We start from the raw sequence: 57,671 nt of genomic DNA, 5'->3' as shown, positions 1-57,671 counted from the left end.
CATCAGCAATGTTTAAATACTGCTTCTTCATTGCCGTTTCAGTGCTTGACACCGCAATCTAGAAAATTAGAAATTCTTGGTCCGTCACCAGCAGCAATAAATTTCTTAAATAATAGGTATCGATATAGGATACTACTGAAGATACACAATAAGCATAGTCTGTCTGTAAAAAAACAGCTAAAATATCTGATTAAAAATTGTGACTTAAATTCAAATATTGCGGTGACAGTAGATGTTGATCCTGTGAGTTTTTTTTAACAGATTTGTTGCAGAACGTTAATCCAACATTGGATAACATTCCGTTTATTCCGCAGTCAGTTAGACAATGTCTATAGAAGCTGTCACAAATTATATTAATTTTTTAACCAAAGGGCTTGACTTTCAGCAAGATTTATTATATTATTAATATAATTAGAATAGGTAGATAATATGACCTTACTTGAAATCGTCCGTAGGGAAGGGATAAAGCATAACGAAAAAATTAGAGAGTTGCGAGAATTCCTTGGTAAAAATCATGAAATACCTGTTGATAAGGAATTATTTAGATCAGCTTTATTTACAAAGAATGCTGTAAATATGAGAAAAGAGATAATATACCTTATTTTGCACCACTGCATTAAATTCAATAGTGGAAGGTCTGAGAAAGAAGAGGTATTATCATTTCAAAACGTGATGAATATTTTAGATGAAGCGGTACATAAATTTATTACTCTTGAATATTTTGATATATTGATAAATTTTCGAGATCAAAATAGAAATACATTATTACATCAAGCTGTCATAAGTAACAACATTAAGGCAATAGAAACCCTTTTGAAATATGGTGCAAATCCTTTGATAAAAAATAGAGATGAGCATATTCCATTAGATTTAGCTGAAGGAAAAACAAGAGAAGTACTCGTTAAATGTATGAAAGACCAAGCTGAATTGAAAAAAGAAAATGCTAGATATAGTAGTTTAATCGGTATTATACCTGGCATTTTTCTTGGTATTGGAATTGGTGTTGGTAGTGCTTTAGCAGGGCCTTCGATGGCTATTATGTTAGGCACAATCGCAGCATCTGTTCTCATTGTTGGAATAGCGGTTGGACTAGCTATATATTTCTTAAGTCAAGATCGTGAACAAGCTAAAGCGATAGAAAAAGTTATCAAACCTTCTTCTATCAATAATAAAGTGTCTCATGCACATGAATGGAGATGATAAACATCCTTAATCAATTGCATAGCCATTAGTACCGCTTCTTTTTCTTCTCTCTGTTATGTCCACAAAACCTAGAAAACTTGTATAGATTTTTTCCACTTCTGTGATATCATAAGGCTGTAGTTATGAATAAGCAAATATGGATAAAGCAGCGTATGAGATTTTAGAACATGAGTATGATGTAGTAGTGGTAGGTGCAGGTGGAGCAGGGCTCAGAGCAACACTTGGAATGGCTGCCACTAATTTTTCAGTTGCTTGTATCTCTAAAATCTTTCCTACGCGCAGTCATACAGTTGCAGCGCAAGGTGGAATTAGTGCAGCTTTGGGTAATATTGGCGAGGATGATTGGCGTTGGCATGCGTATGACACAATAAAAGGTTCAGACTGGCTTGGCGATCAAGATGCAATAGAATATATGTGTAAAAACGCTGCTAAAGCTGTTATTGAACTTGAAAATTTTGGTGTACCTTTTTCTCGTACAGAAGGTGGTAAAATATACCAGCGTCCCTTTGGAGGAATGACAACTCACTTTGGTAAAGGAAAATCAGCGCAACGCACTTGCGCAGCAGCAGATAAAACCGGGCATGCAATTCTCCACACTCTATATCAGCAGTGTCTTAAATTCAACGCTAAATTCTTTGTCGAGTACTTTGTAATTGACTTAATCATGGACAATGAAACTGGGGCATGCTGTGGAGTTCTTGCCTGGTCATTGTGCGACGGTACGTTACATAAATTTCGTGCACATAGGGTGGTGCTAGCAACAGGTGGGTATGGACGTGTTTATTTCTCTGCAACAAGTGCACATATCTGCACGGGTGATGGTAATGGCATGGTAGTAAGAGCTGGACTGCCGCTTGAGGATATGGAATTTGTACAATTTCACCCAACAGGAATATATGGCTCAGGATGTTTGATGACAGAAGGATGCCGTGGTGAAGGTGGATATCTTGTTAATTCTCAGGGTGAGAAATTTATGGAACGTTATGCACCAAAAGCAAAAGACTTAGCCTCTCGTGATGTAGTAAGTCGCGCAATAACAATTGAAATTAGAGAAGGAAGAGGTGTTGGACCGAAAAAAGATCACATGTATTTGACTATAGCACACCTTGACCCAGAAGTAATAAAACTGAGGCTTCCAGGGATTAGCGAAACCGCAAAGACCTTTGCAGGAGTTGATGTTACTAAAGATCCAATACCAGTTATTCCAACTGTTCACTACAATATGGGTGGCATTCCAACCAACTATCATGGAGAAGTGATTACGCTAAAGAAAGGCAAGGAAGAAGTAGTGGAAGGCTTATTAGCAATTGGAGAAGCAGCATGTGTTTCTGTGCATGGTGCAAATCGACTTGGTTCTAACTCGCTTCTTGATCTTGTGGTTTTCGGTAGAGCTGCAGCGCTCAGAGCAAAAGAGAAATTAAAACCCAATACACCACATAAAAAATTGCACTCAGATTGCACAGACTGGATAGTTGATAGGTTCAATAAGATGCGATTCGCTTCCGGAGGGCTTAAAGCGTCAAAAATACGCAGTGCGATGCAAAATACTATGCAAAAATATGCATCGGTATTCCGTGTTGCTGAAGTTTTAGAGGAGGGCAAAAAAGCCATAAAAACAGTGGCAAAAATGATGCCTGATATTGCAATTGAAGATCGCAGTATGGTATGGAATAGCGATTTAGTTGAGGCACTAGAGCTTGCTAACATGATTCCGCAAGCAGTTATCACCATGGAGTGTGCAGCCAACCGCGAAGAGAGTAGAGGTGCCCATGCTCGTGAAGATTTTCCTGAGCGTGATGACAAAAACTGGATGAAGCACACTATAGCGTGGCTCGAAGAAAAGAAAGATCAGATCAATGTAAAAATTGATTACAAAAAAGTCGCCGAAAAAACTCTGAGTGATGATATTGATTTCATCGCCCCGGAGAAGAGGGTGTATTAGTTATATCACTGGATCTACCGAAGTGTTCTGTTGATGTATTTTCCATTTTACTGCTTGGGTTTCCTATATCTTTATCAGTTGAATCTCCAAAAAGCTTCTTAATGCCGTTAAATCCTAAAGTTAAAGTAAGGCATATGACCCCAGCAATAGCTATCATAGAAACTGCTGCTCCAACTCCAATCTGTCCCTGAAAAAATGCAAATGCTGCCATTGCAACTACAGTAGTTGTTATTATAATTGTTAACAATTCACGAGTTCTACTTGCTGGATCCATGTATTTTCCAAAAGCAGATATTCCTTTTTTTAGACCAGAACCTATACCATGTGCAGTATTTAGCAACTGCCCCGGAAGAGTTTTGATGTTGTATTTTTTCTCAAGGTACTTTTTTATTTCTCTAGCTTTTTCTCGTGCTTCCTGTGGCGTGCTTGAATAATCTTTTAGATCTCGTAGAGCTAAATAGTACTTTTTAGTATGAAATTCTGGATCTTTTAACCACAAAGAACTAGAATTAGCACCATTTTGCAATAATTTTGCACAAAACTTTGTTGTATTGTCATAATTCATTGCTGGATCAAAAACTGTTTCTTGCGATAAGTATTTAATACTTTCTTTTTTTGCTTTTTTCTTTAACGTTAACCTTAGAGGAGTATCTTTTTCTCCATTGGGTGTATTTATAGCCTGACTTAATTGATCTCCAGATATTTTTTCTTCTTTCACTAAGCGTGAAATCAGATCCAAGCATATAACTTTTTGTTCTCCCTTGAATGAAGCAATATAGTGCAGAGCATTATTTCCTTCTTTATCCTCAGCAGTAATATCAGCACCATTTTTTAGTAATAGTTCTAGGGTTTTATATCTGTGAGTACTCTCAAAACTTACCAGTGAAAATTCTTCACTCTCTTTTTGCATGTGCTGAAGTAGTAAGTGAAGAGGAGTTAGCTGATCCTCGTTTGGAGCATTTATCAATCCTTTTTCAGTAGAAACATTACAAGTATGCTGTAGCAGTTTCTTAAATCTACCTATATCTTTATCTAAAATAGCTTTATGTAATGGAAAGCCACCGGCAGTAATTTTGGCTGTTTTAATTACAATCGGGCTTTTTATTTCTTGACTTAATTGAGATTTCCCTACTGATCCTTCTAATTTTTTTAAGAATTTATGATAATATGACTTTTGTTTTTCATCTAAACTTTGTAGTACCTTCTGAGGTAACTCTAATTGGTCTGGCTTGGCTCCATGTTTTAACAATTTCACGAGGAACCTGAGTGTGTTATCGTTACTACCAATTGTATGAGATTCGTGCTTTCCTTTTGTTATCTTATTAATTAGTGCTTCTTGAAGAGGGGTTTTCCCCGGATTTTCACCATCAATAAGTTGTATTAGATTTTCTTTGGTAGCTGTTTTTATCAGAGTGCCTAGAAACTTGAGTTTCTGTTTTCCTTCTAACGACGCAATAAGGTGTAAAATATTTTTTCCTTCCTCATTTTTTATGTTGCTAATATCTGAGCACTCTTTTAGATGTTTTTTAAATTTACTGTTATTTCTCTTTTCGATTGCTTTTAGTAATTGAGCACTGGTATTCGTTATTCTGTTGCTTGTTTCTACTTTAGTATTATCCTCACCTTGACTGCAGATAATACTATTATTAGTAATGTTTGAAATTACCTGTCTAACTTGACCTTTAATTTCAATTGATACTTCGTCTGACTGTTTTATTTTTCTATCTAATACTGGAAGAAAACACTCAACATAATACTTATAATATCCTGCTTGCTTTCTGAGTGACTCGTCTAATTTAGTTAGCACTTCATGGCTAGCACCATCCTTTAATAACCCTATACATTCCTTGATAGCGCTATCTCGACCTCTCGGTTTTTTACGTTTATGATCTTTTTTTGTTACCTTTCTCTCTATCGCTCTTGATAATTGCTTGTCTTTTTCTTTTCTATCCTGTTCTTGCTTTTCATTTTCATCTATGCATTCTTTTAATTTATCCGCATTAGTAGTTAATGCATTTATATCTATACCCATACTAAACCCCCAATATTAAAAGCTATCAGCACTAAAGCTAGTTGAATTAGACTTTTAAATTGAGCTAGATATTGTATGTGTAATCGAAATACAGGTGAAAAGGCAGAGAACTCGTTTCAATTAAAAAATTTGTTATCATGGCTAAACCTCACTGCAGCATTTACCTACTATTTTAACTATTTAATCTTAAAAAATAATAAATGTAGTTAAAGTGAGTTAGAAATACAATATTGTTGAAACTAAAATAAGAGGCTGCAAAAAGCAGAAAATTAAATGTAAAGCAACTGCTGTTCACACTAGACTGACTGCATAACTTTTGAGATTTATTTTAAAATACCGGTGTTCTCAACGCTTTCGAATTGCTTTAATATTTAAGAAATTTACCAAATGAAGAAAAAAAGCAAAAGAAACCCCGTGGTGGCTAGTTATTTACTTTTGTGTCGAAATGTTGGCGTTTTTTTATCCTAAACGTTTAATAAGTGCGACTTAGCTGCTTTTTAATGCAACTTAACCTTAGCCATAAACGTTTAAGAAACTCACTAAGCAGAAAAAAAGCAAAAGAAACCCCGAGTAGCTAGTTATTCACTATCTATCTTATGATATTGGCGTTTTTGATGTCTTAAACGACTTATAAGCGCGTTTCAGCTTGTATAGGTAAAAAACCAGAAGTTTTAAAAAGACATAAGGTGCACATAGTGCAAAAAATTAAACATGAGACGCCAAATATGCTAAGTTTTTTTCTCATTTAATCTGCACAGACTGAAGATAAATAATAGCTTCAGTCTCATTATAAGAGTAACGGCGAAAGTTGTCAAGTAGTTTTTTTAGTTCCGTTTCTTAGTCGGTACGCGCCCTGCCTTTAAGCAAAGATAAAAGCACAATTATTACGAACAGCATTCCACCAACAACTGATACAGCTCCACCCATAATAAAACAGATACGTGCTAGCACCGACGAAATGCTTGGTAAATCCGCAACTTTCCTTAAAGCGCCATATCCACCAAGCCATACAAGGCCAGTAATATGGAGAAAATGTCCCAAACTGTATGCATAAATCTGTAATCTTACTATGGAGCTTTTTATCTCTTTACAGCCTAGTTTTGGCAACAGCCAGTAGACAAAATTCATAAAAGCTATAGTGATACCAACCACAGAACCATGGTAATGAGCAGGAATGGTGACATTTCCCTCAATAGTCAGCACTCCAAGTACGCCTCCATAGATGAACAATACAAACGAATGGAGCAAATAATTGCCCTTCTCATCAAGTAAGGTTTTTATGTTGCGATACACGAGCATTATTAAGAAACATGGCAAAACTGCTCCAGCAATCCTCATATGCCAAGTAAAGAACTGTATCAATTCAGCACTATCCACCGAATAAACAAAATATGTAAACGGTGCGCCTACAACCAAAATCGTGTTTATAAACAGTGGTAAAATGGTGATTTTGTTGTTTGAAGCTAAGCTAATATCACTGGAACTTAGCATTATCAAATAGACTAAAAACACTCCTTGAGCAAAGGCAAATTGCAATAAATGTCCGCCTCCCCAAAAGAGATACTCGTAAAATAAATTCTTATCTGAGTGATATAGGCCTGTAGGCATATTTTTGTGGGCTAGAACAAAGCAAAGAAGCGACGACACAAGTATAATGACCAGCCCAACTTGTCCAACGGAAAGGTATGAGGCCTGTTTATTTGACATGTAGGTGAGGACTGCGTTTATCAATATGCTGGTAATAAACAAACTGAGTCCAAACAAAAACAATTTGTTTTGTAATACGGGTATATAGTTACTTTTGATAACCTCAGTGCTTGGAACAAATGCGGATATAAACATCAGCAGCATGGAAAGGGTTGAGAGAATCCATAGAAAGTTGAGCCAATTATTGGTGTTTTGTAGGTTTATGATAAAGAGTAGAGATATTATAGAGCACATCCACACCAAAATTGACAAGTTCACGTGTATCACCAGCGCATTATCAAAGATATATTGTGCAGAAGGAACGAGAGAGGAAATAAAAGGTAATCGTAGAGAAATAACAATTATTGACAGCAACCCAGAGCAAGCAAGAGCACATACTGCTAAGAATATCCATTTTCTACAGAGTGGAGCGTTATTTTGTATGCTGAGCATGGTCTTTCTTACTTTTAGGTACTATAATACAAGACAGTGTACATTTTTCAAATTGATATACGTAGTTCAAATGAATGACATAACAACAAAGCAAGTCATATCTTTCATCCTGAAAATGCTGCGCCCATTTCAGTTTCATATTACAATAGTATTGCTGACAGCATTAGTCTGGGCTGTCGATGTTTCCTTTAATCCATACTTAGTAAAAGTCATTATAGATCGCGTTTCAATATCAACTGCAAACAATCTTTTTGATAACATAGCAATTCCTGCCATATTCTACGTGCTAATCTTATTTGTGCTTGAGTGTATTTTCAGATTATACAACTATTTTTTTGAAATTAAGATGATTCCCAATCTCCGTAAAAACATTGTTGAATCAAGTATTTCCATATTATTAAATCAAGATAATAGTTACTACCAAAATAACTTCTCTGGCAGCCTTGCCAACAAGGTTAATGATTTGACAAATTATATTCCGGATATTGTACAAATTACAATTGATAGGCTTGTAAGCCGCGCGCTAGCGCTTGGCATCGGAATTTACTTTCTATGGCAAGTGCATATCAGCTTTGCTTTATTGATGCTCACTTGGTCAGCAGTATTTGTCCTGTCTTCTTTCTTGCTTGCGGAGAAGGTAACGAATCTTGCAGATGCATGGTCAGAGCTTGGTTCAAGCATTACTGGCAAAATGGTAGATGTATTCTCAAATATCATGTCTGTAAGGTTATTTGCCAGCAAATACCAAGAAAGATTATCTTTGCGAGCTACTCATAGCGAAGCTGTTAAAGTAGAGCAAAGACTTCAGTGGCTGTATACGTGGATTTTTGCTTTCTATGGCTTTTCGTTTTTAATCATGCAAATACTTAATTTGCATTTCTTAGTTAAAGGAAGAGAACAAGAATTGATTACTACTGGAGATTTTGCTTTCGTTATGACTGTTAACATAGCAATAGCTAATTTTCTTTGGATGATAGCTAAAGATTTCTCACAGTTCTCTAAGTCATGGGGAAGGATTACTCAGGCTTTGAGGACAATTACTGCAGTTCCTGAAATTGAAGACCGGCCAGATGCAGCAGATCTGGTCATTAAAAAAGGGGAAATTACTTTTGATAAAATTCATTTTCATTATAAAGGTGCAGAACCAATATTTGAGGACAAGTCCGTAGTAATTGAATCTGGTCAAAAAGTAGGGCTTGTTGGTTACTCAGGTGGTGGCAAGTCAACATTTGTTAATTTAGTTCTTCGCCTTTACGATGTAAAATCTGGAAAAATTTCAATTGACGGACAAGATATTCGCAATGTAACCCAGGATTCTTTGCACAGAAACATTGGAATGATTCCACAAGATCCATCGCTTTTTCATAGGACTCTGATGGAAAATATTCGCTACGGCAAAGCAGATGCTAGTGATGATGAAGTGATAGAGGCTGCCAAACGCGCACATGCTCATGAATTTATTTCAAAATTGCCACAAGGTTATGAGTCACTCGTTGGCGAAAGAGGTGTAAAACTTTCAGGTGGGCAGAGGCAGCGTATCGCAATTGCAAGAGCTATTTTAAAAAATGCTCCGATATTAATTTTGGATGAAGCAACTTCGCAACTTGATTCTGTAACTGAAAGTGATATTCAAAAGTCCCTATGGGAGTTGATGCAAGGCAAAACTACAATAGTAATAGCCCATCGTCTATCTACACTTTTGCATATGGATCGCATTTTAGTCTTTGATCAAGGTAAAATTGTAGAAGACGGCACACATCAAGAACTTCTCAGTAAAAATGGAATGTATAAAACCCTATGGGATACACAAGTTGGTGGATTTTTACCAGAGGAAAGTGGAAAGGCATGCATCAAGGGGTGCATTGAAGAGCAAACGTGAGGTATTTGTTTAGTGTTGATTTTATTCATATACGTTCGGTGGAACTACCTTATATAATAATATAGAGGCATGTGCTGCTATTCCTTCATTCCTTCCAATAAAACCTAGTTTTTCTGCCGTGGTTGCTTTGACATTTACGAGTTCACTATCGATCTCTAATGTTTTTGACATGAACTGTTTCATTGCTACTTTGTAAGATGATATTTTAGGCTCCTCGCAAACTATAGTGATATCCAAATTAGATACACGGTATCCTTTGTCTTTTGCCTTTTTAGCGGCAAAGCTCAGGAAATAAGATGAATCACAATCTTTCCATTCAGATAAGCTCGGGGGAAAGTGATCTCCTATGTCGCCACATCCCAGTGCTCCCAGTATTGCGTCAACAACTGCATGTATTACAACATCACCATCGGAATGTGCTTCTATTGCCATGTTGTGCTCAACTTCTATACCGCAAATTTTTATAAAGTTTTTATCCTTGCTTTGAGCTTTAACGAACTTGTGTATGTCATAACCAGTGCCAATACGATATTTTGGTTCTTCAAGAAGAAGCTTTGCCATATTAATATCCTCTTTTGTAGTCAACTTAAAATTACTTTTCTCACCTTTAATAATTGCAACATGTTTTTTGTGATCTACCATTAGCGATGAATCATCAGTGAATTCTTTGGTTGATTGGTGGCATGACAATAGTTCTTTGAAATTAAAGATTTGGGGAGTTTGTACAGCTCTGAGTTTTTCTCTTGAAATCGTGGAGTCGATGAAATTATCATTTGCTAATGATATGGTGTCTTCGACTTCTATTGCTGGCACTACTCCTGCATGCTGAACATCAATCATGGACTGAGCTAAGCTATCTATTAAAGCATTTGATACGAAGGGCCTGCAAGCATCGTGTATAACAACAAAATCTGGATTAATTTTTTGTAAGCTTTCAAGTCCCAACTTAACTGAATCTTGCCTACTTTTTCCTCCGTATATTGGACTTAGTAGTTTAGTACCTATACCTTCTGTCATCAAAGTAGCTGACACTGGCTCATAGAATCCTTCATGATCTTTATTAATTACCACTCTTACATAATCTATGTATTGGTTGGTCAAAAGTTTTTTGGTTGTATGAAATAAAACAGGTTTGCCTACCAGTTTTATGTACTGCTTAGGAATCGCGCCACTACATCTACTGCCTACTCCTGCTGCAACTATTAATGCTGCTATTTTGTATCTTCTTAATTTATTAGTGTGCATATCTATCACAGGATCCTTGCATTACTAATCTTAGAGTTGATAGGTTCTTTCAACTTGTTGTACAATTTTATAAAAGCGATCAAAATCTAAGCTTGCACTACCAATTAAAACTCCTGATAAATTTGATATATTCAACAAGTTTTCTATATTTTCTGAACTAACTGAACCGCCATATATAACATCCTTTTTGTCAGTACAGGACTTTATTACTTCTATTACCTCTTCAACTGTATCATTGCTTGGTACATGTCCTGTGCCTATTGCCCATATAGGTTCATATGCTACGGTATATTCACCGTGTGTTGGCAAGCGGTTTTTGCATTGATATTCTATTACTTCCTGTGTTTTGCCGCGCTTGTAATCTTCTGCGTTTTCGCCCACGCAGATAATTGGATGTAAGCTTGATTCTATTGTTGCTTCTGACTTAAGCTTTATTTTACCGTCTGTTTCGTTGATTCTTTCAGAATGCCCAAGTATTATGTAAGTGCACCTTAATTCCTTCAGCATCTCTACACTAATCTCACCTGTATAAGAACCAGATTTTTTGTGATGACAGTTCTGTGCTCCTATACTAACATTATTGCTTAGCTCTATGCTATCTGGAAATGATGTAAAAGGTGGGCAAATTACGAGCTTAGAGGTAATTCTATTACTCTTGTTGTTGAGCTTGCCTATAAAGTCAACAAACGAAGATCGTGTTCCATTCATCTTCCAATTTGCTACAATTAAAAAGGACATTAGTTTTGCTTATATAGGCAAAAATGTCCCAAATAGTACCAAAACAAATTCCTTACACACTTGCTTGTTAACTTAATAAAGTGAGCCATATAAGATGCGTTTTATTAACCTCTATTTGTGTAAATGTATGTACCTAGTTGAGAAAAAATAAATTAACTTTATGGGATAAAGTAGAGTTGAGTCAATAAAAAGTTTTTTTACCACTGCCTACTTCTATCAAACTTTCCCTTTATTATAGATTTCTTGAATTTCACTGATCCAACTGGAGTCCTTTGCAGGCTCTTAAATTGCTTTAGCTATGAATATTAAGAAATTTACCAAATGAGAAAAAAGGCAAAAGAAGCCCCGATCGGTGGCTAATTATTTATATTAACCTTATAAATTGGCGTTTTTTTATTCTTAATGTCTAATCTAGCTGCTTTTAAGCTGCAACTGATCTAATTTTAAACGTTAAGAAATTTACTAAGCAGAAAAAAAGGCAAAAGAAACCCAGAGCAGCTAGTATTCAAATTCTCCCTTGTTCTATTTGACGTTCTATACTGTCTTAAACGACTTATAAGCTCGTTTCAGCTTGTATAGGCGAAAACCTAGAAGTTTTATGAAAACATGGAGTGCACATAGTGCAAAAATTTAAATATGAGACGCCAAATACAAAGTTTCCTTTGTCGTTTTAATCTGCAGATTGCGAAGTTAAATGAATAGCTTCAATATAATAAGTGGATTTATGGAGGTTGTCAAGGAATTTCTATAGTTGCTTTCTTAGACCATTGTCAAAAAAGCCACAATTAAATTAATTCTTTAGGAATAGTGTGAAGAGTGATATCGTAGTATTTTATTAGGCAAAACTCACTATCTGCGTCTGTTAGTTGACTTCTGCTGCATCCATTATTTTTGCTACTTGTTTGGCCTGTTTCTTTAAATAGCTTAATAACTTCTAATTTAAATTCTTCTGTATATTCCCTTTTATTTGCCATATTACACCCCTTTGAAAAACGTTTTATTTGACTCCAAAAACGTCTTAACTTTCTCTTCACTTTTTCTGGGTAAGGTCATTTTAGAGCAGTTAATTTACAAACATTAATTATTCGTTGATAATAATGTAATAAGTATAGTTACAAAATTTTGGATAGTACTGCAACACTGAAAATGAGCCATATTGTTAATGCATACAATAGATTTGAAACCTCTATAGTTAGGGGAGAAGGTGTATACCTTTTTGATCAAGATGGCAAAAAATACTTAGATTTTGCTGCGGGTATTTCTACATCCTCCTTAGGGCACTGTCATCCATACATAACAAATAAGCTGAAGGAACAGTTGGATTTATTATGGCACTGCTCTAACATTTTCACTATCCCGCAGCAAGAAAGGCTTGCTGAGCGTTTAACAGCACTTACTTTTGCGGACAAAGTTTTTTTCTGCTCGAGCGGACTTGAAGCAACAGAAACTGCAATAAAATTTATTCGTCGTTATTTTTATTCAAAAGGGCAAAAAAAGCGCAACCGCATCATTACAATCGAAGGAGGATTTCATGGCCGCAGTATTGCTGCAATTTCTGCCGGAGGAAATGAAAAATCACGTGAAGGTTTTGCTCCACTCCTTGCCGGTTTTGATAGAGTACCAAGAAATAACATCAAAGCGCTAGAGGAGAAAATTAGCGATGAAACTGCTGCTGTGTTTTTAGAGCCCATACAAAGCGAGGGTGGAGTGTATACACTGGATGTAGAATACCTTCACAAAGTAAGAGAAACAACAAAGACTCAAGGAATAATTTTGTGCTTTGATGAAGTGCAATGTGGATATGGACGTGTCGGTTCTTTGTTTCATTATCAAAATATAGAAATTGAGCCTGACATGTTAACTTGTGCAAAAGCCATGGGCAACGGATTTCCTCTAGCTGCGTGTTTAGTAAAAGATTATATAGTAGAAGCAATTACTCCGGGAACTCACGGATCAACTTATGGTGGTAATCCTCTTGCCATGACTGTCGGTAATGCGGTGCTTGATGTAATGCTCAAAGAAGGCTTCTTTGAGCACGTTAGAAGAGTTAGTAAATACCTAAAAAAAAGACTGCTGCCTTTAGTTGAGGAGTTCCCGGAAATAATCTCAGAAATTTGTGGAGAGGGCTTGTTAATAGGAATAGAACTTAAGACACCTTTTGCTGATAAAATTGTTAGCCGATCTCTTGACAAAGGTTTAATAATAACTAGAGTTTTAAATAATAGAGTGATAAGAATAACTCCTCCTCTTGTTATTGAGGGTAGACATGTAGATATAGCCTATGATATACTCTATGGTTTATTTTCTGCAGTTAAAGATATATAAATGTTTTGAGTATATAAACCTAATTATACAGAACTTCAAACTTGCAAATGCTTCTTATAATATATAAAATTAACTCTGTTTTTTGTTGCAATAACATCACACTTTAATGGATTGGTTATTGATTTCAGTATTATCAATAATTTTTATTTTATTGATTTTATCGTTTTTATTTTCAGGAGCAGAAATAGGGTTAACTTCAATTAGCCGTTCTAGAGTTAATAAGCTGAAACTGGATGGTAACAAAAGAGCCAAGGTAATCGACCACTTGTTAAGTAAAAAAGAATTAACAATAGGTACGATACTCCTCGGCAACACAATTATTAACATTACTTGTTCTGCTTTATTTACAGCAATAGTTATAAACTTCTTTGAAAATGAAGGCGTCTTTTTCTTAACAGTTATGATGACCTTTTGTATTTTGCTGTTCTGTGAGGTGTTGCCAAAAACCTATGCCATGCAAAATCCCGAGAAGTTTACGTCATTCTCTGTTTATTTTGTACTGTTCTTTGTCAAGATTTTTTCTCCATTGACATTAGGTATTCAGTTGATTGTCAACTTCATTCTAAAGTTGTGTGGGCTTCATAGGAATAGGGAAGTAATATCTGCAGCAGATGCAATGCGTAATATGATTGCTCTTCATCGCAGTGAAGGAACCATGTTGCAACAGGATTTGGATATGCTGAGTAGCATACTTGATTTAGCTGAGACAGAAATATCAGAAATCATGACCCACAGGAAAAATCTATTTTCTCTTGATATAGATCAAAAAGAGGAACTAATAAGAGAAATTTTAACCAGCAGTCACAGTAGAGTGCCTCTATGGCAAAAAGAACCGGATAACATTGTCGGAGTAGTTCACGTGAAAAATCTAATAAACGCTTTGCGTGAAAAGGATAATAAAATAGAAGAGGTTAATATCGCTCAAGTTATGTCAAAACCTTGGTTTATACCAGAAAGTACGCCGCTTAGCGTACAACTGCATAACTTCCGTAAAAATAGGAAACACCTTGCATTTGTTGTTGATGAGTATGGAGCGCTGCAGGGAATAGTAACTCTTGAGGATGTATTAGAAGAAATAGTTGGAGAAATTTCTGATGAGCATGATTTGATCACGGAAAATTTTATAAAGAAAATATCTGATAATGTGTATCACATAGAGGGAGAGTCTACTATTAGGGATATTAATAGACAGTTGCATTGGAATCTTCCTGATGAAGAAGCTACAACTCTAGCAGGTATGATTGTGAACGAGATAGAGCGCATTCCTGATGAAGGTGAAGAATTTTCCATGTATGGTTTTTACTTTAAGATTTTGAAAAAAGATAAAAACATTATTACTACTATTGAAGTGCAAGTGAAAACTGATAATACTATAACAGCAATTAATTAGTTGAGTTTTATGGAAGACACAGTAAAAGTAGTAGCTGACGAGTTGAAAGGTTACGTGGAAAGAATTGAGAAGCTTGAACAAGAAAAGAAGGATATTCAAGATCACATCCGTGATGTGTATGCGAAGGCTGCGGATGAGGGTTGGGATACGAAAGTTATGAAGCAAATTGTCAGGCTTAGAAAGATGGATGATGACGATAGAGAAGAGCAAGAGATATTGCTTGATACTTATAAGCGTGCATTGGGAATGAGTTACGAAGAAAACTAAGTGAATAGCAGAATTGTAATTGGAATAAGTGGGGCATCAGGTTCTGTTTATGGCGTGCGAATTCTGGAAGCGCTAAGAAATGTTAATAAATTTCTTGTACAATCCTCTGTTGCTCACGTACCTTCTTCTGTTATCCCAGTGCTTGACACTGGGATCCAGGAGAAAAAAAATATAGATTCCAGCCTCACGTGCTGGAATGACACCAAATTTGGTTACGAAACTCATTTAGTAATAAGTCATGCTGGAAGGACAACTCTAGCTCATGAAGTGACAGAAAGGCTTGAAGATGTTACATCACTCGCAGATTTTTACTATTCTGAAGAAAAAATAGGAGAAAAAATAGCAAGTGGTTCATTTAAAACTTCAGGGATGATTATTGCTCCCTGTTCTATGAAGACGATGTCTGAAATTGCATCAGGTGTTACTTCCAACCTATTAACAAGGGCTGCAGATGTAACTCTGAAAGAAAGAAGAAAATTAGTTCTTATGGTACGAGAGTCACCATTGCATCTTGGTCATTTACAGAACATGTTAAAATTAACAAAGATGGGAGCGATAATCGTTCCACCGGTGCCAGCTTTTTATATCAAACCAAAATCATTGGATGATATTATTAATCATTCTATTGGCAAAGTATTGGATTTATTTAATATTAAGTTACCTGATTTTAAGGAGTGGCAAGGAAGTGACAATTATTATTGATGGTAAAAAAATAGCAAGCGACCTGTGCGAAAGATTATCACAAAAAATTAATATTTTAAAGAAGAAGCACAACATTCTTCCTTGTCTTAAAGTGATCCTCGTAGGAGGCAATCCAGCAAGTCAAGTCTATGTTCGCAATAAACAAAAAAAAGCAGAATCAATAGGAATAAGTTCCGAGACCATTGTTTTGCCGGACAATATCTCAACAGATGAATTGATCACAAAAGTTAATGAGTTAAATGTAGATCCATCTGTGCATGGTATTTTAGTACAATTGCCTCTACCGAATCATATTAATGCAAGTAGGGTAATTAACGCAGTAAACGTTGAAAAAGACGTGGACGGCTTTCATGACGAAAACGTTGGTAGATTAGTTAAAGGTGAAAGAAATTGTCTTATACCTTGCACCCCTAGAGGTTCTTTGTATTTAATTAAATCAATTGAGGAAAACCTTTCAGGTAAAAATGCAGTTGTGATCGGGAGGTCAAACATCGTAGGCAAACCGATGTTTCACCTATTGCTGCAAGAAAACTGCACTGTTACGATTCTACATTCACAAAGCAGGGATCTAGTTGAATATTGCTCTAAAGCAGATATAGTAGTTGCAGCAGTTGGAAAGCCAAATTTTGTTCAGAAAGATTGGATAAAAAAAAGTGCAATAGTAATTGACGTTGGCATAAACAGTGTGAATGTAGGAGAGCGAACAAAGCTTACAGGTGATGTTGACTTCGAGGAGGTGAAAGAAAAAGTCAAAGCTATCACACCAGTGCCAGGAGGTGTTGGCCCAATGACCATTGCGTTTTTGATGGTGAATACTGTTATTGCTGCTTGCTTGCAAAAAAAGGTTGATGCTTCTGGTTTCGTAAGCTAAGGTTTTTAGCTGCAATGATATGGTTAAGCGGGATGAAAGGTGTTAAAATGAGATGGTTGAAAGGATGGCTAATAACAGTTTTTCTTTTACTACACTCAACCACAGTTTTCTGTAATGGTTGTAATTTCAATTTACCATATCGTGGGCTCAGTTGTAATCTGGATCTGTCACATAAAAATTTAAGTAGTATAAAAAAATTGCTGAGTAGCAGTGATAAATTTGTTGCACTGACATTTGATGATGGGCCGTCTAACAATAGAACAGGTGATATTGTAAATATTTTGGAGAACTATCGGGCAAGAGCAACGTTCTTTCTTCTTGGCGAGCGTATAAACAAAAAAACATCTGAAGTAGTAAGGCAAATCCATGAGACAGGTCATGAACTTGGCAATCACTCTTGGTCGCATAGAAAATTGACGTTACTTGCAAGTAAGGAACAATTACAGGAGTTGGAAAAGACAAATATAGCAATTAAAAATGCAACAGAGCAGAATATAAAGTGGTTTCGTCCACCATATGGATGTCATGATGACAGCCTGATTGAAAACACTGATCGATTAAACATGTATTCAATATTATGGACAGTTGACTCTCTGGATTGGCAAGGCGACGAACCAGAGATCTTAGTTGAAAGAGTTGTAAGCAATGTACATAATGGAGCGATCATATTGTTCCATGACCATGATAACAAATCAAATACAGTTGAAGCTTTACCTCATATTATTAGAATACTAAAAAAATCAGGTTATGAATTTGTTACTTTAAGTGAGTGGGAAGAAAGGGTTTGTAATGTAGTAAAACCAGAGGCATACCAATAGGAGAAGTGCATTTTGAAGGAATCTTATGCGGACAAAAAATAAAGTCTTTAACCGCAGAGCGTTTATACTGGGTGGTGTTCAATTTGCCATTTCTATAATTTTTAGTTGCAGATTATATAATCTACAAATACGAAACAGACAGAAATACGAAGTACTGTCTGACAATAATAGAATAAGAATCGCCACTATTATGCCTAGGCGAGGTAGAATTTTAGATAGGAATAGCGTTGAGCTTGCAGCAAACAAAATTTCATATATTGTTCTATTTGATGGGCAAAAAATTTCTGGTCAGGAAGTTGACTTGCGCACATTACCAGAAATTGAATCTAAGATAGAAAAGTCATCAGAAGCAAAAGTAACTGCTCTTTATAAACGTTACTACCCGTTTGGTTCAATATGTTCTCATATACTTGGGTATATAAAAAAACAACAAGGAATGAGTGAAGTAGGAGTAAGTGGCATTGAATATACATATGATAATATATTAAAAGGTGAGCCAGGAAAATCTGAGCATGAAGTAAACTCTAAGAAACGTGTTATAAGAGAATTGTTAAGCATACCGCAGCAAGACGGGCAAGATGTGCAGCTAACAATTGATATTGATCTGCAGAAGAAAATTGCAGGGGTATTTCAGGGTCACAAAGGTTCCGTAGTGGTAGTTAACGTAAATAACGGAGAAATTTTAGCGTTATATAATTCACCTTCTTATGATAATAATCTTTTTACTAGCAGATTATCGAATGAAACCTGGGAGAGTCTAAATGCTCCTTCATTACCACTTGTAAATCGTGCGTTATCGTATCAAATTCCGCCTGGTTCAATATTTAAAGTAATAGTTGCACTTGCAGGGTTAAAAGACGAAATAATCACACCAGAAGAAAAATTTGCGTGTAGGGGCTACATGAAAATAGGGGAGCGGAAATTTCGTTGTTTAAGGAATAAAGTTCATGGATACGTATCTTTAAATGAGGCAATGGCTCTTTCATGCAACACTTATTTTTATAATGTAGGGAAAAAAATAGGTGTAGACTCTCTGGTAGAAGTGGCCAGAAAATTTGGTATTGGAAACGGGAAACTGATTGGAACCTTTAAGGAGGAAGCTCCGGGGTTGCTACCCGATAGAGATTGGCGCGCGCGGAAGCTATATTCGCAGTGGTATTTAGGTGACACTATCAACTTAGTTATAGGACAAGGATATATACTGACAACGCCGCTGCAGCTTGCAATTCTTGCAGCAAGAATTGCAACAGGGAGAGAGGTGGTTCCTCACATTGAGATGAATAAAACGATACAAAATTTTCCTAATATTGATGTAGATCATGAGCATCTAAGCATAGTTCGAAAAGCTATGCTTAGCGTGGTAAATGCCAGAACTGGAGCCCATAGAAAAGAACTTGAGTTTATAAGAGATATACAAATCGCCGGCAAAACCGGTACACCGGAGATAAACTCTAAGGGCGAGAGTCATAAATTATTTATTGCTTATGGCCCTTATCATAACCCGCGCTATGCAATCTCTGTATTCATAGAACACGGCAGAGCTCCACGCCAAGATGTTGCTATGGCAAGTGAAATATTGCGATATATGCTTAAGAAATGATCCTATGAGATATGATATGACCAATTATACATAAATTGTTGACAGGTGTAATAATTTAACTATTATCGTCAATATTGTATAAGCTAGAAGGGTAAAAAAATGCGTACACTCAGTCTAGGTCCTTTAATTGCTGCTCTCTCATCATCTATATTGAGTCTTACAGCTGGTCACCATCTTTCTTACGTTATTGCAGCAGTTTCTGGTGCTGGTGTCACTGCAATAGTTCCTTTAGCAATTTTTGCTGTCTCTACAGTTATTGCACTGATTTCAGTAGCGTATCTTGTTAAACTAGCTGTTTCTAGAGCTGGCAATAAGAAAGAAATAGGTCTTAGTGGAGAGAAGCTTAGTCAATCCGGCCACACTGTATCTCAAGAACCGCAAAAATTTGTGTGTAAAAATTTTACTAATCTGGAAAATAAGTCAAATATGCCTACTCTTACACCGCCTCCAGTCAAGCCTGGAGCACAGCCAAATTCGAGCCCCAGTGTACCACCTCCACCTCCTCAATTGTCACACAGTGCTGCTCCGCCACTACCGCCGCTGCTGCCGCCTCCATTGCCAAAAGGTGTTCCACCTCTACCTTCGGGTTCTTCAAATTCACCAATTCAACCGTGTAATGCTGGTTTATCTGCAGAAATAAGAAATAGAAGTACAGAACTGAAGAAGCCTAATATTCCCGATATTCCTAAAGGTGGTGCTAGAGATGCTTTGCTCAAAGAAATCAGACAAGGAAAAAGGCTCTTAACCAGGAAAGAGCATGATGATAAGTTAAAGCAGATGGCAGAAAAGAAGCCAGGCAATAATGAAAGTGGGCAACAAGAAGATTTGATGGCTGAACTTCTGAAAAAACTTAATGTAAGAAGAAAAGGAATTACTGGGTCAGGAGTATATGGCAAGATGTCAGATATGATTCCTGAACCGCAGTCAAGGAGTCGTAGTAATAGTGTATCGAGCAGTAATAGTGAAGAGTCTGAACAAGATTGGTGCTGTGATGAAGATGAGTATCCACCACATCTAACTCCTCCATCAGACAATGAAAAAAGAGGCAAAAGTCCTGACAGCAGCTGTGAATCTAATGATGATGCAAAATCTAAACCCACATCTCCATTGCTACCACCTAAGCCTGATAATTTACAAACAAGACCTAAAGCTCCTCCTGTAAAAAAAGAGTGTGATGCAGGTCCAGTGAATGGTGAGATAAAAGACCCATCTACTCTTCCTGTTAAGGAGCGTGCTAGAATGTTTGAAAATTATAGGTAATAGAATGGAGATGTTTTAGCGCTTCCCTTCTTAAAATAAGTTTACCTACGGATCTGATTGTACTAAAATTACTCAGTACGATCAAATTTGTTAAATGCGCCTATCAAAATATTACCTACCAACTTTGAAAGAGACCCCGATTGGTGCTGAAATTGCTTCTCATCAATATATGTTACGTGCGGGCTTAATCAAGCAGACAGCGTCTGGCATTTATTCTTGGTTATCGCTCGGTCTGCGCGTGCTTAGGAATATTGAAGATATCATCAGAGATGAAATGAATAAAGCTGGTGCGATTGAGGTATTAATGCCTTGTGTGCAACCAGCAAGCCTTTGGCGAGAATCAGGGCGTTATGACGATTACGGTAAAGAGATGCTGCGCATTAAGGATAGGCATGAGAGTGATATGCTTTTTGGGCCAACGCATGAGGAGGTAGCAACTGATTTGATTAGAGGTACGGTAAAAAGTTACAAGGATTTGCCACTTTGTTTATATCAAATTCAGTGGAAGTTTCGCGATGAAGTAAGGCCTCGTTACGGCGTTATGAGAGGTAGGGAATTTTTGATGAAGGATGCGTATAGTTTCGATATAGACTATGAAAATGCACTGAATTCATATAATTTGATGTACAAAACTTACATAAAAATCTTCAAACGCATGGGACTTACTCCAATTGGAGTAAGAGCAGACACAGGGCCAATTGGAGGAAATTTAAGCCATGAATTTCACATATTGGTAAGCACTGGTGAGAGCACTTTATACTACGACAATAAGTTTTCTGAGTTACTGGAAAGTGAAGATATTGAAAGCCTGAAGAGTATATACGCAGTTGCAGATGATATGCACGACCTCGAAACTTGCCCTATACCGCAAGAACAGTTAAGCGTTAGTAAAGGTATTGAAATAGGGCACATTTTTTATTTTGGTGATAAATATTCGAAGCCAATGAATGCAAAAATCACCTCACATGATGGAAAAAATGTCAACGCGCATATGGGTTCATATGGCATTGGAGTTTCAAGGCTTGTTGGTGCAATAATAGAAGCTTTTCATGATGATAAAGGGATTATCTGGCCAGAAGCAGTGGCTCCTTTTATGATTGGCTTAATCAACTTACAAACAAAAACTAGCGAATGCATGGAAATTGCAGATAAAATATACAAAGCTTTAAAAAGCGATGAAGTGCTTTACGATGATACGGAGGGAAGCGTAGGAGTGAAATTTGCTAGAATGGACCTAATAGGCTTACCGTGGCAAATAATTGTTGGAAAGAAAGCAGCAAGTGAAAATATAGTTGAAATAAAGAATAGGACAACTGGAGAAATTGAGAAAATGCAGATTGAAGAAGCAATAAACCGCTTCAATGCAGAATGATACGCGGTATTGGCACTGACATAGTATATATACCAAGAGTATTGAAAATACTGCAGAAGTATGGAGAAAAATTCCTCAATAAAGTCTACACTGAGCAGGAAATAGAGATAAGCAGAAAGTACAACAGTCAGGAAATGCAAACAAGGTATTTTGCTAAACGTTTTGCAGCAAAAGAGGCTTTTGTTAAAGCACTAGGCAGTGGGTTCAGCCTGGGCATTACAATGAAAGATATAGAAATATACAGTGACGTAAGAGGAAAGCCGTACATTGCCATCAGCAAGGATTTTATTCCAAAGGAGCATGTAATACACCTTTCTTTAAGTGACGATAAAGATTACGCCACTGCGTTTGTTGCAATCTGCTGCTAATCTTCACGTTTGAACAGACATAGGCCTACAAGAAGTATATCTGTGTCTGTTCAAGAGTTGGTCAATGTTAAAGTAAAAGCGGTGCCTTCCAAATAATCTTTTTCTTGTCATCTCCGTATGATGTCATCCGAATAGCTGACACTGGGATCCACTCTTTTTTTTACTGGATTCCAGCGTCACGCGCTGGAACGACACCCTTCACAGACTTTTGAATTGCTTTAGCTATAAATATTTAAGAAATTTACCAAGCGAGAAAAAAAGCGAAAAAAGCCCTGGTCAGTATTTATTTTCAGTATTGGCGTTTTTGTGTCTTAAACGCTGCAATTTAGCTGCTTTTAAACGCAACTAGTCTAAGCTATAATATTTAAGAAATTTACCAGACAGGAAGAAAAGACAATAAAACCCCGAGGTAGCTAGTTATTCCACTCTCTATTTTAAAATCCGGCGTTGGGTGATGTCTTAAACGACTTATAAGCGCGTTTCAGCTTGTATGGGCAAAAACCCGAAGTTTTAAAAAGACATGCAGTGCACATAGTGCGAAAAATTAAACAATAGTACGCCAAATACAAGTTCTCTTGTCATTTTAACCTGTACAGATTGGGAAGTTAAATAATAGCTTCAGCCATATGGTAAGCGGACTTTTTGAAACTGTCAAGGAGTTTTTCAGCGCGACGCTGAAAATTGTTGTGCAAGAAGTCTCAAGTGTCTCCTTAAAAAAAGCTCTTAAGTTGATGCCGTTGGGCATTCAGTTTCATCTGCTTTTGTAAGGTATTTTAGCTCTAATACCTCACTTTACGAAGATACAAGTTGGCATTTAAAAAAGACTTTCCATTAGAAGTGATAAGTGATAAGTTGTTAATATCAGGTTATTATTAATAAGGTTATGTGTTTTAGTTTGCCTAACATTAACAAGGAAGGTTATTTGTTTATAGTAGTTTCTTTTATAGTAACATGTATAGCATTCTCTATATCTTGGGGATTTGGCGTTACATGCTTATTTCCAACGTTATTATGTACTTATTTCTTTCGTGATCCAGCAAGAGTTGTGCCAGGCAATACTGGTCTTATACTAAGTCCCGCTGACGGTATAATTTCAAAAATTGAAGAAGTAAGTTACCCTTTATCAGCGGAAAATGAAGAGGAGAAAAAATTTACACTTGTTAGCATATTCTTGAGTGTTTTGAACGTACATGTAAATCGCACACCGGTGTCTGGCACAGTAAAGGAAATGCACTATAAAAAAGGTAAGTTTGTATCTGCAATAAGTAATAGATCTAGCAATGAAAATGAAAAGCAAGTTATTGTAATTCAGTACGAAAAGGGAAAAGAGATCATTGTAGAGCAGATAGCTGGACTAGTTGCACGTCGTATCGTTTGTAATCTAAGAGTATCTCAGAGTGTAAAGGCTGGTGAAAGGTTTGGAATTATAAGATTTGGCAGTAGAGTAAATATTTACGTTCCTGCTGGTATAGAAGTAAGAGTCTCAGAAGGACAAACTGTTGTTGGTGGTGAAACAATTATAGCAAACTTGAATAAGGAGGATGCTCAAGAAAAGCTTACTTTTGATATTATATGAATAATAATGGCAGTAACAGTAAGTCTCTACCTGTCGCTAAATTATTCCCAAATTTTATAACTTTATTGGGTTTATGCTCGGGTTTAACTTCACTTAAATTTACATTTAATGAGCAGTGGGAGTTTGCAGTAATTTTTATTATCATTGCAGCAATTATAGATGGAATGGATGGCAGAATAGCCAGAATTTTAAAATCAACTAGCGATTTTGGAGCACAACTTGACTCTTTTGCTGATTTTCTAAACTTCGGTGCAGCACCTGCATTTCTTTTATATTTTTGGAAACTAAAGGAGATCAAAGTTATAGGGTGGATATTAGTAATGATATATGTTATCTGCATTTCGATAAGGCTTGCAAGGTTTAATGTATCATTGAATGCAGAACAACTTGACTGGGAAAAATTCTTCTTTTCTGGTGTTCCAGCACCGATATGTGCTTTACTTTCTTTATTGCCAATAATCATTACCTTTCAATCTCATGAAAGTGAATACTTACTTTTTACGGAGCAGTTTTTTAACATAAGAAATACGGCTTGTTACTTTTTGGCTATTTCATTTTGTTCGGTCAGTCATATTCCAACTTTTTCTGCAAAACATATTTACATTCCCAAGAGCCTATCATATATATTTGTGTCATTCTTTGGAGTTTTTATCGTATTCTTTGTTAGTAAGCCCTGGATAACTCTGCCAATTTTAGGTATTGCGTATATGTTTACTATTCCAATAAGCATTGGTCTTTACATATACTACACGTATAAAGCACGTTAGCTATATAAAAGTAGTGAGCAGCATGATTTTAAAAATAAGTGAACTGTTAAATTCGTTTCTGTATATAAAAATATTTAACATTCCATTTATAATTATTTGGGTGATTGCAACTGGAATTTTTTGTACCGTGCAATTTAGGTTTACTAACTTCAGATTATTCAAGCATGGAATACAAACGCTGCTCAACCTAAAATGTAATAATGACAATGGCATAATCACTCATATTCAAGCGTTCGCAACAGTAATTTCGGGAACAGTTGGCCTTGGAACAATATCAGGAGTTGCAATTGCTGTAACAATAGGAGGGCCAAGTGCAATTTTTTGGATGATAATTACCGGAATGCTTGGCATGTCGATAAAGTTTGCTGAAGTAGTACTTGCATTTACTTATCGCTCTGAAAATTCAACTGGCGGGGCTTTTTATTACATGGAACACGGGCTTGCAAAAATTGGATTCATAAAAACCGGCAAATTCCTTGCATTTACTTACGCGATTATGCTACTCATTGCAATGATCTTAGGTGGCATACCATTTCAAGCAAATCAAATCGCAGCATTATCAAACGACCTCTTTGAATATAACACATCTGTTATCATATCATTACTCGTTTTAATTGTAATACTGGGAGGAATAAAGCGCATCGCTTTCGTTTCAACGGGTTTAGCACCAGTTATGATCATGTTATATATAGGCATGTGTGTGTATTTAATCTATGTAAACGGAAATAACCTGCTGAACGCTTTATCTATAATATTTCAAGATATCTTTAATAAATCAGCTATAGGAGGTGGAGTATTAAGTGGATTAATAGCAGGTGTGAGAAGATCAGTATTTGCCAACGAAGTAGGTACTGGAACAGCAGCTATAGCACATTCTGTTGTGAAAGAGAAAGATCCAATTAAAGTTGGATGCGTTGCAATGATTGCACCATTTGTAGACACAATATTAGTCTCATTTTTGACTGGCATTGTGATAATTATCACTGGTATGCATAGTACCAATAAAATTGGTGATATTACATTAGTTAGTTCGGTGTTTTTAACGGCCTTGCCTTTATTTAGCAAGCTAGTTCTTCCGCTAATAATGTTTTCCTTTGCATTCTCCACAATAATAGCTTATTATTACTACTGTGAAGTTGCCTTATTGTACTTGTTTGGTAACAAAAAAGTACTGATATTATTTCAAATTCTTATAGTGGTTTCAGTGTATATCAGTTGTATATCAAAAAATATAGAGTTTATATCTTATCTAGGCGATAGTTTATTTATGTCCCTTATGGTTCCAAATGCTATTGCGATATATCTACTGAGAAAGGAAGTCCTAAACACGATAGATTCTTATTATCATTCTAAGAGGTATTAAACATGATTTGTAGATTGTTGTATGTAGTATTGTTTTGCCTACTGTTTAATGATGCGCATGCTATTTCAGGTTTGTACGAAAGTTATGACGCTGTGTTGAATACAATAAATAACTTCATGAATGAGGTATTGTTTTTCAAAGTCTTTTACGTGCCATTTGTAATTCTTCTAGTGGCTTTTGGTTATATATTTCTAACATTGCGTTTTAAATTTCTCAACGTAAGAATGTTTAAGCATGCATTTGCTATCTTATGTGGAAAATATGATACAACTCACCATGATGGTCACATCACACACCTTCAGGCATTTGTAACCGCACTCTCAAGTACGGTAGGTCTTGGAACTGTTGCTGGTGTTGCAATTGCCGTTTCAATGGGAGGGCCAGGGGCGGTGCCTTGGATGATGGTTACAGGCTTTTTCGGTATGTCAGCGAAATTCGCTGAAGTGACTTTAGCATTTAGGCACAGAACAGAAGGGCAGGAACAGTTGTTTAGTGGTCCCTTTCAATACATAAGAAATGGACTGGAAGAATTTGGATTTAAGAAACTTGGTATTGTATTAGCTGCAGTATATGCGGTATTTTTTGTATTATCAGGTCTGGGCGGCAGTGTAGCATTTCAAACTAACCAAATGGTTTCGATACTGTCTGGATACTCAAATTGGGTTGATAGTAATCCTTGGTTTCTTTCTTCTATAATTTCTGTACTGCTTGCTTTGGTGATTATTGGTGGAATCAGAAGGATAGCAATAGTATCTTCTGCACTAGTGCCTGTTATGTCACTCATATATATTTTTGGTTGTGTCACAATTATTGCATTTAATATTCACAATTTTGGCAATGCATTTAAAATATTATTCTCTAGCATGATAGATTTTAATGCCGTTGGTGGAGGAGTAGTAGGAGCATTTGTTGCTGGAATTCAAAGGGCGATTTTTGCCAGTGAAGCAGGTGTTGGTTCTGCTTCAATTACGCACGCAGTAGCTAAAGATGAAGAGCCAGTTAGAACTGGATTAGTTGCAATGATAGAGCCGTGCTTCGATACAATGTTAATTTGCTGTTTAACAGGAATAACAATAGTAATAACAGGTGCATACCAAACCGGTATTGGTGAGGGAATATTGATCACCCACAAAGCATTTGAAACAGTTTCTTCTTGGTTTCCTATACTTCTAACGGTAGCTGCGCCTCTGTTTGCATTTTCTTCAGTAATTTCATTTGTCTATTGTTGTGAAATGGGATGGCTATATCTGTTTGGCACAAAGAGTATAGTAATATATCGCATAGCAGTAGTGGTGGTTGCATTTTTCTCTGGGTTATCTAGAGATATAATGGCTATTGCCAATATTGGTGGTACTTTATTCTCCTGTTTAGCTCTCATCAATATGACAGCACTTATACTGTTTAGTAATCAGATTAACAATGAAGTTCAATGCTACTTAAATAGGTTGAGAAATAATAAAATTAATTAGATCTTCAATGTATGAAGAAGTATATTGTACAACTAAGGGTGTCATTCCAGTGTCAAGCACTGGAATGACACCCTTGGGCTACTCGCAATGACACAATCTGGGCTACTTTGATGATAGGAGATGTAATACTGGAATGATGGAGAAGTATGTAATCCTTATACTATCCTACGTGCTCGGTTCAATACCGTTTAGTTTAATTATTACAAGAATCAAGGGAATAAATTTAAGAAAAGTAGGTTCTGGAAATATTGGTGCCACAAACGTTGCGAGAACAGGAAATAAGAAGCTTGCTGCTCTGGCATTGCTTTTAGACTCCTCGAAGGGATTCATTGTGGTTTATATAGCACAAAAATTTTTCGATATTGGTAGTTTTTACATATGTGCATCCGCAATTTTAGCAGTTCTAGGACATATGTTCCCTATTTGGCTAAAGTTCAGAGGAGGAAAAGGAGTTGCAACAACTTTAGGGATCTTGATAGCACTTAATATCTCTATTGCATTAGTATTCATATTTATTTGGCTAGCAGTATTTTTTACTTTTCGATATTCTTCCCTTGCTTCTTTGACTGCTACTGTAATAGCTGTTGTAGTGTCTTTCCTTTTGCAAAAAGAGTTATTTCTTGCACTACTCACTGTAGCAATATTAATTTTCTTGAAACATTATAAAAACATTGCAAATCTTCTGCAGGGAAAGGAACATAAGTTTTATAAGCAGTAGCACCTTTATAGCTCCTTTTGCCTTAAGCTTCACTTTGTAATCTACACTTTCAATATCTTATCATCCGCACACTCATCATCTTCAATTTCAACTGTGGAGTGTGCTATTTCGAACCTATTTAACAACATTTTTTTTATCTCATACAAAATATCACTGTGTTGTGCATTTCGTTTTACCTTAGCGTGCATGGTGATTATAAAATAATTATCAGACAACGACCATGCATGTATATGGTGTACATCGATAACGTCAGGTAGCTTAGATGTAATCTCGCTTCTTATCTCTTCAGCAGATATCCCCTCAGGCGTACCTTCAAGAAGTATATGGCAAGAATTTTTAAGAATCTTATAGCCGCTGTTTAAAATTATTACGCTAACAAATACTGATAAGATTGGATCTACTATTTGCCATCCAGTAAGCATAATAATTATGGACGCAAGTATAGCAGCTATGGAGCCTAAAATATCTCCTATGACGTGCAGCACGGCACTCTTTATATTTATATTGCTTTCGCATTTACCGTGTAATACAAAAAAGACTATGATGTTAGCAATCAGTCCAAGCGTGGCAATAATTAACATTATTTTCCACTCGATATTGACTGGGAAAATCACTCTCTTTATTGACTCAATTATAATGATTGCTGCAATGAGGAATAGAGTTAAACCATTGACAAATGCTGCAATTATCTGCAATCTGTGATACCCATATGATCTTTGTAGATCAGATTTCTTAGCTGAAAATTTGTGTGCTATCCAACTTAAAACTAAGGCAAAGAGGTCAGTAAGCATATGTCCTGCATCTGACAACAGAGCAAGCGAATGTGAAATTATTCCACCTACTATCTCCATAAACATTGTGATTGCAACTATTATTATGGAGTAGATTAGGCGTTTGGACTCTGCTGCTGAATGCTTGCCGTTGTGCACTGCTGTCATATAAAATCTTTTCATGGACAAAAATAGGTAACACTGGGCTCGAACCAGTGACCTCTTGCACGTCAAGCAAGTGCTCTACCAACTGAGCTAGTTACCCATTGTGGCTTTAGTATAGTGTTTTAGCAGAATGAAAGTCAATTTGCTTTTAAACTCTTTCATAATAAACTGTATGGTTCCAGTGTCATCTACTTGCAGGATGTTTGCATGACACTCATAACTTTGTCATTTCAGCGCGTGACGCGTGGAGAATCTAGTGCTTTGGTGATTTTAGCAAAAATGTTGCCTAGTATGCTTGTTTGCGATTAATTTTTTTGTGATCAAGCACTGCCGTCATAAAGCGAATGAGATATCATTTCGTTTGACAGCCCTTCACGGATCTTTGAATTGCTTTAGCGATAAGTATTGAAGAAATTTACTAAGCAGAAAAAAGGCAAAAGAAGGCCCGAGAAGATTTAAATCATGTTAAAACTACCACTAAGAGTGACTCTTACGGGATTTGAACCCGTGTTACCACCGTGAAAGGGTGGTGTCCTAACCACTAGACGAAAGAGTCAATATGAATTAACTAAGTTATATTGATTGTTCGTATTCAAGTCAATTCAATTGTTTTACAGCAAAACTAAAAACGGACAAATTTTTTTCTATTTATAAAAAAATTGCTTCCATTTTTTTTAAACTTGATTATAATTAAAGTTAGAGATATTTTTAGAGCTCAAAAATTTATCTTTGTCTGCAGGCTTTTCATTAAATAACTAAATTCAGTAAAAAGTGTATCTATTCCAGCAAAGGGCGTGTAGGTGCACATGCATTCCTGCGCTACACTTTTCCTGAATCTTTCTTCACAGGAGGGTCATTATGTTCAGCATTCTAGACTAGGCTTACAATTAGCTTAAGCGTCAATACATCATAAAAAAACCAAAAGAGGCGCCTATGGTTTTTAACATTAGACAGCAAACTTTATGCACTAGCATGGGGTTCTTTTGCCTTTTTCCATTCAGCAAATTTCTGTATGCTTCTGCTTAATGAATTCCTATATTATCTACTGTTTCTATCCGTTTCGATGATCTAAGTTGTATTGGTTATCTTTCTAACTGTAATTATAAATGTATAGACCTTTTACCTTATTATTGTTATAATTGATATCTTGCTAAGAATTGAATATTAATGAATGAGCTAAGAAAATTAAGCATTACAGAAATGCGTGATGGGCTGAAAAGGAGAGACTTTTCTGCTGTCGAACTCGTAGAGGCACATATCAAAGCAGTTGAAAATGAGAAATTAAATGCATTTGTAACAAAAACTCCAGAAATAGCGATAAAAGCCGCTAAAGCAGCAGATGAATATTTTTCAAAACAGGAAGATAGTATAATCCCACCGCTCATGGGTATACCAGTTGGTGTAAAAGATTTATTTTGCACGAAAGGAATAAAAACAACAGCATGTTCAAAGATGCTGGAAAACTTCGTTCCAACTTATGAATCTACGGTATCCGACTTGCTTTTAAAAAGTGGAGCAGCCATGCTCGGTAAGCTTAACATGGATGAATTTGCTATGGGTTCTGCAAACACAAATAGCTATTTTGGCCCTGTTGAAAACGTGTGGACCAGAAAAAGCGATGGGGAAAAGGTTGTACCTGGTGGATCATCTGGTGGATCTGCAGCATCGGTTGCTGGATTTTTATGTGCCGGAGCACTCGGAAGCGATACTGGCGGATCTGTACGACAACCAGCAGCTTATTGCGGTGTAGTTGGAACAAAGCCAACTTATGGAAGATGCTCGCGTTTTGGCATGATTGCGTTTGCAAGTTCTCTGGATCAAGCAGGAGTCATTACTCGTTCCGTCTCTGATTCAGCATTAATGCTGGAAACAATCTGTGGCTACGATGACAAAGATTCAACATCGAGTGAAAGGCCAGTACCTAAGTTCTCTAGTCTGATAAGTAGTAATATCAAAGGCAAGCGTATTGGTATACCAAGAGAGTATAGGATGGACGGGATTTCAGAAGAAATTATCCATTATTGGGAAAAAATTTCTTCCAATTTAAAAGAAAATGGTGCTGAAGTTGTTGATATTGCTCTGCCGCACACTAAATATGCAATACCAGTATATTATTTAATTTGTTCTGCTGAAGCTTCATCTAATCTTGCTCGCTATGATGGTGTGCGTTATGGATTCAGGGTTGATGCTGACACTCTTGAAGAAATGTATTCGCTAACAAGAGCAGAAGGTTTTGGAAAAGAAGTGAAAAGAAGAATCTTAATTGGTGCTTACGCACTTTCTTCAGGTCACTACAATGAATACTATGAAAAAGCACAATGTATTAGAGCATTAATAAGAGATGATTTCGTAAAAGCATTTGAAAAAATAGATTACATACTTGTCCCGTCTGCTCCAACAGAAGCTTTCGGCTTAAATGAAAAGCCGGATCCACCGATTATGTGTATTAATGATGTCTTTACTGTACCTGCAAGTTTAGCTGGTCTACCTGCCATTTCTGTTCCTGTTGGACTTTCAAATGAAGGTTTACCACTTGCTTTGCAAGTAATTGGAAACTATTACGATGAAGCTGGAATATTGAGTGTAGCAAACGTAATAGAGCAAAATTGTGGCAGGATAATTGAACTGCGTAGCTAGTTATATAACTTTACGAACATTTGTTTTAACTCACACAATAGAAGGTGTCATCTAAGTAGCTTAACACTAGCATCCAGAAAAAAAGAGTATGATGATAAGTATCGATATCACGAAAGGAGCTGACGCTGGAACCTCACTTTTTATACAAATTTATAAAATTGAACATCAGATCAGCTACTTTCGATACTCAACAAATCAGTTTGCTTGCTCACAAGCAAACTTTCCTAGATCCCAGTGTCAAGCTACTTAGATGACACCTTCTTGGTAGCACAATGTTCGTACAGCCGTGAGCTAGTCGCGGGTATGTTTGCTCAAAAAGAAACAAGTTTAGTAAAAAATAATGATATTATTAGTGGAACATAAAACAGTCCCACTGCAGTACTGATGAAAAGTAACAAGGTAGCTCTATCTGGCTGATAATTTAAAATATTAGCAAGTATTACACTAGATCCGGAAACTGGAATAATAGCCAGCAACATCAGCGCTTTATATATACTCTCATCGTATATACCTGTAATATGCTTGTCTATCAGAACAATTCCCCAAACAAATAATGGCCAAAATACGTACTTTGCTGCAATAGTGGTCAGAGCAAGCTTCCAATCTATTTTAAAATTTGTAATTTGCGCAATACTCACTCCAAGTAGCATCATCCCTAATGTAATAAATGTGCTTCTAATATTCATCATAACATCTGTTAAAAAAGTGGGTATCCGTATATCGTATATGCTTAAAAAGAAGCCCAGAATCATTGCATAAGATGAAGGAAGTCTGAGTAATCTTAACATGCATTCTTTTGCAGTATAGATGCCATTTGCAGCTATATAAAATCCCAGGCTATTTTCAAACAATGCCATTCCTATGTAACAGACAACATATACAGACACTGAATCCTCATCAAATAAAGTCATGGCAATTGGCAAACCAAAATAACCCATGCTTGTGCTGCCTGAACTAAACGCCAATATGTTTTTTGTATTATCCTTAAATAAGAAGGAAGAGAGATAATACACTGATAAGGACATAGTACTACCTATGAACCATATCAAAACCGGCAGAGAAATTACTTTTAAGTTGACTTCTGTATGAGATACTCCATACAGAATCACTATTGGATTGGCTATATAAAAGAGTATTTGAGATATAGTGTTTCTATCAATCTTAAGACATTTACCTGCTAAATAACCAATAAGTATTGTAATATAAATAGGCAATACTTTAAAAAAAAGAGTAAAAAACATACTAGCCTAAATTACAATTATTTTTGATATTTCCGACTGATAAAATGACATTAGATCTTAAGATATTGTAAAAGTAAATAGAATTTATTTTCCAGTTTACCAAATTCATAGCTAATTAAAAAAGATTTATCAGTACTAAAACTCGCTATTACCAAAGTATAGAAATGATATTTTTATGATAAAACTATGTTAAGTTTTTATAAAGTTTCTTGCATATTTTTTAATGGTGATAGATTTGCTAAAAGTCAAAGTTTAGACTTGATTTTACTATATACTTAGTGGTATGAGAGAGAAATCTTAAGTTGCTTGTAGTGCAATCCTAACTATAGCTAGCCTTTTATAGGTAACAATGCGACAAAAGAGTTAATGTTAGCAGAGCTATAGTAAAGCAACATATGACTCGAATTCATAGTTACCTTTAAACTTCAATATAGAACTTTCCACCACAAGTTGCTTCCCACTCTTCTTTAAATTTTTTTAGATGTGCCTTTTTCTCGCATTCTAAAAGTAGCTCCTCCACACTTTTGTTATAACTTTCAGTAGTGATTCTTCCTTGATGCTGCATGAACCTTAAGTAAATTAAATAAGTGTTCACTACGTCTGTTTCACAATAATCTCGAATTTCTTGTATCTTGCCACTATCGTATAAACCCACAACTTGTGACCCATCAACTCCAATTTTACCAGGAAGATTAAACGCTGCACAAACCTCATTCATTTTTACTCTTGCAGAGGCTCCAAAATCAGATAGAGATTCAAGCAAGTCACAATGCCAATCACTACTGTATCTTTGATTGTAGCTATTCCACTTATCTCCAGCTTTATGAAAATATTCCGCTTGAATGCCATGGACCATAGCACGGTATTTTAGTACCGGCATATCAAAAGTACGTCCATTAAATGAAACTAGCCTCGGTCTTTTTTCTGACATATAATTGAAAAATTCCTTTACTAGTTCCTTTTCACTGGAATTTAGTGTACCGTCAGACCTAATTTCCTGTAGTGTGAATACCTCATAACCATTTCTGCAGCTTATATTGCAGAGTAAAAAACTGATAACTACAATTTGGTGAAAAGGCTGGCGAAGAAAAGGGTTTTGTCCACCTGTTATCTCGAGGTGATATTTTATCAGCGCGTCCCTTTTCTCTTCTACACTACTGTCACCACTAATATTGAGTAAATTTTCACAGGAGTTTACATTCGGTATAGTCTCAATATCAAATACCAGTAAAGAATTAAGCATCGCTTATATACTCCTCAGGGCGATTAGTCCAAGGTCGTACTTTTACGAATAAAAACAGGTGAACTTTGCGCTTAAACAACTTCTCCAGTTCAGCACGTGCCTCAGTGCCAATTTTTTTAATACTATTGCCATTTTTGCCTAGCACTATTTTCTTATAACTATCTTTTAACACAAATATGACCTGTTTTATAATTAAACTCTTATCTTTTTTTTCCTGAAATTGTTCAGTTATAACAGCTGTAGAATATGGCAATTCCTCACGTAAATTCAAGAATAATTTTTCCCTTGTGATCTCTGCTGATAAAAAACTTGTCGAGGAATCAGTTATTTGGTCTTCTCCATAAAACCAAGGACTTACTGGTGCAACTTCAGACAAGTAATTCATCAAATCAGAAAGTCCTTCACTCCTAAGTGCCGATATCGTAAAAATCTTTTCAAATCTATAAAGTAGATTCAGATGTTCATACGTCATCTTTAATTCAGGCTTTTTTATCAAATCAATCTTATTTATAACTAAAATGCATCTCGCTTTTGTGCGTTGTAGCTGCGCAAATATGGTCTTGATTCTCTCTATATTTTTCAAATAATTGCTCGCATCAACAAGCAGTAGAGTGATATCATCGCCTTTTATTGCCGACCACGCGGATTTGACTAAAGCTTTTTCAAGTTTTGTTTCTGCTGAAAATATTCCTGGAGAGTCAGTAAAAATAATTTGTGTGTCATTACATATTGTAATACCCCTTATTTGAGTCCTTGTTGTTTGCACTTTTGGAGTAACAATTGCAATTTTGCTACCTACGATGCTGTTAATCAGTGTAGACTTCCCAGCATTGGGTAACCCGGCTATAGTGACAAATAAGCATTTTTGTTCTCTCACGAAGGGGATTGTAAAGAAAACTGGAGTTTAGTGTCAAGCATACAACTGTGCAAATTTCCATATTACAAGTAAAAAATAAGGGTAACAACAGTGTCATCAAGATAGCCAACAAAAAAATTGAATGTAAAACCTCTTGACAACCCCCAAAAGTCCGCTTATCATGTGGCTGAAGCTATTTATTTATCTTCAGTCTGTGCAGATAAAATGACAAAAAAACTCAATGTATTTGGCGTCTCATGTTTAATTTTTTGCACTATGTGCACTTATGTCTTTAATAAACTTTCAAGGTTTTTACCTATATAAGCTAAAATGCGCTTGTTAAAGCGTTTAAAACAGTAAAAAACGCCGATTAAAAGATAGATAGTGAATAACTAGCTAACAGGGTTTCTTTTGCCTTTTTTCTGCTTAGTAAATTTCTTAACGTTTAAATTTAGATCAGTTGCAGTTTAAAAGCAGCGAGATTAGACGTTTAGAATAAAAAAACGCCAGTTTATAAAGTTAATATAAATAATTAGCCACCAACGGGGCTTTTTTTGCCTTTTTTTCTCATTTGGTAAATTTCTTAAACTCTGTCATTCCGGCGCTTGACGCTGGAATCCAGCCTTATTTTCACTTTTACGCAAAATCGAAAATAAGAGCTCTCTTATGTTCATCCACGCAAATAAGGTAAGCCTTATTTTCATTTTTATATAGAATCGAAAATAAGAGATTTCTTATGTTCATCGAAGGGTGTCATTCCAGCGCGTAACGCTGGAATTCAGTGAAAAAAAGAGTGGATCCCAGTATCAAGTACTGGGATGACATTATTATGCTACTTGGATGACATCGTCGGGCCACTTGGATGACAAAAAGGGGGCACTGGGTTGGCAGCTCGTGACTGAAAACCTAGATTTACTTCATCAACGCTCAGGTATCCAACCTTTAGGACGTATTGATACAGCAGATAAAATGAATTTTTCTTGGTTAAAGAAAAATATAAAAGGTAAGCACTTTAGGAGAGTTGATTTTATCATTGCTACTGGACTGAATAGTGATGAAGTTGGACTTCTTGCTTTATATAAAAAACATAACCCTAAAGGAAAGATAATTGCAATGAACTTGGTACAACCAAATTACTTAGGAGATGATGATATTTTGGTAGCTGGTGATCTACAAGAAACTTTGCCTGATTTGTTTGAAAACTTGTCTCGGCTTTCAACTACTAACGAAAACAAAAATGAAATGTTTACGGATGAACTTCCTGTGGTTTCAAACATTCAGGGGTGAGGCATTCTTAATTGCAGTACCTACATTCATATGATGGTCCTTTTGCCTTTCTTTGCTAACCTTCTCACAAAACTTGCCAATACCATAACCTACCAATGCGCCAACCAATGCAGCAGCAGCAAATACCGCAACAGCAGCGATAGCTGAGATTAAGGCAGTAGCTCCTGCGAGATATGCTATACTCAGGCCCAACAATAAGCCAGCGGAAGCAGTTATAATAGGCAACTTATTCCCTTTTGTACCGTGTGGAATATCATCGTTTTTCTTTGGATTACCAGGTGAAAATTTTGCTTTAGGATTTTGTATAGGCACATTCAGCTTCTTTTTAGCAATAGGTATTCCACTAATTTCTGACAGCTTAGATAATGCAGATGTACCATCTCCGCATTTTAGTTCACCAATACCGCACTTGATAAACAATTCTGATATTGAACTTAATCTGTCTCTTTGCTTTACACATATACGATAAGTATCGATGCTTTCTTTATTTAAAGCATTATCATAGAAGCTGATCCCGCTCTTATTCTTCCTTATGCTATCAACAAAAAGATCAAATGAAGTTACACCATCGTTATTTCTAATATCGAATTGTATACCTTTGCCTAGAAGTGATTCAGCAAAGCCGTTGTATTTAAGGTACCACCCACTACCTGAGTAATCGAAACTTTTATCAATGTACCCTTTAAAAACATGATGCAAAGCTGTATTCCCATCTTCATCTTGATGATTAATGTCTATATCATTTCTCTCTAAAAGAAAGTCAAAAACCTTTTGAGCATCAAATTTAACAGCACTAATTAAAGCAACGCTTGGTAACGTTGCTCCATTTTCAATCAAGAGGGCTAAAATTAAATCCTGATTTTTCTTAATAGCAACTTCTACTGGAGTGAGGTTTAAGTACTCATGACCGATATAGTGATTAGAACCATCATGCCTTGTATTAATATCTATACCTTGTTTTATCAAAGCATTACATTTCTCGAAATCACCTAAATCAATACACATAAATAGACGACCAGTTTTGATTAATTTACACCAATCTTCACAAAAGTCCTCAAATTTTTTCCAAAAATCATTGAACTTATATTGCTGATCTTCTGAATCTCCATCACTCTCTGGATATTGAGAGCTTCCATTGTTATCATATTGCTTTCTTTTTTCCTGATCAGATAATATCTTGTATGCTTCGTCAATTTCTATGAATTTTGCTACTTTATTTTCAATCTGAATTTTTTGCTTTTTCTCTAATTCTGATAGCGGCCCTCCATTTCTTATCTTGTCTGATAATGCACGGGATATTTGCTGTTCCTCAGATGACAAGCATTTATCTGGATGAAACTCTTTTGCTAAGATGCGATACGCTTTTTTTATCTCATCTTCAGTAGCATTTTTACTCACTCCTAATACTTTATAATAGTCGGTAGTCATAACCCACACTCCATATACTTCCTTTATATTAAAGATATAATAAACCTAAACTTTTGTCAATATATATTACGAAAGTTCGAGTAGGTTACAAACACGAGTAAAATTTCACACTATTACTTTTTATGTGTTATAATAGACTTAATTCATAAAAAAAATAAAGTTGGAGAAACTAAACCAAGGCTGGATAGCAAGGACAGGGAGATTTTTATCTTCATTGTTTTTTTTACTACTAATTGCGCTATCAATACGTAGTTTTTTATTTGAGCCATTTCATATCCCTTCTGGTTCAATGAAAAGTACTCTGCTTGAAGGAGATTATATTTTTACTAGTAAATATTCATATGGTTACAGTAAACACTCCTTTCCTTTTTCTCCAAACGTCTTTAGTGGCAGGATCTTTTATACCCCTCCAAAGCGTGGTGACATAATAGTTTTTAAGCCTACGAGAAATGACAGCATAAGATTCGTTAAGCGAGTAATAGGAATGCCAGGTGACAAAGTGCAAGTGATAAAGGGTGAGTTATACCTAAATGATAAAAAGGTAGAACGAAAACAAATTAAAAGTTTTTTTGACTATGAATCAAATCATAGCATACCAAGGTATATAGAAACACTCCCAGGCGAAAGGAAACATGAGATTTTGATAGATAATGTTTCTAATAAGCTATCATATAACACTCCAGCTTATTATGTACCTGACAATCAATTTTTTGTCATGGGAGACAATAGAAACAATTCTTTTGATAGTAGGTTTCCTGAGATTGGTTTTGTACCAGTAGAAAATATAATTGGGCGTGTAAGTATAGTTGGTCTATCATTTAAATTAAAGAAGGTTGACTGGCTGCCATTTAATTTCAGAGTACCTGTTGCTCTAAGATTGAATAGGATATTGCACAGTGTTACATAAACTCTACTTATACATGGCTAATGCGTAAGTGTTGAAGCAAAAGTGGTGTCATCCTAGGCACTAGGTCTAGAATGAAGAAACTTAATTTTAATTATCTCATAATTTCTGTATAATTTCATAAGCTTAATTGGTAAATTATGAAGATAATAATAGGTAGTACTAGTAACAAATTAGGAGAATCAATAGCTAGCAAGCTAAACATTCCGCCATCCTTCGTGCAGGTATCAAAGTTTGCCGATGGTGAGATAAGTGTAGAAGTGGAAAGCGATATCTATAATCAAGAGGCATACATAATACAGTCAACTTCTCCTCCTACAAATGACAGTCTTATAGAGCTTCTACTCACAATTGATGCAGTAAAGAGATCAGGAGCTAAAAGAATAACAACAATTATTCCTTATTATGGATACAGTAGGCAAGATAGGGTTATTAGAAACAGTAATATGCAATCTGCCTTGAGTGCCAAATTAATCGCAAATCTCATTCAATCTGCAGGAACAAATAATGTTGCAGTTATTGATCTGCATTCAAGTCAAATTGAAGGGTTTTTTGATGTACCGGTTGCTAATTTGAGCTGCTTTGAAGTATTTGTTGACTCTGTACACACAGAAAACTTGGCAATAGTTGCACCAGATGTCGGAGCAATTGGTAGAGCACGTGCTTTTGCAAAGGCGTTGGAGAAAAAATGTGAGATAAAATTTAGTGGTGAGATTATTGTAATAGATAAATATAGAGAGAAAGCAGGTACATCTGAGGTAATGAACGTAATAGGAGATGTGGCTAATAAAAATTGTGTCATTGTTGATGATATAGTTGATTCTGGTGGAACGTTATGTAATGCAGCTTTTGCTTTAAAAACCCGTGGAGCAAGGTCTGTAATTTCATGCATAACACATGGCGTGCTTTCAGGCAATGCAGTTGAAAAAATCTCTTCCTCTGTTTTGGATAAGTTAGTAATTACGGATACCATACTTCACAAATTTAAAAAAACTAGTAAAATAGAAGTTGTTTCAATTGCTAATGTTTTAACTCACTTCATCCAAGGAGGTAAAGGTGCCAGCTAGGTCAACAGAGGACGTAATCACTTCGTTAATAGAATTTGTAAATAAGAGAAAAGTAACAATTACCAAGGAAGAAATGCTTAAAATAACACAACTTGTAAGAGTAAAATTATCAGATGAAGAAATTGAGCACTATTCTAAAGAACTAACAATGCTGGATTGGATACATGATACTTTGTTGCAGGTTAATACTGAAAGTGTTTCTCCTATACGTTATGGCACCATAGATAAAGACATTCACGTATGCAATGATGTTGTTAATTCTCAGAACATTAAAGAGGAGATATTATCCAACACAAAATCTGAGCATGGATATTTTGTAGTACCAAAGGTTATAAACGATTGAAGTATGAAGCAATATGGGTGCAGGGTTTACACAGGTAACCGCTTAGGTAATAGCGTCAACTTAAGGAAAAATGCCAGTGATTGTGTTCTCTCTATAGTTGCGATAAGGTAGAGCATTCCAAGCGCCATCATGGCTTTAGGGGAGTTTGCTGATTGAGGCTCTTAAGTTGACGCCATTGCCGGAGTGGTTACGAAAGAAAGCTAGTACATATTCTGCAATTCTGCCAAGCAGGTACATTATTACCTATACTTATAATTATCAACGATAAATTTAAATGGTATTATACCATCTAGGGTCGCTTTTATGTTGGATAAAGTAAAACTGATATCAATTGTCTGATTTTTTACCTTCTTATTTTGCTCAACCGTAAAAGTTACAGTAGCATTTCCAGAAAATGTAACTAGGTCCTTGATTGACCGGTTGATAGATAATTTTGTCACATTTATATTGGTAATTTTTCTTTCAGACAAAGATAAATCGTCAGCTTCACCGTTCACTTTCTCTTGAAAGTCTTGATAGATTTTATACGAGGAATTGTTTTTTATGAAATTCTTTTGGTATTCCGGTTCAGCAACTTTATTAGACTCATATACTTCAACGTATTTACTTATTAAGTACCCGGCTGTAGAAATATATTCGTCTTGCTTTTTATTGGAACTTAGCTTACGCATTACAGAGAATTCATTTTCTGTATGGTTTGCGTATCTAATGAAGTTTAAATCTTTTTTAACGGGAAACAATAAGTATATGTTCAGTAGTAATAAACACAAACATACCAGAAGAAACGATACTATAAATACCATCCAAGACCTTTCTACGACACAAAACAGATATCTATAGCAGTACCACTGAACTGCTTTGCTGAAATAACTCTGATTTTTTACTGATTCAAGTAGTTTATTATCCATAATGTAGAACCCAATTGAATTGTGCAATAGTAAGCTTCAAAAGCCTTAAATTATATCCAAATTTTCTAAAATAGGATGAATGATTATGTCACCTTGTTCCGCAATAAGGTAAAATTTATCGACTCTGTTCATATCCATATTTATCATTTTTACATTAAAATTTTCAGGATCGTAGGTATTACCATCTGCACTTTTGTGATAATTATAGTAGTGTAACTTATTTTGATCATCAAAATAACCAAATTCATCAGCGAGGGTTCCTACCTTTCTACCTGCTCTATCTTTGGCTAGTCCAAGTAAATCAATTGCATGATTTTGTGATCCAGGTTCGATAGGGCCTTCTGTAGCAAAAAACTTAGGTGCATGACCAAGATATTCTTTAAATTTTAGATTATGAGCCTTTTTTACACTACCAAAATCTACAAATTTATATTCATCTGAAAAACCGGAATATTGTGGATCATACTTTTTATATTCAAAAAATTCATTACCCAAGATATTACAAAATGTTAGTTTGTAATCACTATTATTTAACTTAACAACCTTAAGATAATGAAAATCTTCGGGAATTTTTACCTCTTCTTTTGTAATATGGTTGCGCACAACAAGCTCACCATCAAGCATATGGTAGCCAATTTTTGGCAAAGTAGCTATACTGATTACATTGTTTAGCTTAAAGTTTGCTTCATAAATGCCACTTGATAACTCCTTTCCTTTTTCCAAGGTTACTTCTTGACCTGTAGATATATTTTTAATTAGATTTAATTCTTTTCGCATGTTCAATATGGCTTTTGTTAAAACTTCTATTGATTGCCATATAGTTAATTTATTATCAGCCAAGTTACGTACTTCAAACATTAAATTAACAGTATTTTACCACAAATTTATGTTAAAAGTATTATACTCCATAAACTGGTGCTATAATATTAACTACATTAGCTAAAACATGCCTTTTATCTAAGTGGAGTTGCCTCGCAGCAACAAAAAGTTCATCTATTTTTTTCCATTGACTCAGCAGAATTTCAACATCATTCATCCTTCTTTTTTTTATGCTTTCTAAAATAAAAGCTTGAATTATATATGATGCTAAATCCAGCTCAATTGTGCTATTAATTGCTTTATTGATCACTTCAGGGTTATTTAAGTTAGAAAGGAATTTATAAAAGCACCTGTATGATTCATAGGTGTCATTGCTTATTGCATTTGTTATTATTCCTGGCGTTCCGGGAAATAAAGTAATGATTTCATCAAATGCTTGATCGTCAAACTTACATTGAGATGAAACAATTTGCTTTGTTTCATCATAAGTCAGAGGTAGTAAGTTTAGCTGAAAGCACCTACACTTAATGGTGGCTTGTATATTGTATGGTTTATGGCTAATGATAAATATTTTAGAGTTCTTTGGCGGTTCCTCTAGTATTTTTAATATTGCGTTTTTAGCATTATTTGTCATTGCTTCTAAACTATCTATGATAGCAACCTTGTACTCTGATTGAATGGGGCTTAGGTGCAGGAAATTTTTCATTTCTCTCACTTTTTCTACTCCTATTGTATCACCCTCAACAATGTGCAAGTCCAATGCTACTTCGGTATGGTTTCTTGTCAGAAACCAATGAGAAAAGGATTTTGCTAGTGTTGCTTTTCCTATGCCTTTTTTACCGCAGATCAGCCAAGATTGAACAGACAAGTTATTCATTAATTTTTTTTTGGCTTGATCATGACCTATCACTTTCTTCATTTTTCTTCCTATAGATTTCTGTCTGAAAGCATATTATTTACCGTTTGTAATGAAACAGTACCTTCCCTTACAACCTTAATCTTATCTAGAGTTAAGTCAATAATAGTAGATTCGATACCAGAAACTAACTCATCATCTTCAACAACTGCAGATAAGTGTCGTTTTATGGATTTAGGTATACCGCTTGCTTTACATACACTTTTTTCTCCTGAAATATTAATACTAGTTGCAACTATTGGAGTTTTCAGTTCATTTAATATTGAAGTTGCAATGGGATGATTAGGAATTCTTATACCTATACTAACTTTAAAGAATTCATTCGGTAGTATGTTATTATTTTTCAATGGTAAAATATAGGTAATTGGTCCAGGAGAGAAACGATTTATTAAACTAATATATTTTTCCTCTAGTACTGCTATTTTCGTCAAACTGTAAACATTATCAACAAAGATAGATAATGGTTTATTTTGAGAACGCTTTTTTACCTGGTATATTTTCTTTATAGCTCCACTATCTAGAGCACTACAAGCAAGAGCGTAGACTGTTTCTGTTGGGAAACACACTAACAAGTTGTTCTGTATTGCATTTATTATTTTGGGGATCATATAGCTAAAAACTTACATTCACAGTAGCTATTGTTACATAAAGTGAGTAATTTTACATGACTGTTTCAATGCCAATCTAGGCAAATCCTGTTGACTATATTAATGGCTTCTTTAAAACTATGCTAGGTGGTAGACGTTTCAAGTGTTGTTAAAAAATTTATTATAACTGTAAATTCGCTAAATTATACTTAAAAGTTACCAAAAACGTAAATTATCATTAGATCTTTTACATAACCATATAATAAAGCAGTTTTCGGTAGCACATTAAAAAACGAAAAACCACTTGACAATCTCCAAAGGTCTGCTTACCATACAATTGAAGCTATTTATTTATCTTCAGTCTGTGCAGATAAAATGACAAAAAAACTCAATGTATTTGGCGTCTCATGTTTAATTTTTTGCACTATGTGCACTTATGTCTTTAATAAACTTTCAAGGTTTTTACCTATATAAGCTAAAATGCGCTTGTTAAAGCGTTTAAAACAGTAAAAAACGCCGATTAAAAGATAGATAGTGAATAACTAGCTAACAGGGTTTCTTTTGCCTTTTTTCTGCTTAGTAAATTTCTTAACGTTTAAATTTAGATCAGTTGCAGTTTAAAAGCAGCGGGATTAGACGTTTAGAATAAAAAAACGCCAGTTTATAAAGTTAATATAAATAATTAGCCACCAACGGGGCTTCTTTTGCCTTTTTCTCTCATTTGGTAAATTTCTTAAACTCTGTCATTCCAGTGCTTGACGCTGGAATCCAGCCTTATTTTCATTTTTACGCAAAATCGAAAATAAGAGGTCTCTTATGTTCATCCACGCAAATAAGGTAAGTCTTATTTTCATTTTTATACAGAATCGAAAGTAAGAGGTTTCTTATTTTCATCAAATGGTGTCATTCCAGCGCTTGACGCTGGAATCCAGGAGAGTTTGCTTGCTAAACTAATCTTGTGAACATAGAAAGTAGCTAATTTTAATTTGAAACACAACATCTTAATTATTATGGAAACCTGGATCCCAGTGTCGGAGCACTGGGATGACACCCATAACCCTGTCATTCCAGCGCGTGACGCTGGAATCCAGTAGAAAAAAGAATGGATCACAGTGTCCGCTACTCAGATGACATCATTATGACCAACACTTTGATCATCAATTGCTTCTCTCTGGAGAATCCACTGACAACCTCGTTTTCTGCAATTAAAGAATTATATAAAATCTAGCATTTACGAAATCTATACTTTTTTCATGCATCTTATGGTTTTTATAATTAATGGAGAGTGATATGGGTGGTACTACGTTAAAAGATGCTATTAATGATGATGACAATTTTATAACAGCTCTAAAGGTGCTTAACATATTTGCAGAAAAATCAGAGCTAAATGATAAAGCTAACTCTGCGGATGTTTACACTAAGACACTTGCTAATACTACATTTGCAACTAAAGCAGCTCTAGATGATAAAGCTAACTCTGCGGATGTTTACACTAAGACACTTGCTAATACTACATTTGCAACTAAAGCAGCTCTAGATGATAAAGCTAACTCTGCGGATGTTTACACTAAGACACTTGCTAATACTACATTTGCAACTAAAGCAGCTCTAGATGATAAAGCTAACTCTGCGGATGTTTACACTAAGGCACTTGCTGAGACTACATTTGTTAAAGCTATAGACCTCAAAACTAAAGCTGCTGAAAAACCTGTTGTAGAAGCAATAATAGCTTCTAATGATTTCCCTAAATTCGTCAAGGAATCAGACCTCAAAACTAAAGCTGCTGAAAAACCTGTTGTAGAAGCAATACTCGGTGCAAAAGGTGCTGATAATAAATCTATCTTAGTGGAAAAATTAGGAACATTTCTTGATAATGAGAATGATAAAGTGTATGGTAATAGCCAATCAGCAAAAGAGTTCCTAGGAGCTAAAGGCATGAAAGGACCAAAAGGAGATACTCCATTAGTCGAAAACGTAGCTACTGAACTAGTTCAAGATTCAACCAAATTAAATAAATTAAAGGAAGAAATTACAAAAGATTCAACTTTCCAGAATGCTTTAGCACAGGATGGAACGCTCCTAGGAAAACTAACAACTAAATTGGCAGGGACCCCAGATTTTAAGGAAGCTATCAAAATGGAAGCTGCTATTAAAGACGCAGGATTTAAAGAAGCTGTGAGAGCAGTAGGGTCAGAAACACATTATGATATGCCAAGTAATCAAAATGAACCACTTAATTGGCACATTTCATTTTCGGATTCACTGCTTGGATGACACTCCACATGTCACTCCAGCTTGTCATTCCAGCGCCACACGCTGGAATCTCGATTTTCTTAAGACCAAAACCCTCGTTAGTTCCCAGTGTCACGCACTGGGATCCATTCTTTTTTTCACTGGATTCCAGCGTCACGCGCTGGAATAACAGGGCTGTGGATGTTATCTGAATAGCCCAACTATGTCATCCAAGTAGCATAATGATGTCATCCCAGTGCCTCGACACTGGGATCCAGCATTAATTATATGATTTCATCATATAAATCCTTCCATTCTTGATTTGTTTGTTCAATTAAGTTTATTTTCCATTTTCTCTGCCAGCTTTTTAGGAGTTTTTCCCTACTAATTGCTAAATTTACGTCTTGAAACTCCTCATAATAGACCAATTTACAAACATTGTACTTTGATGTGAAACTAGAGACGACCTTGTTTTTGTGTTCCCAAATTCGTTTAATCAAATTTGATGTTATACCTATATATAGGGTTCCATTGCGCTCACTTGTGAGTATATAAACATAATAACTTTTCATATATAGTAAATAAATTTACTGGATTCCAGTGTCAAGCACTGGAATGACATCATTATAAAGTGGATCAGCGTTACACGCTGGAATGACAGGGCTTATTGTGTCATTCCAGTGGCTCCAACGTTGTCATCCCAGTGCTCCGACACTGGGATCCAGCATCTCCATAATCACCAAAAACGTCGTATTTTAACATAAAACAGCTACTTTTATACTCACCAACTTAATAAAATTTCTGGATGCCAGTGTCAAGCACTGGCATGACACCCTAGTAGTAGGCTCAAATCACAATGTTCATACAGTCGTGCGTCACGCGCTGGAATGACAGGGTTGTGGGCCCCAGTGCTTGCTACTTCGATGACATCATTAGACTTACTACTTGCATGATATCATAAACTAATAAATAGGAAAATCGTTACAAATCTTTTCAACTTTATTTTTCACTGCCCTTTCAACACTCAAGCTATTTCTGTTAATTAATCCCTGAACCACTTCATTTATTAGGCCAGCTATTTCTTTAAAATTTTTTGCTTCAAGCCCGCGTGTTGTCTCTGCAGCGGTGCCAAAACGTAGCCCTGAAGTAATGGTTGGCTTTTCCACGTCAAATGGCACAGAGTTTTTATTGCAGGTGATACCAGCCCTCTCAAGGCTATCTACAACGTCTTTTCCAGTCAATTTTTGTGGCCTTAGGTCAATTAGCACTATGTGAGAGTCAGTACCACCGGTTATAATGTTTAGCCCATACTCCTGCAGGGCTTGAGCTAGGACTTTCGCATTCTCAACAACTTTTTTGCTATAAACCTTAAACTCTGGCGCCAATGCCTCTTTAAATGCAACAGCTTTTGCAGCTATCACATGCATAAGCGGCCCGCCTTGCAATCCTGGAAAAACTGCAGACTGAATTTTTTTATGCAGCGCTTCATCATTTGTTATTATCACCCCACCACGAGGACCACGCAGAGTTTTGTGAGTTGTGGAGGTTATAACATGTGCATACTCAGCAGGAGACGGGTATTCACCCGCTGCAATAAGCCCTGCATAGTGAGCAATATCTGCAAGCAAATAGGCACCAACTTTATCCGCGATTTCGCGAAAACGCTTGAAATCCATTTTTCTTGGATAAGCAGAAGCACCAGCAATGATTAATTTTGGCTTGTGCTCAAGTGCAAGCTTTTCCACCTCATCCATATCGAGCAGGTAAGTGTCTTTGTCGACTGTATATTGAATCGACTTAAACCATTTACCGGAAAGACTTGGTGCTGCACCGTGAGTCAAATGTCCACCACAACTTAGCGATAATCCAAGTATCGTATCACCTGGAGTAAGTAGTGAAGCAAATACCGCCTGATTTGCCTGAGAACCAGAATGAGGTTGAACATTTGCAAATTTAACACCAAACAACCTGCAGAGTCTCTCTATAGCGAAATTTTCAATTTCATCCACATACTCACAACCACAGTAATATCTTTTACCTGGATAGCCTTCTGCATATTTGTTAGTCAGAAAGGAACCCTGCGCCTCCATCACTGCTCTGCTTGCAAAATTTTCTGACGCAATTAGTTGTAGCTGCGACCTTTGACGCTGAAATTCTTTCTCTATAGACTGATAAATTTCGTTATCAAAAGACTTTAAATCATTTTTAGGGCTGCAGACTTTTTCTGAAACACTTGTCATAGATCAAACTTCATTTAATTTTTAATGATACTAAAATGCATACTCATAACAAGCAATTTCAAGACCGTTTTCTTAACCACATAAACCCAAAGACAGCTAAAAGTAGACTTACAGGAATAATCGACATTGCTTCTATCAGCAGCTTAGCACCATACACAGGATTCCCCTGCACTACTGTTTTATCCCAATATAAGTCTACTATTTTTGCAATTCCAACATGAAAAAAATAGCCAAAAACCATAACTATCATATTTGAAACAGCCGTAGCCAAGCCCACTAAATTAGTGCTTACATAACTTATCGCTTTGTAAATGGTAATTACTTGATATCCAGATGCAAAACCGATAACAAGAAGCGTAGGCAACACAACATACAAACCACCTTTCTGTGTAAAAAGCAGGAGGAAGCTGGCAATCATCGCAAGAGAACATGCAATAATCACTTCGTAATGCTTATTTGGATATTTCTCCAATAAGTAAGCTAAAAAGAATGCTCCAGCTCCAAAACCTATGAATACAAAAGAAGAGAGAGAAGATGCCAGATCTTCCGTCATCTGATATACTTCACACAAAAATGTTCTTGCCCAACCATCGGCAAAACCCTCCAGTGGGCCAACCATTAAACCACCAAAAAAGCTGATCAAAATGATGTACTTGTTGCAAAGTACGGTTTTTAAGTCTTGAAGTATGTTGCTATCTACATTCTCTCTTGCATCATTTCCAGGCGTTATCAAAAATAACGACAGAGCAAGCAAACAACCAAATGCTGAAAAAGTATAGATAACATAATCCCAACCAAATTTATCGAGTAAGAAATCCAGAGGCAATCCACCATAAATAGCTCCCAGCAATCCTATTATTATAGATAAACTGGCCATCTTCGCTGATTTCTCTTTAGGGAAACACATGCTTGCAACTTTGAAGATTCCAATCGCCGAAGCAGATGATCCAACTCCAACGATTATTCTACCAAGTATTGAAAGATACCATTCATCAAAACATATAAGTGGCAGTGTTCCAGCAAATGTTAAAACTATACATATAGGTAAAACAAGTTTTGGCCCAGACCTATCAAGAAAAAGACCAACAGGTATATGAGCTAATGTATATCCTACATAGTATAATCCGCTAAACTGCCCAACATCTGCTATGCCTATATTAAACTTTGTTATCAACTCAGGTGCAATTATGTTTGGAATTACACGCAATATATATTGGTACGCATAGAACAACGATGCTAATAACCATATCAAAAAGCTTCTCTGCAGCATTGATTTCACCTAAAATCTAGGATTATAGGCACCTCGGTTATGAAAAACAACATTTTTACAAATATTTATCTCAACTTACTGAAATTCAACATAGCCAGATTCGTAGTCAACACGCATCGACTAAGCCTTATAGCGTAAGCTACCTGAGCAGAAGAGAGTATTTTTAAAAAAGGCTTTTTATTTTATTTATGACTTTTTCCATCATTTCTATAACCGGTTCGTGAATTAGGTATATGAGAAAGGCTACACCACAGATGATAATGATATTTATGATTTTACCTTTATTCATCTTTACCTTGAGCTTTATTTTTGTCACAAAGTCCATTTTATTTACGCTTTCCATTCTGTGATAAAATTATACTTTAACTAATATAATTTTTAGTAAAGCCAGGTACCAGAAACACTGCAATTAACCAAATATTAACCGCTTTGCGTGTAAAATATACAACGTCAAAGCAAAGGTGAGCCAATGAGTACAACAGACAATACACTACAAAATTATATAACAAAATACACCGAACAAGCATTTGCTGCCCATACAGGTAACAGGTACGACAAACTTTATAGGGAGCTTTTAAGTAGCGTAGAAGGAATAATAAAACTCACCGTAAACCAAGCAAAACGCTATGATAAAGATCTAGAGAATTTATACAATGATCCGAGGTTTAATAAAAAATTTATTCGAACTTTTGCTAAGCACCAGATATTGGAATTTCTAGACACTCATCCAAAAAAGAAAGAGGTCGTTACAGAATTTAATAGCGAACATCATATCAACGAAAGCGACTTAAAAATCCTAGAGGAGGGAAAAGATTTAATAGACAAAATAAATGACATCAACTTGACCCAACAAAATGAAAAAGGCGAAGAGTTAAACATCAAAACTGTAGTCGCTCAATCAATAGGGCGGCCTTCTTCACAAGTTGGAGAGTCAAAAGCAACATCGGTAAACATTTGTAATTTGATAAAATAGGTAACTTAGCCTGTTTTACTTCAATCTTTGATGTACAGCCAACCTTTAACTACTTATTTGGTAAACACTTTTAAGCCTATAATACCCAGCACTACCAAAGCAAGGGAAAACAGGCGACCAAAATTTACTGGATCATTAAAAAATATTATCCCTATTACTGCTGCGCCCATAGAACCTATGCCAGTCCAAACCGCGTAAGATGTGCCAAGAGGAATATACTTTATCGCTAACGACAGCAAATAAAGACTTAAAAAACCACAGATCAGGACGATTATCACAGGTATAACACGAGTGAAGCCGTTGCTATACTTCAAAGCTGTAGTCCATGCTATTTCAAGTAAACCAGCTAATAACAAATATATCCACGACATATGTTGATTTTATATGAGAATGTAAAAAGTTAACTCAGCATTTCACATGCCTTAGCAATGCTGTTACATCCAATTTCTAGTTGCTCCTGGGAGGTTGCATAAGAAATTCTAATAAAGTTCTTCAGGCCAAATGCAACTCCTGGAATTACAGCAACTAAATGATCTTCCAACAAATACTCAGCAAAATCAAGATCATTATTTATTACTTTACCACCTTCTGTGTTCTTACCTAACAAACCCTCACATGAAACAAACAGGTAGAATGCACCTTGTGGAACAGATACTGATAACCCTGGAACAGAGTTCAGTTTCTCCACTACAAAATCTCTGCGATTCCTAAAAACCCCTGCTCTTTCTTCCAAAAAGCTATGGTCACCATTTAACGCTTCAACTGCCGCTGCTTGCGCTATCGAATTCGGATTAGAAGTGCTCTGAGACTGCAGTGTAGATATGGCTTTTATTACATCACTTCTACCAGCAACATAACCTATTCTCCAGCCTGTCATTGCGTAAGCTTTTGACACTCCATTGACCAAAAAAACTCTTTCATAAAGCTTTGGCTCAACCTGAGCAATAGTAAAAAACTTTTCATCGTAAACTATGTGCTCATAAATATCATCTGTAACAACGTTCACATTTGGATGCTTAAGCAATACTTGCGCTATATCTTTCAATTCATCATACGCGTAAACAACCCCTGCTGGATTGTTTGGTGAGTTAAGAATTAACCACTTAGTTCTTTCAGTTATTCTGCTTTTCAATAATTCTGCTGTCAGCTTAAAACTTTGTCTACACTCCACGACAACTGGGAGACCACCAAAAAGATTTATCATATCAATATATGAAACCCAGTAAGGGGCCGGAATTATAGCCTCATCCCCAGGGTTAACTGTTGCCATAAATAAGTTGAACAGCACCTGCTTAGCGCCAGCACCAACACAGATTTGACTAGACGTATACTCAAGATCATTGTCTCTCTTTAACTTATTGATTATTGCCTCTTTGAGTTCGCGTGTTCCATCAACAGCGGTATACTTAGTTTTACCTTCATTTATCGCTTGAATAGCTGCTTTTTTTACATGATCTGGGGTATCAAAGTCCGGCTCTCCCGCAGCTAAAACACAGATCTTCTTTCCTTCACTTTTTAACCTATTCGCCTTGTCAGTTACAGCAATCGTAGGTGATGGTTTTATTAGGGACATTCTCTCTGCAAGGTCTAACATAATCTCGTTAAAGTTAAAATCAAGATGATAAACTCTACACAACAAAAAAGCTAGAAATTTTGTTATTGGACTTCTTGCATAATCTAAAAAGGGCAACCATCTAGGTGCCTCTCATGACGCCGTAAATACTTTAATTTCTTAAAGAAACTTACAAAGTGGAAAAAGGGTGAAGTAACCCTGAGACAACTAGTTATTTACTACCTCTCTGTCGAGTATTGGCGTTTTTTACTGTATTGTAGCACTTTACAGACACACTAAGTTTATAAAACTTAGATGTAGAGAGATTTTATTAAAGATATACAGCACCACACACTATAAAAGGCTAAACACAACAAGCCGCTATACTAAGTAACTCTTACTTTCTAATCTATAGATCGGCACAATAAAATAGCCTCGGCTATATAATGAGTGAGCCAAATGCACTTGTCAAGCAATCTTTTTTTTGTTTCTACTGATGTTATGCAAGAGTTCCGTTGTATTAGTAATTTTTTACAAAATCCACTAATGCAGCAATATTTTCAACAGGAGTATCGGGAAGTACTCCATGCCCAAGATTAAATATGAAGGGCAAATCCCTAAAACAATCAACTATGTGTCTTGCCTCCTTAATTGCTCCTGTTTTGTCATAGGCCAAAAGACCAGGATTGAGATTCCCTTGCAGAGGAACCTTCAGGTTTGCCTTTGCCCATTCTATTGGAACATCGTAGTCTATGCTTATTGCAGATATACCCGTCTGTTCGCAATAATCCTTGTAAAGCCTTTTAGCAGATCTTGGAAAACCTATTACTGGGAAACCAGGAAATTCACTCTTTATTGCGGAAACAATTTTCTTTGTTGGCTCAATGATGTATTGCCTAAATAGTTCTTCCGGTAGCATGCCAGCATTACTGTCAAATAGCTGAACAACGTCTGCTCCAGATTCTATTTGTTTAATCAAATAAACAATAGTTGCTTTTGTTATTTGCTCGATTATCTCTTCTAAGCCTAGAGGACAAAAATTTAGTGCCTTGGAGAAAGTTTTACTGCTTCCACCCTCTATAATGTACGAAGCTACGGTCCATGGTCCACCAGCAAACCCTATAAGAGATTTCTTTTCTGGCAATTTGCTTCTTACCTTCCCTATAGCTTTTAGAACTGGCAAGGTCTTAGCTTCAATTCCCTGTAAACTGCCTAGCTCCTTAGAACTTTTCACAGGTCTTATTACTGGACCCACACCGCGTACAAAGTTTATGTCGCAGCCTAAAACATCAGCCATTATCAAAATATCCGAAAAAATTATAGCTGCATCCATGTCAAACCTCGTTACTGGTTGCAACGTTAGTTCTGCGACGAGATCTGTATTATAACACATCCCTATAAAATCGCTTATGCCGTCCACTGCTCTACGATATTCAGGGAGGGACCTGCCAGCTTGACGCATCAGCCAAATAGGTATCTTTTCACCTCGTCTGTTTTTTCTAATAACTTCTGCTATTGTCACTTTGCTACTTACTAATCTAATAGATTTATTTTCTTCTTTTATATAATAGAGTATAGCTATAATAATAGACTCATCAATGATGTGTTAGCAACTTAAGATTTGATGAAAATTCTCTCTACTCAACTTGTGGATAAATGTGTTGGTAACTTTCATATGGTATTGATTTTCGGTCGTAATTTATGTGTATAAGTAAAATGTTCAGATTGTTGGTAATCTCCCTTTATGGAAAAGTCTTTCTGTTACACGTTGTTATGTAGTTGTGTATACGCTGGTAAAAAAATTGTTGAGGAACTGTTAGTATCTGATGTCGAAACATGATTCACAGATTAATTTTATGTTATTCACATGCTTATTAAACATTTGACAACAGTTTTTTTGATAAATCTAATATGAGAAGATTTTATCTATTACGGGAAGCAACTTGAGTAAAAAAAGAACTTTAGGGGAAAGAGCTACATACAAAGTTTTTCTGTTTCTTTTCAAAAAATTTCGTGCATTAAGAAAATGTGCAACTGAGGTGTTAATGAAAGATCTGCCAGACCTTAATATATTCAATGATCTATTGAAATTTCACGACTGCAATATAACTGATATAATGACTCCACGTACAGAAATATGTGCAGTGGATATTGAGTCAAATAAGCACGAAGTGACAAAAAAGATAGAAAGCACTTGCCATAGCAAGGTACTAGTCTATAAAAACAACTTTGATAACATGGTCGGATTTTTTTATGTGAAGGATGTTATCTTTGGTAGAAATGAGAACTTTAGTTTGAAAAACCTTATGCAAAATGTGCTATTTGTTCCTCCTTCAATGAAGACTACCAATCTCTTCGTCAAGATGAAATCTACAGGATCATGTTTAGCTGTTGTACTGGACGAATACGGTGGAACTGACGGCTTAATTTCGATGACCGATCTTGTAAGGGAATTGCTACCAAACGTTAATAGCGGAAATGAGAACTTTGAATATACTATCATCAAACTGCCCCAAAATAAGTTTGAGGTATCAGCAAGGACCCTGATAAGAGGTATAGAGGAAAATCTAAAGATAGAATTACGTGATCCTGAAGAGGATTACGCTACACTTGGTGGATTAATTCTTTCAATTGCTGGTAAGGTACCTTCTGTAGGTGAGGTAGTTGAGTACAAAAACGGTGTAAAGTTTATCGTTAAAGATGCAAGTGAACGCTACATTAATAGAATAATATTAGACCTGGGTAACTATAAAAACTAAATTTGTGCGTGAGAGGATATTTTGTTTTTTGGCAGGGAAGTTTTGGATGTTTACGTGTTCAGTGTTGATACGTGAGAGGTAAGTGTACCCAACTTTGAGACTCCACAAAAGCCTTGATTTCTATACTGTTGCTTAAGTTTGTAGATACCTTTGCAAAGTGCGGGATTGTGCTAGGTTAAAACTAAACCTATTTCCAGCAAATTATTTTCACAAGAGTAACGTATTTCAGCGTTATAGTACTCTAGTAATAAAGAGGTCATGTAAATATTAATATCTTTTGTATTTAAGCTGATATCGCCCTTTTTTGCTAATCTATTTACTAACGATTTGCTTATTGGCTTGTGCTTACTTAGAATTTTTATAGTCAGTAACGTCTTGTCTTCTATTTTACTCAGTAAAACGGAAACTGATTCAACTCCTGCTACTGCGCTAGCTATAGTTAACACCATGTTGGAAGTTATCTTATTTATCTTTTTAATTAAATTTTCCTTTATAGGATATTTGTCTATCTTCCACATGAACTTTACTTTTTTTTTAATAAATAATTCTCAATGTTGGATTTAGTGAGATTAAGGTTATAGTTGTCCGCTGAAAGGGAATATGCCTGTTTCATAACTTTGTGTTTACTCATCAAATCATCAAAACTCTCTCTTAGCAGCGACAATGCTTCTTTATGCGTGCTGGTGTCATTCTTATCATGCGCTTCAAGCTCTTCTAAACCAAATGTTATCCCATTCATGGAGTTAGCGAAGTCGTGGAGTAGTTGTCCTGATAGTAACTCTGTTATTAGTAAGATATTTTCATTACTTTTTCTCATGATTTTTTTAATTAATAATTTAAGCCACCATATATTGGTAGCTCTATGATAGTCAATTGAGAGAAGATCTCGTTACAATTTTTGCGATGATTGGTTAATATAGTATTAATAATCGTGGAATTTGCAAAGGAATTATGTATCGTAGAGGTGTAGGAGAGATTTGAATAACGGAAGACCTAGTGTGAAAGCTGCTAAACGGATGAGAGTATGCCATAGGAAGAGCAAGCTTTGAGTAGCTATAGGCTGCTTTGGTGAAGAGCTAAGGGTTAACCTTATAGGAAAGGTATGATAGAGGAATAACCACGAGTGAACCACTATGACGAAGCATTAGAGTAGTAAAGGCGAAGTTAAAACTAAGAAATAACTCCTTACTCAGAATAGATTGTATGTTTGATGAGATATTGCTATTAGAGTAATAGCGTCACGTAGTGGGAATGATATGGAAGGAGGTAATAAAGGAAATAGGTTGTGGGAAAAGGTTGTATATTGAGAGACCATTTTCAAGATTAAAATTATTTTGGTTTAGCTTTCAGAATAAATCTGAAATAAATCAAAATAAAGAGCTAAGTGTTATTCGTTCAATAAATTTATTGATGTTGGTAGAGCTAAGTTTGAAATAGTTATGTGGATTTATCCTCAATCGGCTACTACATAGGGTACCGTGCGACAGAGCCAGCCTATACAACAATAGTTGATAGTTTGTTAGTAATGTGCATCTACACAGATTGAAAGTTCTCATTCACATATTTCATTGACTTAAGCATAAATTGCTATGGTAGAGTTTGATGTAAAATCTTCTTTCTATTACGGATAGGTTTTGTTGTCTAGATGGTTGAATAAGGCTGCGGACGAAAAATTTTTGAAACACAGCTGATATATATAAAACCTATTAGGTTTCGGGTAAACAATTAAATTTAAAGGGTGTGTATGTTAGATTAAGCAAGCTATTATGTTGACTCTGCAGCATGCTGAAGCTAACATCAATGGGCAATGACAGATTTGAACTGCCGACCTCCTCGGTGTAAACGAGATGCTCTACCAGCTGAGCTAATTGCCCCTTTGCAGTTTAGCAACTTCAAAGTATAATTCTATAGCTCAATATTATTATTGTAAACAAAAAGTAGAACGAAATGTGGCCTAATTTCTCATTGACCATTTGCTTGACTAAATGTTAACATTAAAATTGCTTTGATCAAAATATAGAAAATGCAAGACAATATAGTACCAGTCTCAATAGTAAAAGAGTTAGAAGATTCCTATCTTTCCTACGCAATGAGTGTCATCATAAGTCGGGCTATACCTGATGTGCGGGATGGATTTAAGCCTGTTCATAGGCGCATATTGTACGCAATGTCGAAAGCTGGGTACGACGCTGGTAAACCGTATAAGAAAGCAGCTCGTATAGTTGGGGATGTAATGGGGAAGTATCACCCGCACGGTGATATGGCTATTTACGACTCTTTAGTTAGAATGGCTCAAGATTTTTCTCTTCTTTTACCACTGATTGATGGACAAGGTAACTTTGGTTCGATAGACGGAGATCCACCAGCTTCAATGCGATATACAGAAGCAAGGCTTCACAGAGTGTCTCATTTTTTGTTGCACGATATTGACGAAGGTACAGTTGAATTTAGGCCAAACTACGATGGAAATGAAACAGAGCCTGTTGTACTGCCTGCAGAGTTTCCAAATCTGTTGGTAAACGGTGCAAGCGGTGTTGCAGTTGGTATGGCAACTAACATTCCTTCTCATAATCTTGGCGAGATAATCGATGCCTGCATGTTATATATAGATAATCCCGAAGTTACTTTAGACGAGCTGCTTGAGGTGATACCAGGACCTGATTTTCCGACTGGTGGAACGATTCTTGGAAAATCTGGAATAAGGTCGGCATTTGCCACGGGTCGAGGTTCAATTGTTGTGCAAGGAAAAACTCATATAGAAGATCTACCGCAAGATAGGCAAGCAATAATTATTGATGAAATACCTTATCAAGTAAATAAAGTAAAATTAATTGAGAAAATAGGTGAGTTCGTAAAAGAAAAGAAAATTGATGGCATAACAGAAATTAGAGATGAGTCAGACAAATCTGGTATTAGAATAGTAATTGACCTTAGAAAAAATACTGCAGCAGATTTTGTACTGAATCAAATATTAGGACTTACTCCTCTAAGAAGTAGCTTTAGTGTTAACACTTTAGTTCTCAATAATAACAAACCTGCTTTGATGTCATTAAAAGAGATCATAGCTGCTTTTGTTAACTTTAGAAAGGAAGTATTAATCAGAAGGACAGAATTTCGTCTTAGGAAGACAAGGGAAAAAGCTCATATATACATAGGGCTTTACATTGCGGTTCTTAGCATAGATGAAGTAATAAAGATCATTCGCAGTGCAAAAGATCCTGAAGAAGCAAACAAAGAGCTTTTGAATAAAGAATGGAAAACTTCATCTGAAATAAACACAATTATTGAATTAATTTCAGATAGCATGAGCTTTTTGAAAGATGGAGTATATAGACTGACCGAACTACAGACAAAAGCTATCCTTGACATGAAGTTGCAACGCTTAACAGGTCTTGAAAAAGACAAATTGAAAGCTGAGCTAAATTCAATG

Annotated in this window: 52 protein-coding genes, 3 tRNA genes and 1 pseudogene (2 of these 56 only partly in view); 30 read left to right on the top strand and 26 right to left on the bottom strand. The window is 35.8% G+C overall.

The window, feature by feature from the left end:
* The 3 genes from priA to sdhA form a co-directional block, all read left to right on the top strand.
* Positions 1-258: the 3' portion of a replication restart helicase PriA gene (gene priA, locus HF196_RS01615; RefSeq protein WP_168455527.1), read on the top strand. The gene continues 1,746 nt to the left of window position 1, outside the view; only the last 258 of its 2,004 coding nucleotides appear in the window; the start codon falls outside the window, past its left edge; its stop codon occupies positions 256-258.
* Positions 259-429: 171 nt separating this feature from the next.
* Positions 430-1,200, top strand: a complete 771-nt coding sequence (locus tag HF196_RS01610) for a hypothetical protein (RefSeq protein WP_168455526.1) — start codon at positions 430-432, stop codon at positions 1,198-1,200.
* 139 nt (positions 1,201-1,339) lie between these two features.
* Positions 1,340-3,145 carry a succinate dehydrogenase flavoprotein subunit gene (gene sdhA, locus HF196_RS01605; RefSeq protein ID WP_168455525.1) on the top strand — a complete coding sequence of 602 codons (1,806 nt, stop codon included), beginning with the start codon at positions 1,340-1,342 and terminating at the stop codon, positions 3,143-3,145.
* On the opposite strand, the gene HF196_RS01600 is transcribed toward sdhA, so the two are convergent.
* Positions 3,117-5,177 carry an ankyrin repeat domain-containing protein gene (locus HF196_RS01600; protein WP_168455524.1) on the bottom strand — a complete coding sequence of 687 codons (2,061 nt, stop codon included), beginning with the start codon at positions 5,175-5,177 and terminating at the stop codon, positions 3,117-3,119. The genes sdhA and HF196_RS01600 overlap by 29 nt on opposite strands.
* 837 nt (positions 5,178-6,014) lie before the next feature.
* The gene (locus HF196_RS01595) at positions 6,015-7,316 is read right to left on the bottom strand and encodes a cbb3-type cytochrome c oxidase subunit I (protein WP_168455523.1); all 1,302 of its coding nucleotides are present in this window, start codon (positions 7,314-7,316) and stop codon (positions 6,015-6,017) included.
* 70 nt (positions 7,317-7,386) lie between these two features.
* Between HF196_RS01595 and HF196_RS01590 the strand changes: the two genes are divergently transcribed.
* Positions 7,387-9,195 (top strand): ABC transporter ATP-binding protein, encoded by a 1,809-nt coding sequence (locus HF196_RS01590; RefSeq protein WP_174855507.1) that lies wholly within the window; start codon positions 7,387-7,389, stop codon positions 9,193-9,195.
* 21 nt (positions 9,196-9,216) lie between these two features.
* Here the strand turns inward: HF196_RS01590 and ispD are convergent, their stop codons facing one another.
* From ispD to HF196_RS01575, 3 genes are all read right to left on the bottom strand, one after another.
* Positions 9,217-10,449 (bottom strand): 2-C-methyl-D-erythritol 4-phosphate cytidylyltransferase, encoded by a 1,233-nt coding sequence (ispD, locus tag HF196_RS01585; RefSeq protein WP_168455522.1) that lies wholly within the window; start codon positions 10,447-10,449, stop codon positions 9,217-9,219.
* A gap of 21 nt (positions 10,450-10,470) precedes the next feature.
* On the bottom strand, positions 10,471-11,178 hold the full coding sequence (locus tag HF196_RS01580; RefSeq protein WP_168455521.1) for a triosephosphate isomerase: 708 nt from the start codon (positions 11,176-11,178) through the stop codon (positions 10,471-10,473).
* A gap of 785 nt (positions 11,179-11,963) precedes the next feature.
* A complete protein-coding gene (locus tag HF196_RS01575) occupies positions 11,964-12,152 on the bottom strand; it encodes a hypothetical protein (RefSeq protein WP_168455520.1) in 189 nt (62 codons plus the stop codon).
* 172 nt (positions 12,153-12,324) lie between these two features.
* On the opposite strand from HF196_RS01575, the gene HF196_RS01570 reads away from it, so the two are divergent.
* From HF196_RS01570 to plsY, 15 genes are all read left to right on the top strand, one after another.
* Positions 12,325-13,503 carry an aspartate aminotransferase family protein gene (locus HF196_RS01570; protein WP_168456251.1) on the top strand — a complete coding sequence of 393 codons (1,179 nt, stop codon included), beginning with the start codon at positions 12,325-12,327 and terminating at the stop codon, positions 13,501-13,503.
* A gap of 106 nt (positions 13,504-13,609) precedes the next feature.
* Entirely contained in the window at positions 13,610-14,893 is a 1,284-nt protein-coding gene (locus HF196_RS01565; RefSeq protein ID WP_168455519.1) for an HlyC/CorC family transporter, read from the top strand.
* 9 nt (positions 14,894-14,902) lie between these two features.
* The gene (locus HF196_RS01560) at positions 14,903-15,160 is read left to right on the top strand and encodes a DUF2312 domain-containing protein (protein WP_168455518.1); all 258 of its coding nucleotides are present in this window, start codon (positions 14,903-14,905) and stop codon (positions 15,158-15,160) included.
* Positions 15,161-15,862: a UbiX family flavin prenyltransferase gene (locus HF196_RS01555; RefSeq protein ID WP_168455517.1), complete on the top strand. Its 702-nt coding sequence runs from the start codon at positions 15,161-15,163 to the stop codon at positions 15,860-15,862.
* Positions 15,846-16,733 carry a bifunctional methylenetetrahydrofolate dehydrogenase/methenyltetrahydrofolate cyclohydrolase FolD gene (folD, locus tag HF196_RS01550; protein WP_168455516.1) on the top strand — a complete coding sequence of 296 codons (888 nt, stop codon included), beginning with the start codon at positions 15,846-15,848 and terminating at the stop codon, positions 16,731-16,733. The genes HF196_RS01555 and folD overlap by 17 nt, the downstream gene beginning before the upstream one ends.
* 14 nt (positions 16,734-16,747) lie before the next feature.
* On the top strand, positions 16,748-17,551 hold the full coding sequence (locus HF196_RS01545) for a polysaccharide deacetylase family protein (protein ID WP_246198580.1): 804 nt from the start codon (positions 16,748-16,750) through the stop codon (positions 17,549-17,551).
* 25 nt (positions 17,552-17,576) lie between these two features.
* Complete coding sequence (locus HF196_RS01540; protein WP_168455515.1) at positions 17,577-19,151, top strand: penicillin-binding transpeptidase domain-containing protein; 1,575 nt, start codon at positions 17,577-17,579, stop codon at positions 19,149-19,151.
* 99 nt (positions 19,152-19,250) lie between these two features.
* Positions 19,251-20,411, top strand: a complete 1,161-nt coding sequence (locus HF196_RS05790; RefSeq protein ID WP_174855505.1) for a hypothetical protein — start codon at positions 19,251-19,253, stop codon at positions 20,409-20,411.
* Between the two features lie 94 nt (positions 20,412-20,505).
* Positions 20,506-21,783 (top strand): proline--tRNA ligase, encoded by a 1,278-nt coding sequence (gene proS / locus HF196_RS01530; RefSeq protein ID WP_168455514.1) that lies wholly within the window; start codon positions 20,506-20,508, stop codon positions 21,781-21,783.
* A complete protein-coding gene (locus HF196_RS01525; RefSeq protein WP_168455513.1) occupies positions 21,780-22,151 on the top strand; it encodes a holo-[acyl-carrier-protein] synthase in 372 nt (123 codons plus the stop codon). Before proS ends, HF196_RS01525 begins: the two co-directional genes overlap by 4 nt.
* Positions 22,152-23,034: 883 nt before the next feature.
* On the top strand, positions 23,035-23,727 hold the full coding sequence (locus HF196_RS01520) for a phosphatidylserine decarboxylase (RefSeq protein ID WP_168455512.1): 693 nt from the start codon (positions 23,035-23,037) through the stop codon (positions 23,725-23,727).
* Positions 23,724-24,494, top strand: coding sequence for a CDP-alcohol phosphatidyltransferase family protein (locus HF196_RS01515; protein WP_168455511.1), 771 nt, complete (start codon positions 23,724-23,726; stop codon positions 24,492-24,494). The genes HF196_RS01520 and HF196_RS01515 overlap by 4 nt, the downstream gene beginning before the upstream one ends.
* Positions 24,495-24,516: 22 nt before the next feature.
* Positions 24,517-25,857, top strand: coding sequence for an alanine/glycine:cation symporter family protein (locus HF196_RS01510; RefSeq protein ID WP_168455510.1), 1,341 nt, complete (start codon positions 24,517-24,519; stop codon positions 25,855-25,857).
* 2 nt (positions 25,858-25,859) lie between these two features.
* Positions 25,860-27,326: an alanine/glycine:cation symporter family protein gene (locus HF196_RS01505; protein ID WP_168455509.1), complete on the top strand. Its 1,467-nt coding sequence runs from the start codon at positions 25,860-25,862 to the stop codon at positions 27,324-27,326.
* Positions 27,327-27,462: 136 nt separating this feature from the next.
* Positions 27,463-28,044, top strand: coding sequence for a glycerol-3-phosphate 1-O-acyltransferase PlsY (gene plsY / locus HF196_RS01500; protein WP_168455508.1), 582 nt, complete (start codon positions 27,463-27,465; stop codon positions 28,042-28,044).
* 41 nt (positions 28,045-28,085) lie between these two features.
* Here the strand turns inward: plsY and HF196_RS01495 are convergent, their stop codons facing one another.
* From HF196_RS01495 to HF196_RS01485, 3 genes are all read right to left on the bottom strand, one after another.
* A complete protein-coding gene (locus tag HF196_RS01495; protein WP_168456249.1) occupies positions 28,086-28,982 on the bottom strand; it encodes a cation diffusion facilitator family transporter in 897 nt (298 codons plus the stop codon).
* Between the two features lie 24 nt (positions 28,983-29,006).
* Positions 29,007-29,079, bottom strand: a tRNA-Val gene (locus HF196_RS01490).
* A gap of 384 nt (positions 29,080-29,463) precedes the next feature.
* Positions 29,464-29,535: transfer RNA gene (locus HF196_RS01485), tRNA-Glu, on the bottom strand.
* Positions 29,536-30,146: 611 nt separating this feature from the next.
* Between HF196_RS01485 and gatA the strand changes: the two genes are divergently transcribed.
* Together gatA and HF196_RS01475 are read left to right on the top strand one after the other, a co-directional pair.
* On the top strand, positions 30,147-31,616 hold the full coding sequence (gatA, locus tag HF196_RS01480) for an Asp-tRNA(Asn)/Glu-tRNA(Gln) amidotransferase subunit GatA (RefSeq protein ID WP_168455507.1): 1,470 nt from the start codon (positions 30,147-30,149) through the stop codon (positions 31,614-31,616).
* A gap of 88 nt (positions 31,617-31,704) precedes the next feature.
* The gene (locus HF196_RS01475; protein WP_168455506.1) at positions 31,705-31,866 is read left to right on the top strand and encodes a hypothetical protein; all 162 of its coding nucleotides are present in this window, start codon (positions 31,705-31,707) and stop codon (positions 31,864-31,866) included.
* A gap of 61 nt (positions 31,867-31,927) precedes the next feature.
* On the opposite strand, the gene HF196_RS01470 is transcribed toward HF196_RS01475, so the two are convergent.
* The 3 genes from HF196_RS01470 to era all read right to left on the bottom strand — a co-directional run bounded on the left by HF196_RS01470 (position 31,928) and on the right by era (position 34,977).
* A complete protein-coding gene (locus tag HF196_RS01470) occupies positions 31,928-32,857 on the bottom strand; it encodes an AEC family transporter (RefSeq protein WP_168455505.1) in 930 nt (309 codons plus the stop codon).
* Between the two features lie 418 nt (positions 32,858-33,275).
* Positions 33,276-34,100: a 3'-5' exonuclease gene (locus HF196_RS01465; protein ID WP_168455504.1), complete on the bottom strand. Its 825-nt coding sequence runs from the start codon at positions 34,098-34,100 to the stop codon at positions 33,276-33,278.
* Positions 34,093-34,977: a GTPase Era gene (gene era, locus HF196_RS01460; protein ID WP_168455503.1), complete on the bottom strand. Its 885-nt coding sequence runs from the start codon at positions 34,975-34,977 to the stop codon at positions 34,093-34,095. The genes HF196_RS01465 and era overlap by 8 nt, the downstream gene beginning before the upstream one ends.
* 819 nt (positions 34,978-35,796) lie before the next feature.
* Here era and HF196_RS01455 point away from each other — a divergent pair.
* Complete coding sequence (locus tag HF196_RS01455) at positions 35,797-36,243, top strand: hypothetical protein (RefSeq protein WP_168455502.1); 447 nt, start codon at positions 35,797-35,799, stop codon at positions 36,241-36,243.
* Between the two features lie 699 nt (positions 36,244-36,942).
* On the opposite strand, the pseudogene HF196_RS06140 reads toward HF196_RS01455, so the two are convergent.
* Positions 36,943-37,671: pseudogene (locus HF196_RS06140) on the bottom strand (DnaJ domain-containing protein); the annotation flags it as partial.
* Between the two features lie 160 nt (positions 37,672-37,831).
* On the opposite strand from HF196_RS06140, the gene lepB reads away from it, so the two are divergent.
* From lepB to HF196_RS01435, 3 genes are all read left to right on the top strand, one after another.
* Positions 37,832-38,578 (top strand): signal peptidase I, encoded by a 747-nt coding sequence (gene lepB, locus HF196_RS01445; RefSeq protein ID WP_168455500.1) that lies wholly within the window; start codon positions 37,832-37,834, stop codon positions 38,576-38,578.
* A gap of 137 nt (positions 38,579-38,715) precedes the next feature.
* Positions 38,716-39,642: a ribose-phosphate diphosphokinase gene (locus HF196_RS01440; RefSeq protein ID WP_168455499.1), complete on the top strand. Its 927-nt coding sequence runs from the start codon at positions 38,716-38,718 to the stop codon at positions 39,640-39,642.
* The gene (locus HF196_RS01435) at positions 39,632-39,985 is read left to right on the top strand and encodes an Asp-tRNA(Asn)/Glu-tRNA(Gln) amidotransferase subunit GatC (protein WP_168455498.1); all 354 of its coding nucleotides are present in this window, start codon (positions 39,632-39,634) and stop codon (positions 39,983-39,985) included. Before HF196_RS01440 ends, HF196_RS01435 begins: the two co-directional genes overlap by 11 nt.
* Before the next feature lie 239 nt (positions 39,986-40,224).
* Here HF196_RS01435 and HF196_RS01430 read toward each other — a convergent pair whose 3' ends face one another.
* The 5 genes from HF196_RS01430 to HF196_RS01410 form a co-directional block, all read right to left on the bottom strand.
* Entirely contained in the window at positions 40,225-40,893 is a 669-nt protein-coding gene (locus tag HF196_RS01430; protein WP_168455497.1) for a conjugal transfer protein TraJ, read from the bottom strand.
* A 45-nt stretch (positions 40,894-40,938) separates the two neighbouring features.
* A complete protein-coding gene (locus HF196_RS01425; RefSeq protein ID WP_168455496.1) occupies positions 40,939-41,733 on the bottom strand; it encodes a hypothetical protein in 795 nt (264 codons plus the stop codon).
* Positions 41,734-41,791: 58 nt separating this feature from the next.
* Positions 41,792-42,631 carry a DNA polymerase III subunit delta' gene (locus HF196_RS01420; RefSeq protein WP_168455495.1) on the bottom strand — a complete coding sequence of 280 codons (840 nt, stop codon included), beginning with the start codon at positions 42,629-42,631 and terminating at the stop codon, positions 41,792-41,794.
* 8 nt (positions 42,632-42,639) lie between these two features.
* Positions 42,640-43,236 carry an L-threonylcarbamoyladenylate synthase gene (locus HF196_RS01415; protein WP_168455494.1) on the bottom strand — a complete coding sequence of 199 codons (597 nt, stop codon included), beginning with the start codon at positions 43,234-43,236 and terminating at the stop codon, positions 42,640-42,642.
* Positions 43,237-44,071: 835 nt separating this feature from the next.
* Positions 44,072-44,326, bottom strand: coding sequence for a hypothetical protein (locus HF196_RS01410; RefSeq protein ID WP_168455493.1), 255 nt, complete (start codon positions 44,324-44,326; stop codon positions 44,072-44,074).
* Between the two features lie 179 nt (positions 44,327-44,505).
* Between HF196_RS01410 and HF196_RS01405 the strand changes: the two genes are divergently transcribed.
* Together HF196_RS01405 and HF196_RS01400 are read left to right on the top strand one after the other, a co-directional pair.
* Positions 44,506-45,489: a hypothetical protein gene (locus tag HF196_RS01405; protein WP_168455492.1), complete on the top strand. Its 984-nt coding sequence runs from the start codon at positions 44,506-44,508 to the stop codon at positions 45,487-45,489.
* A gap of 8 nt (positions 45,490-45,497) precedes the next feature.
* Complete coding sequence (locus HF196_RS01400; RefSeq protein ID WP_168455491.1) at positions 45,498-45,659, top strand: hypothetical protein; 162 nt, start codon at positions 45,498-45,500, stop codon at positions 45,657-45,659.
* Between the two features lie 72 nt (positions 45,660-45,731).
* Here HF196_RS01400 and HF196_RS01395 read toward each other — a convergent pair whose 3' ends face one another.
* The 3 genes from HF196_RS01395 to HF196_RS01380 form a co-directional block, all read right to left on the bottom strand.
* Positions 45,732-46,019, bottom strand: a complete 288-nt coding sequence (locus HF196_RS01395) for a GIY-YIG nuclease family protein (protein WP_168455490.1) — start codon at positions 46,017-46,019, stop codon at positions 45,732-45,734.
* 390 nt (positions 46,020-46,409) lie between these two features.
* A complete protein-coding gene (glyA, locus tag HF196_RS01385; RefSeq protein ID WP_168455489.1) occupies positions 46,410-47,687 on the bottom strand; it encodes a serine hydroxymethyltransferase in 1,278 nt (425 codons plus the stop codon).
* A 58-nt stretch (positions 47,688-47,745) separates the two neighbouring features.
* Positions 47,746-48,957 (bottom strand): MFS transporter, encoded by a 1,212-nt coding sequence (locus HF196_RS01380; RefSeq protein ID WP_174855504.1) that lies wholly within the window; start codon positions 48,955-48,957, stop codon positions 47,746-47,748.
* A gap of 469 nt (positions 48,958-49,426) precedes the next feature.
* On the opposite strand from HF196_RS01380, the gene HF196_RS01375 reads away from it, so the two are divergent.
* Entirely contained in the window at positions 49,427-49,930 is a 504-nt protein-coding gene (locus HF196_RS01375) for a hypothetical protein (RefSeq protein ID WP_168455488.1), read from the top strand.
* Between the two features lie 53 nt (positions 49,931-49,983).
* Here the strand turns inward: HF196_RS01375 and HF196_RS01370 are convergent, their stop codons facing one another.
* The 3 genes from HF196_RS01370 to hemE form a co-directional block, all read right to left on the bottom strand.
* Positions 49,984-50,301 carry a DMT family transporter gene (locus HF196_RS01370; RefSeq protein ID WP_168455487.1) on the bottom strand — a complete coding sequence of 106 codons (318 nt, stop codon included), beginning with the start codon at positions 50,299-50,301 and terminating at the stop codon, positions 49,984-49,986.
* Between the two features lie 29 nt (positions 50,302-50,330).
* Complete coding sequence (locus HF196_RS01365) at positions 50,331-51,524, bottom strand: pyridoxal phosphate-dependent aminotransferase (protein WP_168455486.1); 1,194 nt, start codon at positions 51,522-51,524, stop codon at positions 50,331-50,333.
* Between the two features lie 478 nt (positions 51,525-52,002).
* A complete protein-coding gene (gene hemE / locus HF196_RS01360) occupies positions 52,003-53,025 on the bottom strand; it encodes a uroporphyrinogen decarboxylase (RefSeq protein WP_256359386.1) in 1,023 nt (340 codons plus the stop codon).
* Between the two features lie 400 nt (positions 53,026-53,425).
* On the opposite strand from hemE, the gene HF196_RS01355 reads away from it, so the two are divergent.
* Positions 53,426-54,241: a transporter associated domain-containing protein gene (locus HF196_RS01355; RefSeq protein ID WP_168455485.1), complete on the top strand. Its 816-nt coding sequence runs from the start codon at positions 53,426-53,428 to the stop codon at positions 54,239-54,241.
* A 170-nt stretch (positions 54,242-54,411) separates the two neighbouring features.
* Here HF196_RS01355 and HF196_RS01350 read toward each other — a convergent pair whose 3' ends face one another.
* The 3 genes from HF196_RS01350 to HF196_RS01340 form a co-directional block, all read right to left on the bottom strand.
* Complete coding sequence (locus HF196_RS01350; protein WP_168455484.1) at positions 54,412-54,759, bottom strand: hypothetical protein; 348 nt, start codon at positions 54,757-54,759, stop codon at positions 54,412-54,414.
* Positions 54,760-54,764: 5 nt separating this feature from the next.
* On the bottom strand, positions 54,765-55,058 hold the full coding sequence (locus HF196_RS01345) for a hypothetical protein (RefSeq protein WP_168455483.1): 294 nt from the start codon (positions 55,056-55,058) through the stop codon (positions 54,765-54,767).
* 984 nt (positions 55,059-56,042) lie between these two features.
* Positions 56,043-56,115: transfer RNA gene (locus HF196_RS01340), tRNA-Val, on the bottom strand.
* A 149-nt stretch (positions 56,116-56,264) separates the two neighbouring features.
* Here HF196_RS01340 and gyrA point away from each other — a divergent pair.
* Positions 56,265-57,671, top strand: partial view of a DNA topoisomerase (ATP-hydrolyzing) subunit A gene (gene gyrA / locus HF196_RS01335; protein ID WP_168455482.1) — the 5' portion only. The gene runs 1,296 nt beyond the window's last position; only the first 1,407 of its 2,703 coding nucleotides appear in the window; the start codon lies at positions 56,265-56,267; its stop codon lies beyond the right edge, outside the window.

Origin of the sequence: Wolbachia endosymbiont of Ctenocephalides felis wCfeJ, from assembly GCF_012277315.1 — a bacterium.
Classification (GTDB): domain Bacteria; phylum Pseudomonadota; class Alphaproteobacteria; order Rickettsiales; family Anaplasmataceae; genus Wolbachia.
Note: the sequence above shows the minus strand (reverse complement) of the source record. Positions and strands in the feature narration are given on the sequence as shown.

Bases quoted from the DNA above. Each gene is read 5' to 3' on its own strand.
- HF196_RS01610 (WP_168455526.1), top strand. From the start codon at position 430: ATGACCTTACTTGAAATCGTCCGTAGGGAAGGGATAAAGCATAACGAA.
- sdhA (WP_168455525.1), top strand. From the start codon at position 1,340: ATGGATAAAGCAGCGTATGAGATTTTAGAACATGAGTATGATGTAGTA.
- HF196_RS01600 (WP_168455524.1), bottom strand. From the start codon at position 5,177: ATGGGTATAGATATAAATGCATTAACTACTAATGCGGATAAATTAAAA.
- HF196_RS01595 (WP_168455523.1), bottom strand. From the start codon at position 7,316: ATGCTCAGCATACAAAATAACGCTCCACTCTGTAGAAAATGGATATTC.
- HF196_RS01590 (WP_174855507.1), top strand. From the start codon at position 7,387: ATGAATGACATAACAACAAAGCAAGTCATATCTTTCATCCTGAAAATG.
- HF196_RS01580 (WP_168455521.1), bottom strand. From the start codon at position 11,178: ATGTCCTTTTTAATTGTAGCAAATTGGAAGATGAATGGAACACGATCT.
- HF196_RS01575 (WP_168455520.1), bottom strand. From the start codon at position 12,152: ATGGCAAATAAAAGGGAATATACAGAAGAATTTAAATTAGAAGTTATT.
- HF196_RS01570 (WP_168456251.1), top strand. From the start codon at position 12,325: ATGAGCCATATTGTTAATGCATACAATAGATTTGAAACCTCTATAGTT.
- HF196_RS01565 (WP_168455519.1), top strand. From the start codon at position 13,610: ATGGATTGGTTATTGATTTCAGTATTATCAATAATTTTTATTTTATTG.
- HF196_RS01560 (WP_168455518.1), top strand. From the start codon at position 14,903: ATGGAAGACACAGTAAAAGTAGTAGCTGACGAGTTGAAAGGTTACGTG.
- HF196_RS01545 (WP_246198580.1), top strand. From the start codon at position 16,748: ATGATATGGTTAAGCGGGATGAAAGGTGTTAAAATGAGATGGTTGAAA.
- HF196_RS01540 (WP_168455515.1), top strand. From the start codon at position 17,577: ATGCGGACAAAAAATAAAGTCTTTAACCGCAGAGCGTTTATACTGGGT.
- HF196_RS05790 (WP_174855505.1), top strand. From the start codon at position 19,251: ATGCGTACACTCAGTCTAGGTCCTTTAATTGCTGCTCTCTCATCATCT.
- proS (WP_168455514.1), top strand. From the start codon at position 20,506: ATGCGCCTATCAAAATATTACCTACCAACTTTGAAAGAGACCCCGATT.
- HF196_RS01525 (WP_168455513.1), top strand. From the start codon at position 21,780: ATGATACGCGGTATTGGCACTGACATAGTATATATACCAAGAGTATTG.
- HF196_RS01520 (WP_168455512.1), top strand. From the start codon at position 23,035: ATGTGTTTTAGTTTGCCTAACATTAACAAGGAAGGTTATTTGTTTATA.
- HF196_RS01515 (WP_168455511.1), top strand. From the start codon at position 23,724: ATGAATAATAATGGCAGTAACAGTAAGTCTCTACCTGTCGCTAAATTA.
- HF196_RS01510 (WP_168455510.1), top strand. From the start codon at position 24,517: ATGATTTTAAAAATAAGTGAACTGTTAAATTCGTTTCTGTATATAAAA.
- HF196_RS01505 (WP_168455509.1), top strand. From the start codon at position 25,860: ATGATTTGTAGATTGTTGTATGTAGTATTGTTTTGCCTACTGTTTAAT.
- plsY (WP_168455508.1), top strand. From the start codon at position 27,463: ATGGAGAAGTATGTAATCCTTATACTATCCTACGTGCTCGGTTCAATA.
- HF196_RS01495 (WP_168456249.1), bottom strand. From the start codon at position 28,982: ATGACAGCAGTGCACAACGGCAAGCATTCAGCAGCAGAGTCCAAACGC.
- gatA (WP_168455507.1), top strand. From the start codon at position 30,147: ATGAATGAGCTAAGAAAATTAAGCATTACAGAAATGCGTGATGGGCTG.
- HF196_RS01475 (WP_168455506.1), top strand. From the start codon at position 31,705: ATGATGATAAGTATCGATATCACGAAAGGAGCTGACGCTGGAACCTCA.
- HF196_RS01470 (WP_168455505.1), bottom strand. From the start codon at position 32,857: ATGTTTTTTACTCTTTTTTTTAAAGTATTGCCTATTTATATTACAATA.
- HF196_RS01465 (WP_168455504.1), bottom strand. From the start codon at position 34,100: ATGCTTAATTCTTTACTGGTATTTGATATTGAGACTATACCGAATGTA.
- HF196_RS01455 (WP_168455502.1), top strand. From the start codon at position 35,797: ATGACATCGTCGGGCCACTTGGATGACAAAAAGGGGGCACTGGGTTGG.
- HF196_RS01440 (WP_168455499.1), top strand. From the start codon at position 38,716: ATGAAGATAATAATAGGTAGTACTAGTAACAAATTAGGAGAATCAATA.
- HF196_RS01430 (WP_168455497.1), bottom strand. From the start codon at position 40,893: ATGGATAATAAACTACTTGAATCAGTAAAAAATCAGAGTTATTTCAGC.
- HF196_RS01420 (WP_168455495.1), bottom strand. From the start codon at position 42,631: ATGAAGAAAGTGATAGGTCATGATCAAGCCAAAAAAAAATTAATGAAT.
- HF196_RS01415 (WP_168455494.1), bottom strand. From the start codon at position 43,236: ATGATCCCCAAAATAATAAATGCAATACAGAACAACTTGTTAGTGTGT.
- HF196_RS01405 (WP_168455492.1), top strand. From the start codon at position 44,506: ATGGGTGGTACTACGTTAAAAGATGCTATTAATGATGATGACAATTTT.
- HF196_RS01400 (WP_168455491.1), top strand. From the start codon at position 45,498: ATGTCACTCCAGCTTGTCATTCCAGCGCCACACGCTGGAATCTCGATT.
- HF196_RS01395 (WP_168455490.1), bottom strand. From the start codon at position 46,019: ATGAAAAGTTATTATGTTTATATACTCACAAGTGAGCGCAATGGAACC.
- glyA (WP_168455489.1), bottom strand. From the start codon at position 47,687: ATGACAAGTGTTTCAGAAAAAGTCTGCAGCCCTAAAAATGATTTAAAG.
- HF196_RS01380 (WP_174855504.1), bottom strand. From the start codon at position 48,957: ATGCTGCAGAGAAGCTTTTTGATATGGTTATTAGCATCGTTGTTCTAT.
- HF196_RS01375 (WP_168455488.1), top strand. From the start codon at position 49,427: ATGAGTACAACAGACAATACACTACAAAATTATATAACAAAATACACC.
- HF196_RS01370 (WP_168455487.1), bottom strand. From the start codon at position 50,301: ATGTCGTGGATATATTTGTTATTAGCTGGTTTACTTGAAATAGCATGG.
- HF196_RS01365 (WP_168455486.1), bottom strand. From the start codon at position 51,524: ATGTTAGACCTTGCAGAGAGAATGTCCCTAATAAAACCATCACCTACG.
- HF196_RS01350 (WP_168455484.1), bottom strand. From the start codon at position 54,759: ATGTGGAAGATAGACAAATATCCTATAAAGGAAAATTTAATTAAAAAG.
- HF196_RS01345 (WP_168455483.1), bottom strand. From the start codon at position 55,058: ATGAGAAAAAGTAATGAAAATATCTTACTAATAACAGAGTTACTATCA.